This is a genomic window from Achromobacter sp. 1012554356, assembly GCF_059760815.1.
The window spans coordinates 1-55,005 of the sequence record NZ_JCBANC010000045.1 but is presented as its reverse complement, the minus strand read 5'-3'; the positions used below and the strand labels follow the sequence as shown (position 1 = coordinate 55,005).

Below are 55,005 nucleotides of genomic sequence, written 5' to 3'. Positions count from 1 at the left end.
GTCAGACACCATCTGATTCACGCGGTGTCTGACACCCGAGCAAGACCGTCATCAGGTGTCGGATCCGCGCCACCGGGTGTCAGACACCATCTGATTCACGCGGTGTCTGACACCCGAGCAAGACCGTCGTCAAGTGTCGGATCCGCGCCACCGGGTGTCAGACACCGCCCATATTTGGCTTTATCCCTCCGCCACGATCTTCGCGTCCTGGATCGTCTTGGCGTACTTCTGCTGTTCGCTCTTCATGAACTCGGCAAATCGCTGCACGCCCCCGCCGCCGTCTTCCGCGCCCACCTGCGCCAGCTTTTCCTGCACGTCGGGCATCGCCAGCACCTGGTCGATATCCCGATTCATGCGCTGGACCATGGCGGCGGGCATTCCGCCCGGCCCGACCATTCCGAACCAGATGCTGGCCTCGAAGCCCGGATAGCCCTGCTCCGCCACCGTCGGCACATTGGGCTGGCTCTTGGAGCGCTTTTGCAGCGTCTGCGCCAGCGCGATGACCTTGCCGGACTGGATCAGCGGCGTGGCCGTCGTCATGCCCTCGAAACAATATTGCACATGGCCGCCCAGCAGGTCGTTCATGAGCGGCGCCGAGCCCTTGTACGGCACGTGCAGCACGTCGATGCCCGCGCGCGCCTTGAAGATTTCCAGCGCCAGGTGCTGGGCCGAACCGCTGCCCGCCGACCCGAACACGATCTTGCCGGGCTGCGCGCGGCACAGCTGGACGAGTTCGGGCAACGTCTTGGCCGGCTGGCTGGCGCCGCCGATCAGGATGGTGGGCGTCTTGCCGACCAGCGCGATGGGCGTGAAGTCCTTGTCCACCGAATACGCAAGCTTGGGCTGCAAGCCCGGCGCGATGCCGTGGCTGTTCACGTGCGCCATCAGCAGCGTATTGCCGTCGCCGGGCTGGCGCGCGACCTGCTCGGCCGCAATGATGCCGGCCGCACCCGCGCGGTTTTCGACGATGACGGGCATGTTCCACAGCACGCCGAGTTTCTGTCCCAGCAGCCGGGCCAGCACGTCCGTGCCGCCGCCCGCGGGAAACCCCACCACGATCTTCACCGGCCCGGACGGCATGTCCTGCGCCCGCGCCGCCGACGGCAGCACAAGGGCCGCCCCGAGCGCCGCGGCGCCGGTCATGAATTGCCTACGTTGCATTGTTGTCTCCTCGCGCGCCGGTCCAAAGGCCGGCAACTGGTTATGTGGAACTGCCTGCCTCTGTTGCATCCGGCCATCTGACGCGGCCTCGATGCGGACCTTCGGTACTACGCCTGCATGAACCGGCGCCGCTGCCGCATGTGCACGGCACGCGACCTTTGCGCGCGGCGCCGGGCGACGGGCCTAGCGGGCGACGCGCGTCCACTTGCCGAAGCGTTCAACCATGCGCTCGTCAAAGCCGAACCCCAGCCCCGGCTCCTGATGCAGGATCACGCGGCCCTGCTTGTGGGTCAGTTGGCGGTCGACCAGCTTGCGGAAGTTCAGAACCTGGTCATCCCAGAAGAACTCGACATAGCGCGCATTGGGCGTGGCCGCGACCAGCGGCGCATGCACGTCGTGGAACCAGTGCGGGCACACGACCACGCCGTAGCTGGCGGCCGTGGCGGCGATGCGCTTCCACTCGGTGATGCCGCCACACACGGCCGCGTCCGTCTGCAGGATGCCCGCCGCACCCTTGTCCAGCAGTTCCTTGTGATACCAGCGGCCGTAGCCGATCTCGGCGGTGGCAATCGGCAGGTGGGTCAGGCGCGCCAGTTTGGCGTGGCTGTCGATGTCGTCCGGACTGAACGGTTCTTCGATGAAGTACGGCTCGTATTGTTCGAAGCGGCGGATGTACTGCATGGCCTGCGTGACGTCCTGCCAGGCGTTATTGCAGTCCATCATCAGCTCGACGTCCGGGCCCACGGCTTCGCGCGCGGCCTTCAGGCGTGCTTCTTCCTCGCGCGGCGACAGGCGGCCTGTCTTCATCTTGACCGCGCCAAACCCTTTGGCCACGTAGCTGGCCATTTCCTCGCCCAGATGCTGCGGGGTCTTGCCATCGAGGTAATAGCCGCCGCTGGCGTAGGCCGGCACGGATTCCAGTTCGACCGCGCCCAGGAACTTGTGCAGCGGCAGGCCCGCGGTCTTGGCGTTCAGGTCCCACAGCGCGATGTCCAGCGCGCTCAACGCGCGCATCACCGTGCCTTGGCGGCCCTGCAGCAGCGCTTCCTGATACATGGACTGCCACAGCCCTTCGACCGCGTGCGAGTCCTTGCCGAGCAGCACGGGGCCCAAGAGGGTTTGGACGGCGGCCTCGAAGATCGCGCCGCCGGCGCTGCCGACGTAGCAGAAGCCGATGCCCTCGACGCCATCGGTGGAACGCACCTTGACCAGGCCGTAGTGGCGGGTGGACACGGTGCGGTTGGAAAACGAGGTGACTTTATCCAGAGGCACCGCCGCGGCGCATACGTCTATGGATTCAATGATGGGCACGGGTGGCTCCTTCGTAGCAGTGAAAGACCCTATTCTTCCCGCCCCCAAAGAAAACAACAATTATCTTCATGCATCTTTAGAATATGGAAAAACCATTTTCCGAGTAGAGCTCACCGCTTTGGATTCGCGCTTTCTACAAACATATGTGCATGTGGTGGAACTCGGTTCCATCGCCCAGGCTGCCCGGCATCAGGGGCTGACACCGGCCACGGTGCAGCAGCGGCTGCGCGCGCTGGAAGCGGACGTGGGCAGCGCACTGATTGCGCGCTCGGGCCGCACCGTCAAGCCCACCCCCGCCGGCGTGCGCATCCTGGAACGCGCGCGCGCCATCCTGCGCGACGTGCGCGACCTGCGCTCGGCCGCCTCGGACACGGACCTGCCAGCGGGCCCATTGCGGCTGGGCGCAACGCCCACCGCCCTGACCGGCATCATGCCGCCGGTGCTCCGCACCTGGGTGGCGCGGCACCCAGGCATCGAGATCTATATAGAACCCGCGCCAACCACGCTGCTGTACAGCAAAGTGCTGTCCGGCGAACTGGACGGCGCGCTGCTGGTGCATCCGCTGTTTCCCATTCCCAAGACCTGCGCGTGGCGCGACCTGCGGCACGAACCCCTGGTGCTGGTCACACCGGCCGACATGAAGGTCGACGACCCCTTGGCCGTTATCGCCCAGGAACCGTACATCTGCTACGACCGCAGCGTGGTGGGCGGCAAGATGGCGGACGACTACCTGCGCGCGCGCAGCCTGCGTCCGCGCGTCCGCTTTGAACTGGACGGCATCGAATCCATTGCCAAACTGGTCGCCGAAGGATTGGGCGTCGCGCTGCTGCCCGATTGGGCCAGCACGGGCACGCCGCCCGCGCACGTCAAACGCTGGCCGCTGCCCGAGCCTTGTCCGGTCAGAACCGTGGGCGCGATCTGGCTGCGGTCAGGCGTGCGATCGGAATTGATGCGGGCCTTCGTGGAATTGGCCGAGTCGCAACTCGGCCTGGGTGCCGCGGCCGTGCCGCGCGCCCGCTAGGCGATGGCGTCTTCGCCGTTGCGCGCCACGACCACGCCGCTGGACACCACCAGGCGCCGGGGCGTGCGCTGCACCACGGCTTGGGCGACACAGCTCGCATCGGCCAGCACCAGATCGGCGCGGGCGCCCGGGACCAGACCGTAATCCGCAAACCCGCACGCACGGGCGGCGGCGCGGGTCACGCATTCAAACGCCCACTCGATCTCGTCGTCGCGGCGCAGATCGTTGCGCAGCCCGATCAGCGCGGCGCGTTCCAGCATGTCGGGACTGCCGTACGGCGTCCAGGTGTCCCGGATGCCGTCGTTGCCGCCAAACAGCGTCACGGCTGCCTCGCGGCAGGCGCGCACCGCAGGCACCGGCCGCGACGCCGGCGCGGTGGTCAACAGGGCCACGTCAAGCAACGCCAACCGCCGCAGCAACCCGTTCAGACGCGCGGCGTCGAGGGCGCCCAGACAGAAGGCGTGGCTGATCACGACCTTGCCTTTCATGTCCAGCGCCTGCACCCGATCAAGGATCAATTCGAGCGTGAAGGCGCCCAGTTCGCCGGGCTCGTGCAGATGAATGTCCACGGGCTTGCCATGCTTGTCGGCCAGGCCGAACAGCACATCCAGGGATGTCACGGGATCGCGGTCGATGGCGGACGGATCCAGCCCGCCCAGCACGTCTGCCCCGCCGGCAAGTGCCTGGTCCAGCAGCTCGGCCGTGCCGGCACGCGCCAGCAGGCCCGATTGCGGAAAGGCCACCGTCTGGATTTCGACGCGGCCGGCCAGCGCCTGCCGCGTGGCATGCACGCCTTCCAGGTGTTTCAACCCGGCGTCGGTGTCGACGTCGACATGGGTGCGGATCCGCGTCGTGCCAGCACGCAGGAATGCGAGGGCCAATGCGTGCGCGTGGCTGGCGGCGTCGTGTCCGGTGGCGGCGCGCCAGTTGCGTTCGTTGTCGATGCGATCGGTCAGGGACGGTCCGACCTGGTTCACGTACCAGGCGGAACCCCAGGTCGTCTTGTCCAGATGGGTATGGCCCTCGATGAGGGCGGGCAGCAGCAAGGCGCCGCCGCCGTCTTCGACGGCTATGCCGGGATCGGCATCGAGCCCCGGTCCGATCCGCAGGATGCGGCCGCCGCGCACCAGAACGTCAACGCCCTCGCCTTTTGCCGTGCGAACGTTCTTGAGGAGCAGATCCGCCATCTCAGACTTGAGGCGGCTCGATCCAGAAGAAGCGCTCGCCTTGCCGGACCATGTCGGCGACGCCTTCGGCGCCGATGCGATAGTCCGTGCCCATGAGCGTGGCGCCGCCGTCTTCATGAATATGGATGACGGCCAGCGGGTCGTTGGCCATGGTGTACCAGTAGTAACCGGGCTTGAGATTGTGGAGGTCGGTAGTCATGCGTCGAGTATACAAATAACGCCTCGCCGTTTTCAAAAAGACAACAGAAATGAAGCGCCCTCCTGACAGGTAAGTCGTGACACGTCATACTCCGGACAGAGATTGAGTACGTTTCGAGCAGGTGGCACGTGCCGGCCCCGGCCGTAACAGCAATAAGCGCGCAAGCGTTCATCGCGAGGGATACAGCTAGCACATGAAACGGCAGTTACTTCAATTCAGCGAACCGCTCAAGCAAGCCATTCTGGATGGAGCCAAGGTGCAGAGCCGGCGCATCCTCAAGCCGCAGCCGTCCAAGTTCACCACGGTCTGGTATGCGGACGCTGCGGATTCCGGAAGATGGGTGGCCATGGGACCGTCACCCGATAACCCTTCCGAATTGCGCAAGACCTCGAGCTGGGTCAGATGCCCGTATGGCAAATCGGGCGAGACCATCATCCTGGCTGATGAAGCGGGCGCGCCTTTTGCAAGCGCCGTCGTCGTGGGCGTACGCATCCAACGGCTACAGAGCCTGACCGAGGCCGACGCGCGCGCCGAAGGCACGCAATCGCTTTATCAGAGTTCTGCGCTATTGCCGGGCGTGCCTCTGCAAACGGCGTTCGCGCTGATGTGGTGCGAACGGTATGGCTCTCATGCGTGGGCGGCCAACCCGTGGGTGTGGGTCGTGGAATACCGCCAGACCACCCCTTACAACAAGTCGGACTATTAGGCGCCTGGCGTGCCGCAGCAACATTCCTCGCCGCCGGCCTCCAGAGATGGTGTCCAGGTGTAACGGCGGCGTTCGGATTCAGCTGATTCCAGCCTATTTCAATCGACTTCAACACGAAATCCGTCAGAGCGGACGCCCGCTGCCGCAGTGCAGCATATGCCCGAGATTTTAAATGGGGGCAGTTGCGGATTGTCGCCATTGCGGTCGCCATGCTTACGAATAGCTGGCGGAAACCGCCGAAAATGGCGTCAACGAATACTCAACTTTGCTGCGGCTCGCAGCGGGCAGGTGCAAAATGAAAAAATGGCTTATTGCAGGTCTTGGCGCCGCAGGCTTGATGATCTCGAGCGTAGCCCTGGCGCGCGTGGACGTCGGCATCTCCATCGGCGTGCCTGGCGTCGTCTACCCCGCGCCCGTCTATGTGGCCCCGGCGCCCGTCTACGTGGCCCCGCCCCCGCCGGTGTATTACCGTCCGCCGCCTGTGTATGTGGCGCCGCCGGTGGTTTACCCGGGGCCGGTGTATTACGGTGGCGGCCGGTATTACGATCGCCGCGAGTGGCGCGGCCCCCGGCACGGCCACGGCTATTACCGCGGCCACGGCCATGGACACGGTCACGGCCGTCACTGATTCCACCTTGCGGCAAAAGCAAAGGCCACTCTAGCGAGTGGCCTTTTATTTCGTCGAGGCAATGTCCGGTGCCCCGCGCGATGCCCTGTCAGGCAGCGGGTGCCTGCACAGGTTTGGCGGCCAGTGAGGCCGGTTGTTGCGATACCGGTTTGGCCTTGTCATCGGCCCAACGCGGCGATTCCTGAACGAGATCAATCCAGCGGCGCGGCGCACTGGACGCCCGCCACCAACCATTATGCGGACGCATGAGCAAACTCCGGTTCACCGTTGAAACGCACACCATTAATGCCCTGGAACAGATGACGGCTTTCCTGTTCTGCTTCGTGCAATTCCGCGAAGGGCGGCTGTCCCGGCACGGTCCAGCATTTTTCCGGTGCGGTACCGCCAACGCGGCGGGTCCATATCTGCACCCGATAGCCCTGTTCGTCTTCCTTTGCCACAGAGCATCTCACACGAAAATCTCCAATCATTCTTGAAGTCATGGACAACTCCTTGTTATATAAGTGAATGACGCGTGTCGAACGCCGGTGTATTGTGCCGTAACTATCCGGCCCTTTTATGCCAAATACACAATTGCTCACATCAAAAATCAAGCACTCACGCGAGCAAGATAGCGTTCCAAAGCGACAGGAATATGTCGGCAATGATAAAAAAAAACGGAGCCCGAAGGCTCCGTCTTTTTATCCGCCATATGGCCGATGGACGCGGGGTGAATATCAGGGTTTGAGTACTGTAATACCGCCCATGTAAGGCTGCAGCGCCTCAGGAATCAGCACGCTGCCGTCGGCCTGTTGGTGGTTTTCAAGCACGGCGACCAGCGCCCGGCCCACGGCCAATCCCGAACCGTTCAGCGTGTGCACATATTCCGGCTTGCCCTGGGCATTGCGGAAACGCGCCTGCATGCGACGAGCCTGGAAGGTTTCGCAGTTGGACACCGACGAGATCTCGCGCCAGGTGTTTTGCGCCGGCAGCCAGACTTCCAGGTCATAGGTCTTGGCCGAACCGAAGCCCATGTCGCCCGTGCACAGCAGCACGACGCGGTACGGCAGGTTCAGCAATTGCAGCACGCGTTCGGCGTGGCCGACCATTTCCTCGAGGGCCTCGTACGACTGGTCCGGCTGCGTGATCTGCACCATTTCGACCTTGTCGAACTGGTGTTGGCGGATCATGCCGCGGGTGTCGCGGCCGCCGCTGCCAGCTTCAGAGCGGAAGCACGGCGTGTGGGCGGTGAGCTTGAGCGGCAGGTCGGCGGCGGCCTGGATCGCGCCGCTGGCCACGCTGGTCAGCGTGATTTCCGACGTGGAGATCAGGTATTGGTCTTCACGCACGTACGGCTTGCCCTGGTCGTCAACCTTGGGATCGTCGTCGCCGCCCTTGGAGACCGCGAACATGTCGTCCTTGAACTTGGGCAGCTGGCCGGTGCCGTACAGCGTCGACGCGTTGACTATGTAGGGGGTGTAGCACTCGGTATAGCCGTGCGTGCCGGTTTGCAGGTCCAGCATGAACTGGGCCAGCGCGCGGTGCAGGCGGGCGATGGGGCCGCGCATGAACGAAAAGCGCGCGCCCGACAGCTTGGCGGCCATGTCGAAGTCCAGGCCCAGCGGTTCGCCCAGCGCCACGTGGTCGCGGGCCTCGAAGCCCAGCGCGGGCGGGTTGCCGTCGGCGCCGGCTTCGCCGGGCAGCCAGCGGCGGACCTCGACGTTGTCGTCGGCGGACTCGCCCAGCGGCACGCTGGCGTGCGGCAGGTTCGGCACCGACATCAGCAAGTCGTTGAGCGGCTGCTGCAGGGCGGCCAGCTCTTCCTCGAGCTGCTTCAGGCGCTCGGGCACGGCTTGCGATTCCGCCATGACGGCGCTGGCGTCCTCGCCCTTGGCCTTCAGTTGGCCAATCTGCTTGGCCAGCGCATTGCGGCGGGCTTGCAGGGACTCGGTCTCGGTCTGGACGGCCTTGCGGCGAGACTCCAGGTCGTTGAACCGTTCCGTGTCGAAGGCGACGCCGCGGGTCTTGAGGCGGTCTACGACGGTTTGCAGGTCTTTACGCAGCAGTATCGGGTCTAGCATGGTGAGGTCGGTGAGGTTGCAAAAAATGGCGGCGGGGCTTGCCCGTCACCGGTTCTTGGCGCGTTCCTGCGCGTCCAGCTCGCGCAGGAATGCCAGCTTCTGCTGGATTTTAGCCTCCAGGCCGCGATCGGTCGGCCGATAGAAGGAAGGCTTGAGTCCATCAGGGAAATATTGCTCGCCCGCGGCGTAGCCGTGGGGCTCGTCGTGGGCGTAGCGGTACGCCTTGCCGTGGCCCAGCTGTTTCATCAGTTTGGTCGGCGCGTTGCGCAGGTGGGTGGGCACCGGCGCGCTGCCGTGCTCCGCCGCGAACTTGCGCGCCTGGTTGTATGCGTTGTAGACGGCGTTGGACTTGGCGGCGCACGCCATGTAGACCACCGCCTGTGCCAGCGCGAGTTCGCCTTCAGGGGAGCCGAGGCGTTCGTAGATGTCGGCGCCATTCACGGCCAGGTCCGTGGCGCGCGGGTCGGCCAGGCCGATGTCTTCCACCGCCATGCGCACGAGCCGCCGCGACAGGTACTTGGGATCGGCGCCGCCGTCGATCATGCGGCAGAACCAGTAGAGCGCGGCATCCGGGTTGGAGCCGCGCACCGACTTGTGCAGCGCGCTGATCTGGTCGTAGAAGGCGTCGCCGCCCTTGTCGAAGCGCCGCAGGTTCTGCGACAGGGAAATTTCCAGCCAGGCGGCATCCACCGTATCGCGTCCGGCGGACTGTGCCGATTCAGCCACGACTTCCACCGCGCTGATCAGCCGGCGCGCATCGCCATCGGCCCAGGCGGCAAGCTGCTCGCGCGCGTCGGGCTCGATGCGGATGGCCGCGCCATCGTCTTGGCCTTCGTTGAGCGCCTGCACGGCGCGGTCGACCAGCTGCTGCAGCTCTTCGGCCGTCAGCGACTGCAACACGTACACGCGCGCCCGCGACAGCAAGGCGGAATTGACCTCGAACGAGGGATTCTCGGTGGTCGCGCCAATGAACGTGAACAGCCCGCTTTCGACATAGGGCAGGAAGGCATCCTGCTGCGCCTTGTTGAAACGGTGGACCTCGTCGACGAACAGGATCGTGCGGCGCCCTTGGCCTTGCGCGATCTGCGCCACCGTCACGGCGTCGCGAATGTCCTTCACGCCGCCCAGCACGGCCGAGATGGCGATGAACTGCGCATCGAAGCCGTCGGCCATCAAGCGCGCCAGCGTGGTCTTGCCCACGCCCGGCGGCCCCCAGAAAATCATGGAGTGCGGACGGCCGGATTCGAAGGCGACGCGCAGCGGCTTGTCGGGTCCCAGCAGGTGCGACTGGCCGACCACGTCGGCCAGGGTGCGGGGACGCAGGCGTTCGGCCAGGGGAACGTATGGCCGATGCGCAGGATCGGCCGCGAAGAGATCGTTGCTCATTGGCAGCAGATGAAGGAATACAGCAAGGATTTCAAGCCTGCATTACACCATGCCCGGCCCCCTTGCCTGCCTGCCGCCCCGCGAGGCAGCAACGCGCCAAGCCTACGCCAGTTCGGGCGAGCCGAACCGGCGGTTCGCCAGCACGGGCAGGACCTTGCGCGCATGAGCCAGCCGTTCGGGGTCGATATCGGCAAAGACCAGCGCGGGCGCTTCGCCGGCCCGCGCCGTGACGACGCCCAGCGGATCCACGACCATGCTGCACCCGATATTGCGTTCGCCGCATTCGCCGGTGGCCGCGACGTAGCAGGTGTTTTCAAGCGCTCGCGCGGTCACCAGGACTTCCCAGTGCATTTCCTTGAGCGGACCGCGCACCCAGGCGGCTGGCAGCACCAGCAGGTCGGCGCCGTCCAGCGCCAGGCGGCGGGCCAGTTCGGGAAAGCGCACGTCGTAGCAGGTCATGAGGCCCACGCGCAGGCCGGCGATATCCAGCAACGGCGGGATGTCGGTGCCGGCGGTGACATTGGTGGATTCCTTCATGGTGAAGGCGTCGTACAGGTGCAGCTTGCGGTACTGCGACAGGATCTGGCCGTCGCGGATCGTGACCAGCGTGTTCCACACCCGGCCCTCGCCCGTCGGCACGTGGACGCACATCATCGTGGCCAGGTCCGAACCGCGGCTGGCCTCGAGCAGTTGGGTAATGAAGGGGCCGTCCAGCGGCTGCGCGGCCTTGAGCACGATCTGCGGATCGGTGATGTCGCGGGCCAGGATGCCCTCGGGCAGGACCAGCAGGCCGGCCCCGCCGGCGCGGGCGCGTTCCATCAGATCGATGCAGACCTGCGCGTTTTCTTCCCATACGCGGCTGACGGCGAACTGGCCCAGGGCGACTTTCAGCATGGCTTTTCCTTTGTCGAAGCACGGGCGCGCCCTGTGGGGCGCGCAGCATGGACCTATTTTCCCACCGTCGGCGCGGCCCGGGCTACGGGAAACTCCTAGCTCCCGCTTGTAAATTTCTTTCACGATAATGAAAAAAAATAGATTTGACGTAAATATTTTCCAAAACAGGCCGCTCTCATGACCAACTCCTCCTCCCCCGCAGCGCCGCTGGACGTGAATGGCAAAGGCCTGGGCGCGTTTCCCGAGTCCTGTACCACCGCCGACGTGGCGGCGCTCAACTGGAATCTGCTGAACGAAGACGTGAGCCTGCCCGTGGCCGTGCTGTACGAAGCGCGCGTGCGCCACAACCTGCAGTGGATGCAGCAGTTCATGGAGGCCTATCACGTCAAGCTGGCGCCGCATGGCAAGACGACGATGAGCCCTGCGCTGTTCAAGCGCCAGATCGACAATGGCGCCTGGGGCATCACCCTGGCCACCGCGCCGCAGGTCCTGGCGGCCTACCAGCACGGCGTGCGCCGGGTGCTGATGGCCAACCAGCTCGTAGGCCGCGCCAACATGGCGATCATCGCGCGTCTGCTGCAAGACCCCGCTTTCACATTCTTCTGCATCGTGGACTCCGCCGCCAACGCCGCACAACTGGGCAAGTTCTTCGGCGACGAGGGCAAGGTGCTGCCCGTACTGATCGAACTGGGTCCGGCCGGCGGACGCACCGGCGTGCGCGACGACGCGCAGTTGCAGGCAGTGGCCGACGAGATCGCCCGCTGGCCCGGCCTGGCGCTGGCCGGCATCGAGGTCTACGAAGGCGTGCTGCAGGAAGAAGGCGCCATCCGCGCGTTCCTGCGCCGCGCCACGGATGCGCTGCGCGGCCTGGCCGCCGCCGGCCGTCTGCGCAAGAACGGTCCAGCCATCATCTCAGGCGCCGGTTCGGCCTGGTTCGACGTCGTGGCCGAGGAATTCTCGCAACTGGATATCGGCAGCCCCCTGGAAGTGGTGCTGCGTCCGGGCTGCTACCTGTCGCACGACGTGGGCATCTACCGCACCGCGGCCGAGCGCATCAATGCGCAGAACCCGGTGGCGCGCAAGATGGAGCCTGGCCTGCAGCCCGCCTTGCAGGTCTGGGCCTACGTGCAGTCGCTGCCCGAACCAGGCCGCGCCATCATCGCCCTGGGCAAGCGCGACGCGGCCTTTGACGCGGGCCTGCCCACTCCCGCCCTGCTGTACCGGCCCGGTTCGGTGCAGCCTGGCGCCGCGCCGTCCCACTGGAAGCTGTCCGCCATGATGGATCAGCACGCGTTCATGCAGGTGGGCGACGGCGACGACATCCAGGTCGGCGACATGATCGCCTTCGATATTTCGCATCCCTGCCTGACGTTCGACAAATGGCGTCAGGTACTGCTGGTGAATGAGCACTACGGCGTCACCGGCGTGGCCGAAACCTTCTTCTAGTCCCCCTGCCCGCGGCACCGCGCCAGGCCCGACGGGGACCGCAGCATCCGGGCACCCGGCGCTCATCCGATTTCACGCGACAACCTGTTTCTGTTCCTCTGGAGAGAGAATCATGAACTTCCGTACCTCCCGGCGAGGCGGTGGGCTGAAGAGCCTGCTCGCGGCCGGCGCAATTGGCTTGACCGCTTTGTCGACCCCCGCCCTCTGTGCCACGCCGGTCAAGGGAGGCACGATTTCTGTCGCCACCATCGGCGAGCCGCCGACGCTGGACCCGATGACCAGCACCGCGGACTTGGTGGGCATCCTGACCCAGCATTTCTTCGAGACGCTGTACACCTTTGACGCCAAGTGGAACCTGACGCCGCTCTTGGCCGACAAGATGCCGGAAGTGTCGGCCGACGGCCTGGTCTACACGATTCCGCTGCGCCAGGGCATCACGTTCCATGACGGCTCGAAGATGGATTCGTCCGACGTGCTGGCGTCCCTGAAGCGCTGGACCGAGACCGCCACGCGCGGCAAGATGGCCGCCAAGATCATCAGTGGCATCGAGGCCCCGGACGCCAACACGATCCGCATCACGCTCAAGCAGCCGTACGCGCCGCTGACCGCGCTGCTGGCCATGAACAACAGCGCCGCTGTCGTCATGCCCAAGGGCAAGATTGCGCCGGCCCTGACCGAATTCGTCGGCACCGGCCCCTATCAACTCAAGGCCCGGGTGCCCGACCAGTACGTGCAGCTTGTCCGCTTTGAGGGCTACAAGCAGCGCGAAGGTGAGCCCAACGGCTACGGCGGCGCGCGCAAGCAATACCTGGACGAAATCCGCTTCGTGCCGGTCAGCAATGCCAACACCCGCGTGGAAAGCGCGGTGGCAGGCCAGTTCGACTATGTGGATTCGCTGCCCGTGGAGTCGCTGGCCAAGCTGAAGAACGGCCGCTCGGATCCCGTCATGCTCAAGCCCTTCGGCTGGCCGCGCCTGGTGCTCAACACCAAGCAGGGCATCATGTCGAACCAGGCCGTGCGCCAGGCGGTGCAGCTGGCCCTGAACGAAGAAGACATGCTGTTCGCGGCGTTCGGCGACAAGAACTTCTACAAGCTCAACGGCGACCTGTATCCGGAAGGCTTCCCGTGGGCCACGTCGCTGGGCGGCAAGGTCTACAACAAGGGCGACGCCGCGGCGGCCAAGAAGCTGGTGGACGGCGCCAACGTGCAGGACCGCAAGATCCGCATCCTGACCAGCCAGCAGTACGAGTTCCACTACAAGATGGCGCTGGTCGCCGCCGAATACCTGAAGGCCGCGGGCTTCACGGTGGACATGCAGGTCGTGGACTGGGCCACGCTGACGCAGCGCCGCCAGGATCCGGCCGTGTGGGACATCTTCATTACCCACAGCCCCTTCCTGCCCGAACCCGCGCTGATCGACTTCCCGTCCAAGGACGCGCCGGGCTGGTGGGACACGCCGCGCCGCAATCAGGTGCTGGACGCCTTCAATCAGGCCGGCTCACAGGAAGAGCGTGTCAAGCGCTGGGCCGACGTGCAGCAGGCCGTGTATGACGAGGTGCCGTTCATCAAGGTGGGCGACTTCAACGCGCAAGCCGCGCGCTCGCCCGCGCTGCAAGGCACACAGGCGGTGCCGTGGCCATACTTCTGGAATGCCTGGAAGGCGCCCAAGTAAGCCCCTGCCCGGCGGGCGGCCGCTGCCGCCCGCCGCCGCGGACCTGCGCGCGCGATTGCTCGCGCCCACGCAATGATTTCTAGGATGTCACCGTGTTGCGTTATCTCTTGAATCGGCTGGTCGGGCTGGTGGCCGTGATGTTCATCGTCGCGACCATCGTGTTCGTGATCATCCGCCTCACGCCCGGCGACCCGGCCGCCGTGATGCTCGGACCGCAGGCCAGCCAGCAGGACATCGCCGCCCTGCGCGCGCAGCTCGGGCTGGACCAGCCTGTGGCGATGCAGTACGTGTCGTGGCTGGGCAAGCTTGTGCAGGGCGATCTGGGCCAGTCCATTTTCATGAACAAGCCGGTGCTGTCGGCGCTGGCCGACCGCGCTGAACCGACTATCCTGCTGACGCTGATGTCGCTGCTGATTGCCAGCGCCATCGCGCTGCCGGTGGGGATTCTGTCGGCGGTCAAGCGCGGCACGACGCTGGACCAGTCGGTGCTTTCGTTTTCGATGTTCACCTCCAGCGTGCCGAGCTTCTGGCTGGGGCTGCTGCTGATGCAGGTGTTCTCCGTGAAGCTGGGCTGGCTGCCGGTGGCCGGCTATGGCGGGCCGGACGCCTCGCTCGCCACGCGCCTGTCGCACTTGATCCTGCCTGCGGTCGTGCTGGGACTGGTCAATTCGGCGCTGATTACCCGCTTCATTCGCGCCAGCATGCTGGACGTTCTGCGCGACGACTACGTGCGCACGGCGCGCGCCAAGGGCCTGCCGGAACGCAAGGTCATCCTGAAGCACGCGGTGCGCAACGCGTTGATCCCGATTTTGACGGTGCTGGGCTTGACCACGGCGCTGCTCATCAGCGGCGCGGTTGTGACCGAGACCGTGTTCGGCCTGCCCGGCGTGGGCAGCCTGGTGGTGTCGGCCGTGCTGCGGCGGGATTATCCCGTCATCCAGGGCGCGCTGCTGATCATCGCGGCCATCTACGTGCTGATCAATCTGTTCATCGACCTGCTGTATCTCGTGGTCGACCCCCGCGTGCGTTACTGAGCCATCGACATGACGACTGCAACTTCCATGAATCCCGGCTCGGACCGCTGGCAGGTCCTGCGCCTGCTGGTGTCGCGCAAGACGGTGCTGATCAGCCTCATCGTGATCGTGGTGCTGGCGGCCGCCGCGCTGCTGGCGCCGTGGATCAGCCCTTACGATCCGTTCAAGCTGTCCATCATGAACCGTCTGAAGGCGCCGGGCGCCGCGCACTGGTTCGGCACCGACGACTTCGGCCGCGACGTTTTCAGCCGCGTCATCCACGGCGGACGGCTGTCGCTGATGGTGGGCTTTTCCGTCGTCATCCTGTCCAGCGTGCTGGGCATTGCGCTGGGGCTGATCGCCGGGTTCTTCCGCACCGCCGACAAGTTCGTGTCGCGGTTGATCGACGCGATGATGGCGTTCCCGGACATCCTGCTGGCGATCTCGCTGGTGGCCGCGCTGGGGCCGTCGCTGGTCAACGTGGTGATTGCGCTGGGCATCGTGTACACGCCGCGCCTGGCACGCATCGTGCGGGCCTCGACGCTGGTGATCCGCGAGCTGCCCTTCGTGGAGGCCGCCCGCGCGCTGGGCGTGCCCACGTGGCGCATCGTCACCGTGCACGTGCTGCGCAACCTGGTGTCGCCCATTCTGGTGCAGGGCACCTTCATCTTCGCGTACGCAATCCTGGCCGAGGCGGGCCTGTCGTTCCTGGGCGTGGGCGTGTCGCCCGACATTCCGACCTGGGGCACCATGATCAACGCCGGCCAGCAATACATGGGCTCGGCGGACTGGATCATGATCTTTCCCGGCATCGCCATCGTGCTGTCCGTGCTGTCGCTGCAACTGGTGGGCGACGGCCTGCGCGACGTTCTCGATCCGCGCCTGCGCAAGGAGCTGTAAACATGACCGCAAGCACCCGAGACATCGTGCTGTCGGTGGAAGGCCTGAAAACCTGGTTCCACAGCCGCGACGGCATCGCCAAGTCGGTGGACGGCGTCACCTTCGACCTGGCCCGCGGCGAAACGCTGGCCATCGTCGGCGAATCCGGTTCCGGCAAGTCCGTGACCAGCCTGTCCATCATGGGCCTGCTGCCCAAGCCGGCGGGCCGCATCGAGGCCGGCAAAATCCTGTTCCGCGACCGCCAGGGCGTCCAGCACGACCTGGCGCACGCGACGCCCGCCACACTGCAACGCATCCGAGGCGCCGAGATCGCGATGATCTTCCAGGAGCCCATGACCAGCCTGAACCCGCTGTACACCGTGGGCGACCAGATCGCCGAGGCGGTGCTGCAGCACGAAGGCGGCTCGCGCGCCGCGGCATTGAAGCGCGCCCGCGAGATGCTGGAGCGCGTGGAGATACCGGCGGCCGATCGCCGCGTCAACGAATACCCGCACCAGATGTCGGGCGGCATGCGGCAGCGCGTGATGATCGCGCTGGCGCTGGCATGCAACCCCGCGGTGCTGATCGCCGACGAACCCACCACGGCGCTCGACGTGACGGTGCAGGCGCAGATCCTGGACCTGCTGCGCCGCCTGCAGGCCGAGATGAACATGAGCATCCTCTTCATCACGCACAACCTGGGCGTGGTGGCCGAGATCGCGCATCGCGTGGCCGTGATGTATGCCGGCCGCGTGGTCGAGGACGCCGGCGTCTACGACCTGTTCGAAAAGCCCACGCATCCCTACACGCGCGGCCTGCTGTCCTGTCTGCCGACGGCCGCGCTGCTGGCGTCGGGCGAACGTCTTCGCGCCATTCCGGGCAACGTGCCCAGCGTCCTGTCGCTGCCGCCCGGCTGCACGTTCGCGCCGCGCTGCCCGCTGGCCGCGGACGACTGCCGCGCCGGCGTGCCCGACCTGGTGACGGTGCAGACCGAACACCGCGCCCGCTGCATCAAGGTGAATCAGATATGACGAGCATTCCGACTCCCCGCGCCGCCGAACCGCTGGTGCGCATCGATGACCTGAAGGTCCACTTTCCGACCTCGCAAGCGCGCAACGCCCCCGTCGTGCGCGCGGTGGACGGCGTGAGCTTCGACGTGCCGCGCAACACCATCGTCGGCCTGGTGGGCGAATCCGGTTCCGGCAAGACCACGACCGGGCGCGCGCTGCTGCGCCTGTTCGCCCCCACTGCCGGCCGCATCGTGTTCGACGGACAGGACATCACCACGCTCAACGAGAAGCAGATGCTGCCGTGGCGCCGCCGCATGCAGATCGTGTTTCAGGACCCGTACGCCAGCCTGAATCCGCGCATGACGGTGGCCGAGATCCTGGGCGAGGCGCTGGACACGCACAAGCTGGCGCAGAACCGCCGCGCCGAGCGGATCGGCGAACTGCTTGAGCGCGTGGGCCTGAACGCGGATCACAGCCGCCGCTACCCGCATGAGTTCTCCGGCGGCCAGCGCCAGCGCATCGGCATTGCGCGCGCGCTGGCAGTGGAGCCGGATTTCATCGTGGCCGACGAGCCGGTGTCCGCGCTGGACGTGTCGGTGCAGGCGCAGGTGCTGAACCTGCTGCAGGACCTGCAGCGCGACCTGGGCCTGACCATGCTGTTCGTGGCGCACGACCTGGCCGTGGTGGATTACTTGTGCGACGACGTGGTGGTGATGTATCTGGGCCGCGTCATGGAGCGCGGGCCTACCAGCGAGGTCTACGCCCGCCCCCGCCATCCCTACACGCGCGCGCTGCTGTCCGCCGCGCCCGTGCCGGATCCGCGCGCGCCGCGTTCGCGTATCCTCCTGAAGGGCGATATCCCGAGCCCGGTGAACCCGCCTTCCGGCTGCGTGTTCCGCACGCGCTGCCCACACGCCATCGACGCCTGTGCTGCGGCCGTGCCGCCGGCCGTCAGCGTCAGCGCGGACCACTACGTGTCCTGCATCCGCCTCGACGATCCCGCGCTCGCGGCCTGAGCCCGCCCGAATTGATCCAGGAATCACACATGAACATCATCCGCGACATCGTCTTCCAGATACGCAGTCGGCGGGACGCATTGAGCGTGACCGAGCGCAAGGTGGCCGACGCCATTCTGGACGACATCATCTGGAGCGCAAGCGCCACCGTGGACCAGCTTGCCGCCAAGGCCGGCGTCAGCATCGCCACCATCTCGCGCTTTGCGCGCACGGTCGGCTGCGACGACACGCGTGACCTGAAAATGAAGCTGGCGCAGGCCAGCACGGTGGGCAGCCGCTTCCTGGATCCCAGCGCCCCGGCCGAGGAAAGCACGTTTTACGCCCGCATCTACGCCGACATCGAAAGCACGCTGCGCGCGCACCTGCCCGCATTCACGGAGCAGCTCTTCGAGGCGGCCGCGTCGATCGTGGACGGGGCGCGCATGATCTACGTCTTCGGCATGGGCGGCGCGTCGGCGGTGCTGGCGCAGGAAGTGCAGTCGCGCCTGGTGCGGCTGGGCTATCCCATTGCCGTCTACAGCGACGCCGTGCTGCTGCGCATGGTGGCAGCCACGCTGGACGAGCGCGACGCCGTGCTGGTGCTGTCCGCATCGGGCCTCACGCCTGAAATCGTGGGCGCGGCGCGCATCGTGAAGCAATACCGCGCAAGGATCGTCGCCATCACCGACGCCTCGTCCGAACTGGCGAAGCTGGCCGACGTGGTGCTGCCCATCCGCACCGACGAGACCGACTTCATTTACAAGCCCTCCGCCTCGCGCTACGCGATGATGCTGGCCATCGACCTGCTGTCGACCGAACTGGCCATGCTGAACCAGGAAGAAAACCGCGAACGCCTGCGCCGCATCAAGCTGGCGCTGGACGAGCACCGCGGCGGGCCGAACCGCCTGCCGCTGGGCGATTGATCTGGAAACCAAGATGTACGACACCCTCATAGGCAACGTCCGGATCCTGGACGGCTCCGGCGGCCCGGAAATCCGCGCCAGCGTGGCGCTGGAAGGCGGCCGCATTGCCGCCATCGGCGACCTGCCCGGCGCCCCCGCGCGCCAGATCATCGACGGCACCGACCTGGCGCTGGCCCCCGGCTTCATCGACGTCCACACCCACGACGACACCACCGTCATCCGCACGCCGGACATGCTGCCCAAGCTGTCGCAGGGCGTGACGACCGTGGTCGTGGGCAACTGCGGCATCAGCGCCTCGCCGGTGACGCTGCGCGGCGATCCGCCCGACCCGATGAACCTGCTGGGCAAGCGCGAGGACTTCCGCTATGCCACCTTTGCCGACTACACCCGCGCCATCGAGGCCGCCCGGCCGGCCGTGAACGTGGCCGCGCTGGTCGGACACACGGCCCTGCGCAGCAATCACATGGACCGGTTGGACCGTCCCGCCACGCGCGACGAGGTGTTGGCGATGCGCGAGCAGTTGCGCGACGCGCTGGCGCACGGCGCGATCGGCCTGAGCACTGGCCTGGCCTATGCGTCCGCGTTCGAAGCGGACACGGCCGAGGTCAAACTGCTGGCCGAGGCCCTGGACGAGTTCGGCGCGCTGTACACGACGCATCTGCGCTCGGAATTTGCCGCCATCCTGGAAGCCATGCAGGAAGCCTTCGACATCGCCCTGCACGCACGCGTGCCGGTGGTGGTGTCGCACCTGAAATGCGCGGGCGCCGGCAACTGGGGCCGCACGAAAGAGGTGCTGTTCGCGCTGGAAAACGCGGGGCGCATGCAGCACGTGGGCTGCGATTGTTATCCGTATTCCGCCAGTTCGTCGACGCTGGACTTGAAGCAGGTCACGGACGAATTCGACATCGACATCACCTGGTCCGAGCCGCATCCGGAACAGGCGCGCCGCAAGCTCGCCGCCATTGCGGCCGACTGGGGCGTGACGCTGCTGGAGGCAGCCCAACGACTGCAACCGGCCGGCGCGGTGTATCACAACATGCACGAAGACGACGTGCGCCGCGTACTGTCGCACCGCCTGACCATGGTGGGGTCGGACGGCCTGCCGAACGATCCGATGCCGCATCCGCGGTTGTGGGGCGCCTTCCCGCGCGTGCTGGGCCATTACAGCCGGGACGTCGGCCTGTTCCCGCTGGCCCAGGCCGTGCACAAGATGACGGGGCTATCCGCCGCCCGCTTCGGCCTGGCCGAGCGCGGCTTCGTGCGCGAGGGTTATCACGCGGATCTGGTGCTGTTCAACCCCGACACCGTCATCGACAGCGCCACTTTCGCCGCGCCCGTGCAAACCGCGGCGGGCATCGAGGCGGTGTGGGTCAACGGCGTCCTGTCCTACCGCAAGGGCCAGGCCACCGGCGAGCGCGCCGGCCGCTGGCTGCCGCGCAGCGGCGACCTGCGCGCGTCTTACCCCGATCTTTCGGCCGCCTGACCGCGGCGGCATCCGGACATCTTCAAGGAGATCCATCTCATGACCGCTACCCCCACTCCCGACAACAACGGCATCACCCGCTTCGGCGTGGCCGGCGGCACCGGCCAGGGCGGCTCGCACATGCCCTTCGCCCGCGCCGTCGCCGCCGACGGCTGGCTGTATGTTTCCGGCCAGGTGCCGATGGACAACGGCGAAGTGATCGAAGGCGGCATCGTCGCGCAAAGCCACAAGGCCATCCAGCAGGTGCTGGCGATCCTGCAGGAAGCCGGCTACGGCCCCGAACACGTCGTGCGCTGCGGCGTTTGGCTGGACGACGCGCGTGACTTTGCGTCGTTCAACAAGGTATTCAAGGAATACTTCGGCGCCAACCCGCCGGCGCGTGCCTGCGTGCAGTCGAGCCTGGTCGTTGACGCGAAAGTGGAAGTCGACTGCGTGGCGTACAAGCGGCCCTGACACGCAGGCAGGTGTCAGACACCGGGTTCTATTCGCGGCTGCGGCAGGGCGGCAGGTGTCTGACACCCCTGCGACGACGGCCCAAGCTGATGACCGTCTCACGCGGGTGTCAGACACCGGGTTCTATTCACGACTGCGGCAGGTCGGCAGGTGTCTGACACCCCTGCGACGCCGGCCCAAGCTGACGACCGTCTCACACGGGTGTCAGACACCGGGTTCTATTCACGGCTGCGGCAGGTCGGCAGGTGTCTGACACCCCTGCGACGCCGGCCCAAGCTGACGACCGTCTCACGCGGGTGTCAGACACCGGGTTCGTTGCACGGCTGCCGCCAGACACGGCATTCAAAACAAAAATGCCCGGTTTCCACCGGGCATTCTGCATTGGGCTGGCGCCAACACCGCGCTACATCTTCACCACATCCACGCCCTTGGGCGCGGTGAATTGGAATTCCTTGGCGGGCAGTTGCGGGTTGGCCTGGATGCCTGACAGGTCGACGCGCGTGGTCTGGCCGAACGAATCGAGCAGTTCCACCCGCACGGGCAGGTTGTTCTTCATGCCGATGTCGACGCGCGAAAAACCGGCGTCGGCCGTGCGCGGCTTGGCCCGCAGCCAGTCCACGCCGTCCTTGGCAGGCAGCGCAGAGACATCGAACGATTGCTCCAGCGATCCCGAGCCAAAGAGAATGGCCGCGGGCGAGGTGCCGATGGCGGCGTCGACTTTGCGCTCGGTGACCTGCGCCAGATCGGGGTCGAACTGGAACACCTGCCGGCCATCGGAAATGACGAGCTGCTCATAAGGCTTCTGCACGGCCCACTTGAACTTGCCGGGCCGCTGGAACGAGAACACCCCGGTCTGCGCGGGCTGCGTCCGGCCCTGATCGTTGACGGTGTACTGCGAGAACGACCCGGTGGCCGACGTGACCGTGGTCACGAAGGCGCGCAATTGCTCCTGCGCGCTGGCGGCCAGCGCCACGGCCGGAACCAGCGCCGGCGTCAGACCCAGGACCGCGACGGCGGCCAGCCTTTGATACGTCTTCATCATGCTTCCTCTCGGGCGGCAGCTGCGGGAACCAGGATCTCGCGGTTCCCATTGGATTGCATCGCCGACACCATACCCGATTGCTCCATCTGCTCGAGTAACCGGGCCGCACGGTTGTAACCAATGCGCAGGTGCCGCTGGACCAGCGAGATCGACGCGCGGCGATGCTTGAGCACGACTTCGCAGGCCTGGTCGTACATCGGGTCGGATTCCGCGTCGCCGCCAATGCCCGTGACGCTGCTGGCGCCCTCGGCCCCGTCGCCGTCCAGGCCGCCTTCCAGCAGGCCCTCGACGTAGTTGGGCTCGCCCTGCGCCTTCAGGCTCTCGACCACGCGATGGACTTCGTCGTCGCTGCAGAATGCGCCGTGCACGCGCACCGGCAGGCCCGTGCCTGGCGGCATGTACAGCATGTCGCCCTGACCCAGCAGCGTTTCCGCGCCCATCTGGTCAAGAATGGTGCGCGAGTCGATCTTGGACGACACCTGGAACGCGATGCGGGTTGGGATGTTGGCCTTGATGAGGCCGGTGATCACGTCCACGCTGGGACGCTGGGTGGCGAGGATGAGGTGGATGCCCGCCGCGCGCGCCTTCTGCGCCAGACGGGCGATGAGTTCTTCGATTTTCTTGCCGACGACCATCATCAGGTCGGCCAGCTCGTCGATGACGACAACGATGGTCGGCAGCGGCGACAGGGGTTCGGGCTGGTCCGGCGTCAGCGAGAACGGATTGGGGATCGGCTCTTCGCGCTTGATCGCGTCGCGGATCTTGGTGTTGTAACCGGCCAGGTTGCGCACGCCCATCTTGCTCATGAGTCGATAGCGCTTTTCCATTTCGCCCACGCACCAGTTCAGCGCGTTGGAAGCGTGCCGCATGTCGGTGACCACCGGCGCCAGCAGATGGGGGATGCCTTCATAGACGCTCATTTCGAGCATCTTGGGGTCGATCAGGATCAGGCGGGTGTGCGAGGCGTCGGCCTTGTACAGCAGCGACAGGATCATGGCGTTGATCCCGACGGACTTGCCCGAACCGGTCGTGCCCGCCACCAGCAGGTGAGGCATCTTGGCCAGATCGGCCACCACCGGGTTGCCGGCGATGTCCTTGCCCAGCGCCATGGTCACCACGGAATGGCTGGCGTGGTAGGTCTGCGAACCCAGGATCTCGGACAGGCGCACCATCTGGCGGCGCGGATTGGGCAGTTCCAGCCCCATCAGGTTCTTGCCGGGAATCGTTTCAACCACGCGGATGCTGACCAGGCTGAGCGCGCGTGCCAAATCCTTGGCCAAGTTGACGATCTGGCTGCCCTTCACGCCGGTGGCCGGTTCGATTTCGTAGCGGGTGATGACCGGACCGGCCTGCGCCGCGACCACGGTAACCGACACGCCAAAGTCGGCCAGCTTCTTTTCGATCAGGCGGGAGGTGAACTCGATGGTCTCGGCCGAGACGGTTTCCTGGTTGTTCAGGGGCGGATCGAGCAGGCTGATGGCCGGCAGATCACCTTCGGCGCCGCCCGTGGGCGGGAAGAACAGCGATTGCTGCTTTTCCTTTTCGACGCGCTCGGACTTGGGCACCACGGTGATGGCCGGTTCAATACGCACCGGCTGCTCGTGCACCAGCTTTTCCTGCTTGGCCACGACCTGTTCGGTGCGCACGGCCTTGGCGACTTCGCCGACCTTGCGATCCTGGCGCGCGGTGTAGGAATTGCGCATCTTGCGGACCAGGCCTTCCAGCCAGGAACCGACACGCTCGGCCACCGCCAACCAGGAGAACGAGAAAAACAGGCTGAGTCCGATTGCCAGCATGACCAGAAAGGCCAGTGTGGCGCCGGTAAAGCCGATGCTGCTGCCGATAAGGCCGGCCAGCATCTGGCCGATGACCCCGCCGGCGCCGCTGGCCGTTTCCGAAGCGCCCGGCAGATGGGTGCCGCGGCTGGCCAGGCGCAGGGCTTCCATGCCCAGCGATCCCACCATCAGCAGGACGAAGCCGATGCCCTCTTCCCAGTGGACGCGCGGCAGCACTTCAGGCTGTTTGCTATTGGCCACGCGCAACTGCGCGGCCAACCGCCGGTACCCGGCCCGCACGCGGTGCAGCAGCAGGATGACCCACCACCAGGCAGAAAAACCGAATAGATAGAGGAGGATGTCCGCCAGATAGGCGCCCAGGCGTCCCCCCTGGTTGCGCACGACATCGCCGGGAACCGAGTGCGACCAGCCAGGGTCGGACGCGCTCCAGGTGGCGAGCACCAGAGTAAGCCAGGCCGCCAGGGCGGCAAATAGGATCCAGCGGGCTTCGCGCAGCAACGCGGAAATGCGCGTTTGCAGCGGCGAAGGTCCGTTGCGGGTGTTGCGCGAGGCGCGCGGAGAAGCAGTCGAGATACGCGGCATGCGGCTCATTATAATTGGGCGTTACCCTAAAGATACCTGCCCATGTCCACGCCTACGCACGCTAAAGTTTTGATACTCGGTTCCGGCCCCGCCGGTTACACGGCGGCCGTCTATGCGGCACGCGCTAATCTGAACCCTGTTCTTGTTACAGGTTTGGCCCAAGGCGGCCAGCTTATGACCACCACGGATGTCGACAATTGGCCGGCCGACGCGGATGGCGTGCAGGGTCCCGACCTGATGCAGCGCTTCCAGAAGCACGCCGAACGCTTCAACACCGAGATGCTGTTCGACCACATCGCCAAGGTCGATCTGTCCAAGCGCCCCTTCACCTTGACCGGCGACACCGGCAAGATCTACACCTGCGACGCCCTGATCATCGCGACCGGCGCCTCGGCCAAGTACCTGGGCCTGCCGTCCGAGCAGTCCTTCATGGGCCGCGGCGTGTCCGGCTGCGCCACCTGCGACGGCTTCTTCTACCGCAACCAGGACGTGGTCGTGGTCGGCGGCGGCAATACCGCCGTCGAGGAAGCCCTGTACCTGTCCAACATCTGCCGCAAGGTCACCCTGATCCACCGCCGCGACAAGTTCCGCGCCGAGCCCATCCTGGTCGACAAGCTCATGAGCAAGGTCGAAAACGGCAACATGGAGCTCAAGCTCTTCCACACGCTGGAAGAAGTGCTGGGCGACGACAGCGGCGTGACCGGCGTGCGTGTTCGCCACGTGGACACCGGTGCGACTGAAGACATGGCCGTCACCGGCGCGTTCATCGCCATCGGCCACCAGCCCAACACGGAAATCTTCCAGGGCCAGCTCGAAATGAAAGACGGCTACATCGTCACCAAGAGCGGCCTGTCCGGCATGGCCACGATGACCTCGGTGCCCGGCGTGTTTGCCGCCGGCGACGTCCAGGATCACGTCTACCGCCAGGCCATCACCAGCGCCGGCACGGGCTGCATGGCCGCCCTGGACGCCCAACGGTGGTTGGAGAATGCGGGGCAGTAAGGTCGGCGTGGCCGACCTGAAACGCCTGAAGAAAGACCTGCAGGAAGAGCGCGAGCGCGCCGCCCTGGCCCCGCAACGGGCGGCGGCAGCGCCGGCGCGCGCGGCATCGCCCCCCGAGGACGATCTCGCGGCGTTCAAGCGTTCGATGAAGTCCGTCACGCCGATCCGGCACGCGGAACGCGTCACGCACAAGCCCGCCGCCGAACCCGCGCCGGCCCTGCGCCGCGCCAACGCGCTGGGCGAAACGCCCAACCGCGCCGATGCCGGCGTCTCGGACGGTGGCGAGATCACGCATCTGCTGTCCGAAGCCGGCACCGCCTTCGTGCGCGGCGACGTGGCGCCCGACACCGCGCGCAACCTGCGCCGCGGCCAATGGCGCGCCGGGGCTGAACTCGATCTGCACGGACTGCGCGTCGAGCAGGCTCGCCATGCCCTGCTGTCGTTTCTGGACGAATGCCAGGAACACGGCATCCGCTGCGTGCGCATCGTACACGGCAAGGGTTACAACTCGGAAGGCCTGGAGCCGGTCCTGAAGGACAAGGCGCGCACCTGGCTGGTCCAGAAGGCCGAGGTCATGGCGTTTTCCGAGGCTCCGGAACGCGAAGGCGGCGCGGGCGCCCTGCTGGTGCTGCTGCGGCAGTCTGAGGGTCCGCGCAAATGAAATGGCTCTACCTGGGCGTGGCGATCGTCGCCGAGATCTTCGCCACCAGCGCGCTCAAGGGTTCCGAAGGCTTTACGCGGCTCGTGCCGTCCGTCATCACCGTCTTCGGCTACCTGATCTCGTTCTATTTCCTGTCGCTGACCCTGCGCGAAATCCCCGTGGGCATTGCCTACGCGATCTGGTCCGGCGTCGGCATCGTGCTGATCTCCATCGTGGGCGCGGTACTGTTCAAGCAGCACCTGGACACGCCCGCGCTCATCGGCATCGGCCTCATCATCGCCGGCGTGGTGGTGATGAACGTCTTCTCCAAATCCGTCTCGCATTGACGGCCGTCGCTGCGGTCCTCGCGCGGTGCATCCTGGCGCAGGGCATCCTGGCGCAGGGCATCCTGCGCCGCGCGCTGGCGGCCTGCCTGTGCCTCGCTGGGCTTTTCGCCGGCAGCGCCTCAGCCCAGGACTTTGACCGCGCGGCCGAGCTCAAGCGTTACCGGGCGTGGCTGACCGCTTTCACGCAGGACATGGACCGGCTGGCCGCGGCGCGGGGTCCGTTGAACGACGCGCAACTCGATGCTCTGTTCGACAAGTCCGTGGTGCCCGGCTCGCGAGCCGCCGGCTTCATCCGCGAGGCCTTCACCCGCCGCACCGGCGATGGCGAATACCGCCCGCAATACGGACCGCGTCCGGTCTTCCTGGGCGTGCTGGCCAGCGGCATTCCCGCAGGCCAAGGCGGCACGTATCCGGAAGCCGATGCCGCGTTCAAGGGCACGGATCTGGCCGTCTGGTATCTACACGTGGACGTTGGCGACATGACCAACACCTATCTGCTGTCGTCCGGCCACTTCACCCCCTACCGGCTGCCGCCCGCCGGCACGTTCGAACGCAAAGCCTATCCCTTCCTGCTGATGGAGTCCCGCGACGGGGCGCTGAGGCTGGGCGGCGTCAGCGCCGAGCTGTGGGGTCTCGTTGCGTGGCTGCACAATGCCGCAAACTGATATCGTCTTGCGCCTGCTTGCCCTGGCCGCACTGTCCGCGGCGCCCGGGCTTGCGCAGGCCTTGTGCCAACCGCTCGCCGCGGGCGACAGGCTGACCGTCATCGCCGATGTCCGGCTCGACGACACCAATACGCTGCTGGGCAAGGACGGTTCCCGCATCCGAAGCTGGCTGCCGCCCGTCCTGGTGCCAGAAGGCCCGCGCGCCACGCCGGTCATCCGGGCAGAACACGTGGACTGGTCCGTCTATGCGGCCGAACCCGCCGCGCGGATTGGCGTCACCCTGCTGCGCTTCGAGCGCGGCGCGGACGGCAGCCAGCATCTTTGCGGCATCGCCCAATACAGCCCGCACACGGTCGAAGAGGCGCGCGCCAAGCCCGGCCCCACCCTGCCGATGCCGGACAACGAAACGCGCTTCCGCTACGACGCGGCCGGCAGGCTGACCGGTTACGACATCCGCTCGCGCGCCTGGGATGGCCGCCAGAATCGCCCAGTCCGGCATTGCCTGCGTTACGACGCCAATGGCTGGCTGGCGGAACTGGCCGAGGGGGCCTGCGACGGCGCCACCCGTCCGCAAGTGCGCTACGTGCATGACGCCGCGGGCCGCCTGCTGCGAACCATCCGCCACGCGCCCGAAACCGGCGAAGCGAACGAGGTCATCGTGCATGACGCCAAGGGCCAGGCCGCCCAACGCTACCTGCGGCCGGTCCGCGACACCGAAGACGGCCTGGGCGCGCAGGCAGCATTGCCGTATCACGCTGTCCAGGGCGAACACCCGATCCTGGTGCTGCCCGGCCCCGGCTGGAAACCGCCGGCGCTGGACTCCTACCACTACGACTGGGCCATCGTGCAGCCGCGCGGCGACGCCGATGTCTACGACGCCAAGCGCGATCCGTCGTCCGTGCTGGCCAGCGGCAACAGCGGCGCCAATGGGCGCTTTGACCTGAGCGCCGACGCCCGCCAGCGTATCTGGAAGGCAGCGGGCCGCGCGCCCGGCGGTGTGCAGTGGCTCTGGGCGCCGGGTCAGGTCGTGACGCTGTTGCAGGCGATGCCCGACGCCGCCTGGGCAGCCTGCGCCGATCCCGAAGACCGCCGCCCGGCCGCCTGCCCCGCGCCCTAGGTGTTGTCTGGCTGCGGGTGACGCGCGTCCGGATTACGCAGGTAATCCACCAGCGCCAACGTGGCCCGATCGGGCGGCGGCGTCAGCAGCGACACCACCACGATCGTCAGAAACGCCACCGGCGCACCGAACACGCCGGCCGCGATGGGCTGGATGCCCCACCACAGATCCACCGGCTGCGTGCGCGCGATGCCGAGCACCGATTCCCGCAGCCACGGATGCGTGTGCGTCATGTAGGCAAACGTCACGGCCAGCCCGGCCGCCATGCCCAGCGTGGCGCCCCATTTGTTCGCGCGCCGCCAGAAAACGCCCATGACCAGCGCCGGAAAGAATGACGAGGCCGCGAACGAAAACGCGGCCGACACCATGAACAGGATGTCCGCGGGCTTGCGTGCCGCGACCCACGCCGCGCCGAACGCCACCACCAGCAGCAGGATCTTGGACACCATCACCCGGCGCGCCGCCGACATGCGCGGCGACACGACGCGGTACCACATGTCGTGCGACAGGGAATTGGACAGCGTCAGCAACAGGCCGTCGGCCGTGGACAACGCCGCCGCCAGCCCGCCCGCCGCGACCAGCCCCGAAATCACGTAGGGCAGCCCGCCGATCTCGGGCATGGCCAGCACCACCACGTCCGCCCCCATGCTGATTTCGCTGAGCTGCACGACGCCATCGCGGTTGATGTCGCTGACGTCGAGCAGATTGGTGTCGACCGCGCTCCAGGCATGCACCCAGTTGGGCAGGCTGAGGAAATTCGAGCCCACGACCTGGGTATAGATTTCAAACTTGACCAGCAGCGCCAGCGCGGGCGCCATGAAATACAGCAGCAGAATGAACAGCAGCGACCAGCACACCGATTTGCGCGCCTCGATGACGGACGGCGTCGTGTATGAGCGCATCAGGATGTGCGGCATCCCGGCGGTGCCCAGCATCAGGCACAGCACCATCGCCAGGAAATTGATGCGCATGTTGCTGCGTTCCTCGGGGTCTTTCGCGGGGAACGGTTCGGCATGCGGCGTCGGCGGCGCGGCCCGGGCCTCGAAGGTTGCCTTGGCCTGCGACCACGTGGCGCGCGCGTCCTCGACGGTGGGCGGGTAGGCAGCCAGTTCGCGCTCGGCCGACCGGATCTCGACCATGGGCGCATCGCCCGCGTTCAACTGGGCCAGCCGGCTGCGCAGCTTGTCCTTTTCCAGCGTCCAGGACTCGGGCAGCGCCTGCAGACGGCGCCCCATTTCATCGGCGCGCTGCTGCCAGATGCCCCGCACCTCGATCTCGGAGGGATCGTTTTGCAGGTAGACCTCTTTTTCGGTCACCTGCTGCAGCACCGCCCCGCCCGACAGCTGCGGCAATGGCATGTTGGTGTGTTTGACCGACAGCCAGATCACCGGCACGAGATACGCGATGACCAGGATGATGTACTGGCCGACCTGCGTCCACGTCACGGCCCGCATTCCGCCCAGGAACGAACAGACCAGCATCCCGCCCAGCGCCACGAAGATGCCCAGTTCGAACGAAATCCCCGTCATGCGCGTGGTGATGATGCCCACGCCGTAGATCTGCGCGACCAGATAGGTGAACGAGCAGAGGATGGCGCACGCAACGCCGGCCAGCCGAGGCAGGTTGCCGCCATAGCGCGCGCCCATGAAATCGGGAATGGTGTATTGGCCAAAGCGCCGCAGATACGGCGCCAGTAGCATCGCCACCAGCACGTACCCGCCCGTCCAGCCCAGGATGTAGGCCAGCCCGCCGTAGCCGGTCAGGTACAGCGTGCCCGCCACGCCGATGAAGGACGCCACCGACATCCAGTCGGCCGCCGTGGCCATGCCGTTGTAGATGGCCGGCACGCGCCGGCCCGCGACGTAGTATTCGACCTGATCCGAGGTGCGGCAGACGATGCCGATGCCGGCGTACAGGCTGACGGTGACCAGCAGGAACACATAGCCGATCCAGTTGCGCGGCATGCCCAGGATCTCGGCCAGCGCCATCAGCAGGATCATCAGCGCGAAGCCGGCCGTGTACAGCACGTAGATGCGCCGCAGCCGGATGCGGAATTCCTGGGGCGTATCGCCGCTGAAAAACGGCATCAGGGCTGCTCCCCGGTTTCGTCGGCGCGCTCATCGGCGCGATTCATGACCCGGGCGTAGACGGCGATGATGATCAAGTAGGCCAGCGGGGCGCCATAGGCGGCCATCCAGAAGGCGAAGGGCCAGCCGATGAAATCGAAGGAGAGATTGCGTGCGAAGTACGAGGGGACGAATGTCAGCGCGGCCCAGACAACGAGCAGCAGCACGATCAGCCGCAGGTTGCGGCGCCAGTAAGGCGTGATGGATGTCCGGGACGGAGTAAGGCGCGTTTGCGGCATAGCGAGGATAAGCAGATCCCATCTGAATATCGCCAAACGCAGCGCTTGAAAAGCCCTGAAGCTTGATTTGCCGGCTTTTTATGCGACAACGGCTGGCACTTCCTGGTGCCAGCCGTTGTGCGTTTGCTTTTTTTGAGTACTGCTTTACTTTTTTTATGTACCGGTGCCGCCGGTATTTGCCCATGCAGGGCTTTGTCTCCTCACCTGCATGGGAAGAGATTCTGCACCAGATGCGGGAATGCCACACTAGGGGAATGCCCTAAGACGGAGCATTCATTTACATATTCCATGCACCATATAAGTGCATTTTGGGGGTGCCGTACTAAATATTGGGATTTTTCGCCCAAAACCGCCCGGCGGATGCCCTAATTCTTGAGCGCTGCTCAAATAGTGATCATGGCGGATGGCCCGGCCGTCCAAGTCCGTGCATCTCGAAAAGCCCGATTCCGGGCATGAGGCGACAGCATCCCGGATCATCTTTACGCGCCGTTTACACCCTGCCCGCCAAGCTATACCCCGTTTTTACCCCCTGCTCCGTAACCTGCCGGTGTCCTGAATGGTTACCTCGCCTGCCCGGCGCGCATCCGCTTTCTGCCGCGCAGGCCTGTTCGAAGGGAGCATGCCTCCCGGGGAGAAAAAACGTGGATCTCATCTATAGCGCCATCTTCACCGTGATGGCCGGGCTGACCTGGGCCCTTGTCCGGTTCTGCGACGCCTTGTCCTCCGGAGACCAGCCATGAGCTGGCTCTACTGGCTGAGCGGCCTGACGGCCGCATTCCTGTTCGTGTACCTGCTGGTCGCGCTGTTCAAACCGGAGAAATTCTGATGACCCCCGAATTCGTCGGGCTGCTGGTCCTGTACCTGGCAGTCCTGCTTGCGATCGCCCCCGTGCTGGGCCGCTACATCCGCATCGCCATGGAAGACGGCCGATCCCGGCTGACCGCCTGGGGCCGGCCGATTGAGCGCGGCATTTACCGGCTGGCGGGCATCGACCCGCAGGCGGAGATGGGCTGGAAGCGTTATGCCGCCGCCGTGCTGGTCTTCAACCTGGTGGGCATTGCCGCCGTCTATACGCTGCAGCGCGTGCAGGGGCTGTTGCCGCTGAACCCCGCGGGCCTGGGCGCCGTGTCGCCCGATTCCGCACTGAATACCGCCATCAGCTTCGTCACCAACACCAATTGGCAGGGTTATGGTGGCGAATCCACGATGAGCTACCTGACGCAGATGCTCGCACTGACCGTGCAGAACTTTGTGTCCGCGGCGACCGGCATTGCCGTGCTGTTCGCCCTGATACGCGGGCTGGCGCGGCACTGCTCCGCCACGGTGGGCAACTTCTGGGCCGACATGGTCCGCTGCACGTTGTATGTGCTGCTGCCGCTGTCACTCGTGCTGGCGCTGGCCCTGGTCAGCCAGGGCGTGATCCAGAACTTCAGCGCCTACCAGGAAGTGCAGACGGTCGAAGCGCTGCAGTACGACGCGCCTCGCCTGGAAGCGCAAGGCCAGCCGGTGCTGGACGCTGCCGGTGCGGCGGTCACCGACCCGGTCACGACGCGCACGCAGTCCATCGCCATGGGGCCGGTGGCGTCTCAGGAAGCGATCAAGCTGCTGGGCACCAACGGCGGCGGCTTTTTCAACGCCAACTCGGCGCATCCCTTTGAAAACGCCACGCCCCTGTCGAACTTCCTGCAGATGCTGGCGATCCTGGCCATCCCCGCCGCCCTGTGCTTCACCTTCGGCGAGATGGTGGGCAGCCGCCGCCAGGGCATCGCGATCCTGGCGGCGATGACGGTGCTGTTTGCCGTCTTCGCGCTGTCCACCGCGTACTTTGAGCAGCAGCCCAACCCGATGGCCGCCCAGGCCGGGTCCGTGACACCCGGCGGCAACATGGAAGGCAAGGAGACGCGCTTCGGCATTGCCGCCACCTCGTTGTTTGCCACGATCACCACCGCAGCCTCCTGCGGCGCGGTGAACGGCATGCACGACTCGCTGTCGGCGATGGGCGGCCTGTCGCCGATGCTGCTGATGCAACTTGGCGAAGTCGTGTACGGCGGCGTGGGCTCGGGGCTGTACGGCATGCTGGCCTTTGCGATCCTGGGCGTCTTCATCGCCGGGCTGATGATCGGACGCACGCCCGAGTACCTGGGCAAGAAGATCGAAGCCTTCGACATGAAGATGGTGTCCATCGTCATCCTGGCCACCCCCCTGCTCGTGCTGGGCGGCACGGCGTTGGCCGTGTCCGTGACGGCCGGCCAGGCCGGCGTGCTCAACCCGGGCATCCACGGCTTCTCGGAAATCCTCTACGCGCTCTCGTCGGCCGCCAACAACAACGGCAGCGCCTTCGCCGGGCTGTCGGCCAACACGCCCTTCTACAACGTGCTGCTGGGCATCGCGATGTGGTTCGGCCGTTTCGCCGTGATTGTCGCCGTGCTGGCCATGGCCGGGTCGCTGGCCGCCAAGCGCCGGCTGCCCGCCGGGCCCGGCAGCATGCCCACCACCGGCCCGCTCTTCGTGACGCTGCTGATCGGCGCGGTGCTGCTGGTCGGCGCCCTCACCTACGTGCCCGCACTGGCCCTCGGCCCGGTCGCGGAACACCTGCAACCCTGATGCAACAGGCTAGGAAAGAATATGGCCAAGATTGAAATGGAAACCTCCGGCCCCGGCAGCACCGCGGCCCCGGCGCCCGCTGCGGCCGCGCAGCCTGTCGCGGGTCGTCCTGACGCGGCGCCTGCCTTCGGCATGTGGTCCCGCGCGCTGGTCGGCCCCGCCATCGTCGACAGCCTGCGCAAGCTGTCGCCCGCCGCGCAGCTCAAGAACCCCGTGATGTTCGTGGTCTACGTGGGTAGCCTGCTTACCACCGTCTTGTGGATCATGGCCCTGCGCGGCCAGGCCGAGGCGCCGCCGGGATTCATCCTGGGTATCACCGTGTGGCTATGGTTCACCGTGCTGTTCGCCAACTTCGCCGAAGCGCTGGCCGAAGGCCGCGGCAAGCAGCAGGCGGCAACGCTGCGCGGCCTGCGCACCACCATCGACGCGCGCCTGCTCAAGGGCTTTCGCGACGCCGATGCGGCGGATGCCGACCCCGCGCAATGGCGCGGCAAGGCGGTCAGCCAGCCCTCGGGCCTGCTGCGCCGCGGCGACGTCGTGCTGGTCGAAGCCGGCGACACCGTGCCCGGCGACGGCCAGGTCATCGCCGGCGTCGCCTCGGTCGACGAAAGCGCCATCACCGGCGAATCCGCGCCCGTCATCCGCGAGTCGGGCGGCGATTTCTCGTCCGTCACCGGCGGCACGCGCGTGCTGTCGGACTGGATCTTCGTGCGCATTGCCGCCGATCCCGGCGAAAGCTTCCTGGACCGCATGATTTCGATGGTCGAAGGCGCCAAGCGCCAGAAGACGCCCAACGAGCTTGCGCTGACCATTCTGCTGGTAGGCCTGACCGTGGTCTTCCTGCTGGTCGTCGTCACGCTGATGCCCTTCTCGCTCTACGCCGTCTCGGCCGCGGGCGGCGGCGCCGCGGTCACGGTGACCGTGCTGGTGGCGCTGCTGGTCTGCCTGATTCCCACGACCATCGGCGGCCTGTTGTCCGCCATCGGCGTGGCCGGCATGAGCCGCATGATGAGCGCCAACGTCATCGCCACGTCGGGCCGCGCGGTCGAAGCTGCGGGCGACGTCGACGTGCTGCTGCTGGACAAGACCGGCACCATCACCTTCGGCAACCGCCAGGCCTCCACCTTCCTGCCCGCGCCCGGCGTGTCTGCGCGCGAACTGGCGGACGCCGCGCGCCTCGCGTCGCTGGCCGACGAGACGCCGGAAGGCCGCAGCATCGTGGCGCTGGCGGACAAGGCCATCCATGCGCCCGCCCCCCGCATGACCGGCATCGAATTCGTGCCGTTCACCGCGCAGTCGCGCATGAGCGGCATCGACCTGGGCGAGCGCCAGATCCGCAAGGGCGCGGTCGACGCGATCCAGGCCTGGCTGGCCGCTCAGGACGCCACCGTGCCGGCCGAGGCCCTGCGCCTGGCCGAAGACGTGGCACGCCGCGGCAGCACGCCGCTGATGGTCAGCGACGGCAACCGCGCGCTGGGCGTGGTCGAGCTCAAGGACATCGTCAAGCCCGGCATCCAGTCGCGGTTTGCCGAACTGCGCCGCATGGGCATCAAGACCGTGATGATCACCGGCGACAACAAGCTGACCGCCGCGTCCATCGCGGCCGAGGCGGGCGTGGACGATTTCCTGGCCGAAGCCACGCCCGAGGCCAAGCTCAAGCTCATCCGCAACTACCAGTCGGAAGGCCGCCTGGTCGCCATGACAGGTGACGGCACCAACGACGCGCCCGCGCTGGCGCAGGCCGACGTGGCGGTGGCGATGAATTCGGGCACGCAGGCCGCCAAGGAAGCCGGCAACATGGTGGACCTGGATTCCAATCCGACCAAGCTCATCGAAATCGTCGAGATCGGCAAGCAGATGCTGATGACGCGGGGCGCGCTGACCACGTTCAGCGTGGCCAACGACGTCGCCAAATACTTCGCCATCATCCCCGCCGCCTTCGCCACGGTCTATCCGCAGCTCGACGTGCTGAACATCATGGGTCTTGCCACGCCGTCCTCGGCGATCCTGTCAGCCGTGATCTTCAACGCGCTGATCATCGTGGTGCTGATCCCGCTGGCCTTGAAGGGCGTGCGCTACCGCCCGCTCGGCGCCTCGGTGCTCCTGCGCCGCAACCTCCTCATATACGGCCTGGGCGGTCTCTTGGTGCCGTTTGCCGGCATCAAGCTGGTCGACATGGTGCTCGCCGCACTGGGCTGGGCGTAAGGCCTCGCGCCACCTTAGCCCCCGTCCCTCAACGCAAAGGAATTCCTCATGACCCCCGCATCTGCCACGCCGCGCCAAGGCGGCCTCCTGCGCCCCGCGCTGACCCTCTTCGCCGCGCTGTCGCTCGTCACCGGCCTGGCGTATCCCTTCCTGACCACCGGCATCGCGTCTGCCATATTCCCGCACCAGGCCGCCGGCTCGCTGATCGAGCAGGACGGCAAGGTGATCGGGTCGGAATGGATCGGCCAATCGTTCACCTCGCCGCAATACTTCTGGGGCCGCCCGTCGCCCACGGCGCCCATGCCGTACAACGCCGCGGCCTCCGGCGGCTCGAATCTCGGTCCGCGCAACCCCGCGCTGGCCGAGGCCATCGAAGCGCGCATTGCGGCCCTGAAGGCGGCCGATCCGGACAATGCCGCGCCCGTTCCGGTCGACCTGATCACCGCGTCGGGCAGCGGGCTGGATCCGCACATCAGCCCGGCGGCCGCGGCGTACCAGGCCGGCCGCGTGGCGCGCGCCCGCGACCTGCCGCGCAGCGAGGTCGATGCGCTGATCCGGGCTCACACCGCCGCCCCGTGGCTGGGCGTGCTGGGCGACCCCGCGGTCAACGTGCTGACGCTGAACCTGGCGCTGGACAAGCTGCGCGTGGCGCGCTGATGCGGCGGCGTATAGTATTGCCAGCCGTTTCCTCCCCTCCCTTGCGCGTTCATGGCTGACATCGCTGGCGAGCGTCCCGATCCGGACGCGCTCTTGAAGACCCTGGACGACGCCGAGCGCCAGGCGGTGCGCGGCAAGCTGCGCGTGTACTTCGGGTCGTCGGCCGGCGTGGGCAAGACCTACGCCATGCTGGCGGCGGCGCGCGCGCAGGCGGCGCAGGGCACGGACGTGCTCGCCGGCATCGTCGAAACCCACGGCCGCCGCGAAACCGCGACGCTGCTCGACGGCCTGCCGGTCCTGCCGCTCAAGGACGTGGCTTACCGCGGCCACACGCTCAAGGAATTCGACCTGGATGGCGCCCTGCTGCGCCGCCCCGCCCTCGTGCTGGTCGATGAACTGGCCCATTCCAACGCCCCGGGCTCGCGCCACGCCAAGCGCTGGCAGGACATCCAGGAACTGCTGGCTGCCGGCATCGACGTCTGGACGACGCTGAACGTGCAGCACCTGGACAGCCTGAACGAGGCCGTCGGCAGCATCACGGGCGTGCGCGTCTGGGAAACGGTGCCCGACGACGTGTTCGACGCGGCCGACGAGGTCATCCTGGTTGACCTGTCGGCCGACGAACTGCTGCGCCGCCTGAAGGAAGGCAAGGTCTACCTGCCCGAGCAGGCCCGCCACGCGGCCCGCAACTTCTTTCGCAAGGGCAATCTGATCGCGCTGCGCGAACTGGCGCTGCGCCGCACCGCCGAGCACGTGGACGACGACGTGCAGGCCTATCGCCGCGATCGCGCCATCGAACCGGTGTGGCGCACGCGCGAAGCGATAGTCGCCTGCATCGGCTCCGACGCCGATGCCGAGTACGTGATCCGCAGCGCCCATCGCATGAGCCAGCAGCTCGATTGCGATCTGCACGTCGTCACCATCGACACGCCGCGCGCCGCGCCGGCCGCTGCCGCCGAGGTCGACCGGCTGCAGCACGGCCTGGCGCTGGCCGACGCGCTGGGCGCGCGCACCGAGACGCTGGCGGGCGGCGACATGGTCGATGCCGTCGTCCGCTACGTCCGCCGCCACAACATCACGAAGGCGATCGTGGGCCGCACCCGCGCTGGCGGTTGGCAGCGGCTGCGGCTGTCGCTGACCGCGCTGCTCACCGCCATCATGTCGCCGGGCTGGTTGTGGCGGCGCCACAGCTTTGCCGACATGCTGGCTGCCGGCTGCCCGGAGATCGACATCATCCGGCTGGGCGCGCCCCCGGTGCCCGCGCCTGCGCCGCCCGGGCGCGATCCGTTCACGCTGGGCCGCCGCCCTTCCGGCGACGAACGCGGGGCGCGGCCGCTGGCGGGCTATGCGTGGGCGCTCTGCTATTGCGCCGTGGCCACGGCACTGTCGGCGCTTGCCTTCCCGACCCTGCACCAGACCAACATCGTCATGCTCTTTTTGCTGGCGGTGGCCGCAGTGGCGCTGCGCCACGGGCGCGGGCCCGCCGCGCTGGCGTCTGTGGTCAGCGTGGGACTGTTCGACTTTTTCTTCGTTCAGCCGTTGTCGTCGTTCGCGGTGTCGGACGTGCAGTACCTGCTGACCTTCGGCGTGCTGCTCGGCGTGGGGTTGCTGATCGGCCAGCTGACCGCCGGCCTGCGGCTGCAGGCACAGGTCTCGGTCAAGCGCGAGGCCGACGCGCGCAGCCTCTACGAATTCGCGCGCGAACTGTCGTCCGCGCTGCTGCCCGAGCAGATCGTCGCGCTGGCCAGATCGTTTGTGCATGCCACGTTCGGCGCGCGCTGCTCGCTCTACATCCTGGGCCTGGACGACCGCCTGAAGCTCGCCTCGCCCGCCAACGGCGACTCGCCCGCGCCGGAATCGGCGCTGGCGCAGTGGGTCTACGACCACGGCCAGCCCGCGGGCGCGGGAACGGCCACCCTGTCCAACAGCGCGTTGCTGTACCTGCCGCTCAAGGCGCCCATGCGCACGCGGGGCGTGCTGGTGCTGGACGCCCCGCGCCGCAGCCTCTACACGAATCCCGACACGCGCCGCCAGGTCGCGGCGTACGCCACCCTCATCGCCATTGCGCTCGAACGCCTGCACTACGTCGAAGTCGCGCAGCAGGCGGTGGTCAGCATGGAATCCGAAAAGCTGCGCAACTCGCTGCTTGCCGCGGTGTCGCACGACCTGCGCACGCCGCTGACCAGCCTGGTCGGCATGACCGATACGCTGATGCGCCAGCAGCACAAGCTGCCCGATGGCGTGCAGGACACCGTGCGCGCCATGCGCGATCAGGCGCAGCGCATGCACGCCCTGGTCGTCAATCTGCTGGACATGGCGCGGCTGCAAAGCCGCGACGCGCCGCTGCGCATGGAGTGGCAATCCATCGAAGAGCTGGTCGGCGCCGCGCTGGCGGCCATGCGTGAACCGCTGGCGGGCCACAGGATCGAGATCGCTCCGCTATCGTCACTGCCGCTGGTGGAGTGCGACGGCGTGCTGATCGAACGCGTGCTGTGCAACCTGCTGGAGAACGCGGGCAAATACACGTCCGCCGGCAGCACGTTGCGCATCCATGCCTTCGTGCATGAGACCGAAGCGCATGAGGCGGAAATGCGCGTGGCCGTCGCCGACAACGGTCCCGGTGTCGCGCCCGGCGCCGAGCGCCGCATCTTCGAAAAATTTACGCGCGGCGAACGCGAATCCGCCACCCCCGGCGTCGGCCTGGGACTGGCGGTGTGCGAAGCCATCGTCGCCGCCCATCACGGCCGCATCTGGGTCGAGCACGCGCCGGGCCAGGCCAGCGGCGCGCAATTCGTCTTCAGCCTGCCGCTGGGCGCTCCGCCCCAGATCCAACCCGAAACCGCCTGAGTCCGCGCCATGTTCGATTTCCAGCCCATAGTCCTCATCATCGAAGACGACGCCAACATCCGGCGGTTCGTCCGCCAGGCCCTGGAAAGCGAAGGCTGCGTGGTGCACGAGGCCGACACCGTCAAGCGCGGCTTGATCGAGGCCGGCACCCGCCAGCCCGATGCCATCGTGCTCGACCTGGGCCTGCCCGACGACGACGGCATGACGCTGATCCGCGAGCTGCGCGGCTGGACCGAGGTGCCGGTGCTGGTGCTGTCCGCACGCAGCGCCGAGGCCGACAAGGTGGCGGCGCTGGACGCGGGCGCCGACGACTACCTGGCCAAGCCTTTCGGGGTGAGCGAACTGCTGGCCCGCCTGCGCGTGCTGCTGCGCCGCCACGGCCGCGGCGGCGCGGGCAACGCGGCCGAGATCGCGTTTGGCGACGTGCGCGTCGACTTTTCGCGGCGCGTGGTGGAGCGCGCCGGCCAGCACGTGCACCTGACCGCGATGGAGTACCGCCTGCTCGCGGCGCTGCTGGCCCATCGCGGCAAGGTCATGACGCACCGCGAGCTGCTGCGGCAGGTGTGGGGCCCGTCCCATGTCGAAAGCAATCACTACCTGCGGATCTACATGGGCCATCTGCGCCAGAAGCTCGAAGCCGACCCGGCGCAGCCGGTGTTCCTTGTGACGGAGATCGGCGTCGGATACCGCTTCGCGGGCTGAGCGCGCGCGCTCGATGCCGGTTTTGATACCCGCTTTACGCGCAGGGCGCGAGTCTTGTCTCGCCCTTTATGCCGATCCTCCTATTGTTGCGGTCCGCTCAACACCAGGAGGCTTCACATGCCCCGCAACACCCTCGCCGCGCTGGCGCTGCTTTCCCTCATTCCCGCGGCGCAAGCCGCCGACGCCCCCAGCGCCGCCGATGCCGCGTCGCCCTACTCCTTGACGGCCAACGTCACGCTTGCCAGCCAGTACCGCTATCGCGGCCTCATGCAGACCAACAACAAGCCGGCCATTCAAGGCGGCTTCGACCTCGCGCACGCCAGCGGCTTTTACCTGGGCAACTGGAATTCCAGCATCAGCTGGCTGAACGACAGCAACAGCGACGTCTCCGCGCCGGTGGAAATGGACTTCTACGGCGGCTACAAGGGCAATCTCACGGACAACGTGCCCGTGGACCTGGGCGTGCTGCAGTACTACTACCCGGGCGACTATCCGTCGGCCTACACCAGTCCCGACACCACCGAACTCTACGCCGGCATCGGCTACGGCCCGGTCATGTTCAAGTACTCCCTTGCGCTGACCAACCTGTTCGGCTTTGCCGACAGCAAGTACAGCCAATACTTCGACCTGTCCGGCAACTTCGATACCGGCATCTGGGGTCTCGTCGTCAACGTCCATGCGGGCCGCCAGATCGTGCGCAATGTCGATAACGGCTCCTACACGGATTGGAAGCTGGGCGTGACCAAGGACTTCGGCCAGGGGTTGTCGGTCTCGCTGGCCTATCTGGACACCAACGCCGACCGCGCGGTCTACACCAATACGCGCGGCCGCGACATGGGCCGCGCCACGGGCCTCTTGTCGCTGACCAAGACGTTCTGAAAGGCCGCGGCCGTTGACGCCGTTTTTACACCGCGCGCCCGCATTTATCGGCAGGATTTACGGCGCCGTTCCTATAGTGGAATCGTCGTCAACCCACCGGATACGCGGGTCGCCGCCTTCGGCCCCGCCCCCACACCGCCATGATTCCCCGACCGTACCGCCGCCAGGCCCCCATCGACGCCACGCTTGCATCCCAGCCCGCGCCAAAGCCGCAATGCAGCCTGATCGCGCTGACCGTGCGCATCGATACGCTGGACGCCTTGAACGTGCGGCTGGCCTTGCACCGCGCACTGGGTGATCGCATCGGGGTCTACCTGCTGTCGGTCGACCACGCGCACGCCCAAAGCACGCTCGAGCTGCAATGCGAACGCGGCGAACTGGACGCCATGATGGCCGCGATCATGCGCGGCCTGCCCTGCGCCGAATTCGGCCCGGCACGCCCGGCCACCGCCATCACGGAGCGATGAGCCATGGACACCCTTGCCAAACCCGCATTCGAAGGCCTGTGGCTGCCGATGGTGACGCCCATGCGCGGCGGCCACGTGGACCTGGACGCCGCGCAGGCGCTGGCCCGCTACTACCGCAACGCCGGCATCGCCGGGCTGGTCCTCTTTGGCTCCACCGGCGAGGGCAACCTCCTCAGCATGCCCGAGAAGACCGACATGATCGAAGCCATCGCCAGCGACGCGCATGCCCTGCCGCTGGTGCTGGGCGTGGGCGGCGTCGACACGCGGGGCGTGGCCGCCGCGGTGCGCCGGCTGGACCGCTACGCGCCCGCCGGCTACCTGGCGCCGCCGCCGTACTACCTGGGGCCGTCGCAAGCCGGCATCCTGTGGCATTACCGGCAGATCGCATGGGCCACCGAGCGCCCGATCATTCTGTACAACATCCCGAAGCGCGCCGGCGTCGCCATGACGGTCGAGACGATGGAAGCGCTGGCGGCGCTGCCCAACTTCGGCGCGGTCAAGGAATGCAATCCCGCCGTGCTGGCCGCCTTGAATGCGCGAGACAGGCTCAACGCGCTGTGCGGCGAGGACCTGGCCTTGCTGGATCATTTCCTGGCGGGCGGGCGCGGCGCCATTCCGGCCGCCGCACACCTGTTTCCGGAGCGCTTTGTCGAACTGATGCAGCTTGCGCAAGCCGGCCAGACCGACGCCGCGCGCGAATGCTTCGACCCCTTGCGCCCCCTGATCCGGCTGCTGTTCAGCGAACCCAATCCCGCGCCGCTCAAGCGCGCGCTGGCCATGCAGGGCCTCATCTGCGACGAGCTGCGCCTGCCCATGATGCCCGCCAGCCGCGAACTGGGCGCGAAGCTGCGGCGCGCCATGAGCCTTATCCCGGCATCGGCTGACCGGCTGCAGACAGCCTGAAGATCGACACGGCGCGGGCCAGGTCGCCCGCCTGACCGTGCAACGCGGCGGCAGACGCCGCAAACTCCTCTACCAGCGCGGCGTTCTGCTGGGTCGCCTCGTCCAGATGCGTCACGGTCACGTTGATCTGCTCGATGCCCGCGCTCTGTTCGCTGGACGCCGTGGCAATCTCGCTCATCAGCGGCGCGCTGGTAGCTGCCGATTCCAGCACGCTGCCCATCGTGGCGCTCGCCTGTTCCACGCGCTGGCTGCCGCGCGCCACGGATTCGGACGACGCCTCGATCAGCGTCTTGATCTCCTTGGCGGCGGTGGCGGACCGCTGCGCCAACGCCCGCACTTCGCCGGCCACCACGGCAAACCCGCGCCCCTGTTCGCCCGCCCGTGCGGCTTCGACGGCGGCGTTCAGCGCCAGGATATTGGTCTGAAACGCGATCACGTCGATCAGGCGGATGATCTCGTCGATGCGCTGTGAACTGTGCGAGATCTCGCGCATGGCATCGATGGCGTGCTGCGTTTCGTCGCTGCCCTGCCGCGCCAGACGCGCTGCCTCGCCGGCCAACGCGCTGACCTCGCGCACGTGCTCGGCGCTTTGGCGGGCCGTGGCGGTGATTTCTTCCACGCTTGCCGCGGTCTGCTCCAATGCGGCGGCCTGCCTTTCAGTGCGGTCGGACAGGTCCACGCTGCCTGCGGCAATCTGGCGCGACGCGGCCGCGATCGACGCGGTGGAATGCACGATGCTGCGCACCGCGGCGTCCAGCCGCTGCTGCATCCGCGCCATCGCGTCGAACAGCCGGCCGATCTCGCCACGGTGATGGCGCGCGATGCCGCCGGACAGGTCGCCATTGGCCACGCGCTCGCACACCGCCACCGCCTCGTTCAACGGCCGCAGAATGTGCGTGCTGAAAAAGCGCAGCGCAGCGGTCAGCACCAGGGCCAGCAGCACCAGCGTCACGCTGCCCTGCCGCCACAGCGTGCCGTAGAACGCCGCGTCCACGTCGTCCACGTACAGGCCCGTGAACATCAGCCAGCCCCATTCCGCGTCGTACGCCGCGTAGGTCAGCTTGGGCAACGAGTCCTCGGAACCAGGGCGCGGAAACAGGTAGCGCACATAGCCGCCGCCCGCCTTGCCTTGCGCATTAAGGTTTTCAAAGAGCGGCTGCCCCTGGCTGTCGCGCGTGGCGCGCACGTTCGTGCCCACCAGCTTCGGGTCGGGATGCACCAGCAGATCGTAGTTGTCGCCAAACGCGCCCACATAGCCGTCCTCGCCATATCGCATCTGCGAGAGCTGGCGCGCGACGTCGCGCTTGGCCTCGGCCAGCGGCACGCCTTCCCGCACGCGCAGCTTGCCGCCGCGGACGATGCCCTCGGCCATGTCCAGGACATGGCGAAGCTCCACCTTGCGGTCGTCCATCATTTCGGCACGGCGCTGCCAGGCGTCCCACACGCCCAGCGCCAGAACGGCGGCGCCAATGGCAAAAACGAACCACAACAGTTCTTTACGCAAGCTGGAGTTACTCATCGACGCTCTTCCATCCGCCACCAACTCGAAACAATATCTAGCTGTTTGTGACTTTTTATGTAATGTGACCGGCGAGCATACTATTTCAAACTTCGTTTGAATTCAAATTTAACTAGTCACTTTGATCTAGCTCAAGCCCAATAAAAAAACGCAAGGCGCGATGCACCTTGCGTTCTTCTTGGAGCCCGATTGCGCGGGACGCAGCCCGCGAGGCGCTACGCCACGGACCGTGATGCGGGCAGGGGTTCGCGCGCCGGCCGCGCCGTCGTCAGCGCAATCAACGCCACCACGATCAGCGCGTACGTGGGCACGCTGCGCATGTTGCGGAACATCATCTCGGTCATGCTGAAGGCGCAGTAGCTCAGGCAGAACAACAGCCCCATCTGCGCGCCCACGCGGATCACCCGGTCGTCACTGGCCAGGCGCCGGAAGAACATGGCGGCCGGCACCAGATACAGCGCCAGCATGCTCAACAGCCCGAGCAAGCCGTACCCGGCCAGGGCGGCCAGCAGATCGTTGTGCGGCTCGCCGAATCCATCCACGACTTCCTGCGTCACGATGCCCTGCCCCTGAAGCAAGCGAAGCTCTTCGCGAAACTTGCTGGGGCCGATGCCCACGATGGGGCTCTTTTCGAACATCAGAATCGAGGCATGCCACAGCTGCAGCCGGATGCCGAACGACGTGTCGCGGTTGGCCGATGTGGAAAACCCCTGAACGTCGTGAGTGATCTGCTGCATGCGGCTGCTGAACGTCCAGATGGCAGCCGCACTGGCGACCAGCGCCACGCATACGGCCAGCGCACAGTACACCTTGTGGCGCCGCCGCCAGTTGCGCAGGCCCAGCAGGAAGACGAATCCCAGAATGGGCAGCAGCATCCAGCTGCTGCGGGTTTCGGACATCCAGGTCGCGCACACGGCCAGCGCCGCGGCCAGCAGCTTCAGCGCGGTCTCCAGGCGCGGCCAGCGCGACCCCGGCCCCCAACCCAGCGACAGCAGCGTCATGCCGCCGAACAGCAGCACCATGTTGGCAAAAGCCACCGCGTTATAGCGTCCGCCCACTTCGACCACCGCGCCACGGCCGCCCGAGACCATGGTGAAGATCAACAGGAGCGAGCCCACCAGCGCACCGGCCAGGATGGTCCATTCGATATGGCGAAGCAGCCGCTGCGGCGCGCGCAGCAGCAGCCACAGCACCGGCAGCGCCAGCGCGAACCGCAGCAGTTTTTCAAGTTCGGAACTGCTCCACATCCCCTTCACGGCGGACGTGATCAGCAGACAGGCCAGCGGCGACAGAAGCGCCAGCGCCATGGGCCAGAGGGCGCGGAAATCCATGGGCTCGTAGCGCTTGATTGCATTCATGGTGATCGCGGCAAGGGCGATCAATGCACTCAGGTAAAGAACAGCGGGACCGCCTACAGGGCTGGTCAGCGCCAGCGCGGGCATGAGCAGCACCAGCCAGGCGGCCAGGGTTACATACAGTCGGGGCACAACAATCAACCTGAAAAGAACAAGGCACGCGCACTGCGCAACGTGCCGGTGATTAGATAAAACCCGCCCGCCATGACGGCGGGCGGGTTTGGCGAAAGCCCGGGATCAGGCCCTGTCGCGCGGCGGACAGCCTTGCGAAGGGCCCTGGCCGCGGTTTACATGTTTTCGATCATCACCTGGCCAAAGCCCGAGCACGACACCTGCGTCGCGCCTTCGAGCAGGCGGGCAAAGTCGTACGTGACCTTCTTGGACTGGATCGACTTTTCCATGCTGGAGATGATCAGGTCCGCGGCTTCGGTCCAGCCCATGTGGCGCAGCATCATTTCGGCCGACAGGATTTCGGAACCGGGGTTCACGTAGTCCTTGCCGGCGTACTTGGGCGCCGTGCCGTGCGTGGCTTCGAACATGGCCACGGAATCGGACATGTTGGCGCCCGGGGCGATGCCGATGCCGCCCACCTGCGCGGCCAGCGCGTCGGAGATGTAGTCGCCGTTCAGGTTCAGGGTGGCGATGACGTCGTATTCGGCGGGGCGCAGGAGGATTTGCTGCAGGAACGCGTCGGCGATCACGTCCTTGACGATGATCTCGCGGCCCGTCTTGGGATTCTTGAACTTGCACCACGGGCCGCCGTCGATCAACTGCGCGCCGAATTCCTTCTGCAGAAGCTCATAGCCCCAATCGCGGAAGCCGCCTTCGGTGAACTTCATGATGTTGCCCTTGTGCACCAGCGTCAGCGACGTGCGGTCGTTGTCGATGACGTACTGCGCCGCCTTGCGCACCAGGCGCTCGGTGCCTTCGCGCGACACGGGCTTGATGCCGATGGACGAGGTGTTCGGGAAACGGATCTTCTTGACGCCGAGCTTGGTCTGCAGGAACTGGATCAGTTCCTTGGCCTGCTCGCTTTCGGCCATGTATTCGATACCGGCGTAGATGTCTTCCGAGTTCTCGCGGAAGATCACCATGTTGGTCTTTTCGGGTTCGCGCACCGGGGACGGCACACCCTTGAAATACGCCACGGGGCGCAGGCAGACGTACAGGTCGAGCTGCTGGCGCAGCGCCACGTTCAGCGACCGGATGCCGCCGCCGACCGGCGTGGTCAGCGGGCCCTTGATGGAAACCACGTAGTCTTTGACGACTTCCAGGGTTTCGTCGGGCAGCCACACGTCAGGACCGTAGACCTTGGTGGCCTTTTCGCCGGCATAGACTTCCATCCAATGGATCTTGCGCTTGCCGCCGTAGGCCTTCTGCACCGCCGCGTCGACGACCTTGATCATGACGGGGGTGATATCGGCGCCCGTGCCGTCGCCTTCGATGAAGGGGATGATGGGCTGGTCAGGCACATTCAGCGAGAAATCGGCGTTGACCGCAATTTTCTGGCCGCCGGCGGGAACCTTGATATGTTGGTAGGACATGAATGCTCCATTTGCTCCGGGTGGTTTTTCTGCACGCGCCAGGATCGGACAGCGTCCGATTCCGCGGGTTATACCGCCTCCTGCGAACCGCACACCGGATGGCGGATAGCAACCCATTCTATATCGCAAAGCGCCGGGCGAAACCGGCGGTCCGCATGGGGCGGTAAAATAATGCGACTACATCCTGCTTTTGGCCCCCTCCCGAATGTTCAATCCCTCCCGCGACCAAGTCCGCGAATTCTTTATCGAAACCTGGCGCAAGCATCGCGCCAACGAGGTCCTGACCCCGCTGGAGGCGATCGCGCTGGACTGGATCATCGAGCATCCCGAATACCACGCGGACCTCGAAAGCCCCGACGCCATGACGGCTGAATACGCGGTGGAAAAAGGCCGCACCAATCCGTTCCTGCACCTGTCCATGCATCTGGCCATCGCGGAACAGCTGTCAATCGACCATCCGCCCGGCATCCGCCTGGCCTACCAGCAGCTCACGGCGCGCTCGGATGCGCACCACGCCGCGCACGAAATCATGGAATGCCTGGGCCAGGTGGTCTGGGAAGCGCAGCGCCTGGGCACGCCGCTGGACAGCGACACCTACATCGACCTGATCCGCCGCCGCGCCAGCCTCTGACCCAACAAAAAAACCCTCGCTAGCGAGGGTTTTTCATTCACTCCAGCCGAAGCCGTTGCGTTCTAGCGGCGCACGCCCAGATCGCTGGGCAGCGTGGCCAGCCAAGCCGATACGTTGGCAATGTCCTGGTCGGACAGCTGCGTGGCGAAGGCGCCCATGATCGGGTTCTTGCGCACGTTGGCCGTGGCTGCGCTGCCGGAGGCGCCCCGCTTGTAGGCCTTCAGCGCATGTGCCAGGTAGTCGGCGTGCTGCCCGGCCAGCGTCGGATACGCGGGATCCACGGCCGTCTTGGCGTCGGCGCCGTGGCACGAGGCGCAATTGAATTTTTCGAAGACGGCCTTGCCGGCCGACAGGTCCTGCGCCGAGGCGGCAGAGCCCCAGATAGCCAGGGTCGCGCCCGCAAGGGCAAGCATGGTGCGGTTCATGGTCTTGCCCCCTTATTTGAGATTCGAGTAGTACGCGGCCAAGTCGGCAATGTCCTGATCGGACAGGCTGCCGGCAACGGCGTCCATCGTGGGATGGCTGCGCGCGCCTTTCTTGTACTCGTTGAGGGCGGTTTCGATGTACTTGGCGTTTTGGCCAGCGATCATCGGAACATGGTAAAGCTCGGGAAACGATGCCTTGTAGCCTGGGATGCCATGGCAACCGATGCACATCGAAACCTTGTCTCGGGCATTCTGGACATTACCGACCGGCGCTGCGTCTGCAGCAACAGCCTGGCCGGCGATCGCACAGGACGCCATCGTGGCCAACACGGAAACCGTGTACTTCAGAGAGGTTCGCAACTTCATTGGAATGACTCTTCTTGGTATGGCTAAGGACTAGGGCCTGCTCACACGAAAAGGCCCTCTGCAAACACGTTGCGGGTGGAACCCAAAGCAAAACCGCCTGATTGTACGATAATTGCTCAGGATTAATACCTTGCGTTAGTGTTGATCCCAATCAAACCACAGAAGCCATCAGACCATGTCCGCAGCCCAGACCGCCTCATCCGCCAAGCCAGTCCGCTTCGATGGCACCGACAGCTACGTCGCCACCGATGACCTCAAGCTCGCCGTGAACGCCGCCCTCACCTTGCAGCGCCCGCTGCTGATCAAGGGAGAACCCGGCACCGGCAAGACGATGCTGGCCGAGGAAGTGGCCCGCGCGCTGGGACGGCCGCTGATGCAATGGCACATCAAGTCCACCACCAAGGCGCATCAGGGTCTGTACGAATACGACGCCGTGTCGCGCCTGCGCGATTCGCAGCTTGGCGACGAGAAGGTCCGCGACATCCGCAACTACATCGTGCAGGGCACGCTGTGGCAAGCGTTCCAATCGCACGAGCCGGTGGTGCTGCTGATCGACGAGATCGACAAGGCCGACATCGAATTCCCCAATGACCTGCTGCGCGAGCTGGACCGCATGGAGTTCCATGTGTACGAAACGCGCGAGACCATCGCCGCGCGCCACCGTCCGCTCGTCATCATCACGTCCAACAACGAGAAGGACCTGCCCGACGCGTTCCTGCGCCGCTGCTTCTTTCACTACATCCGCTTTCCGGACCGCGAGACGATGCGCGACATCGTGGCTGTCCACTATCCCGACTTGAAGCAGGACGTGCTGCGCGCCGCGCTGGACACGTTCTTCTCGCTGCGCGACGCGCCCGGACTGAAGAAAAAGCCGTCCACGTCCGAACTGCTGGATTGGCTGCGCCTCTTGCTGGCCGAAGACGTCACGGCCGCGCAGATCGACGCGCACACGGCCACCGCCGTGCCGCTGATGGCCGGCGCGCTGCTCAAGAACGAGCAGGACGTGCATCTCCTCGAACGCCTGGCGGCCATGACGCGCGGCGGCCAACGCCGCTGATCCGGCATCCACGGGCGGCCCGCACATGCTGATCGACTTCTTCTATCACCTCCGGGCGCACAAGCTGCCCGTCTCGGTCAAGGAATACCTGACGCTGGTCGACGCCCTGCGCCAGGACCTGATGTCGCCCACGCTGGACGAGTTCTACTTCCTGGCGCGCGCCACGCTCGTCAAGGACGAGTCTCTCTACGACCGCTACGACAAGGCCTTCGGCGCGTATTACCGCGGCATCGAAGCCGCGCTGCCCGCGGGCAAGGACATTCCGCTCGACTGGCTGATCAAGCAGTTCGAGAAAAGCCTGTCGCCCGAAGAAAAGGCCGCCATTGAAAAGCACGGCTGGGACAAGCTGATGGAGCTCTTCAAGGAGCGCCTGGACGAGCAGAAGGAACGCCACGCGGGCGGCAGCAAGTGGATCGGAACGGGCGGCACGTCGCCCTTCGGCAACGGCGGCTATCACCCCGAAGGCATCCGCGTCGGCGGCGCATCGGCCGGCAACCGCACGGCGGTCAAGGTCTGGGACATGCGCCAGTTCAAGGACTACGACGACCAGATCGAACTGGGCACGCGCAATTTCAAGGTGGCCCTGCGCCGCCTGCGCCGCTTTGCGCGCCAGGGCGCCGAACTGGAACTGGATCTGGACGACACCATCGCCAGCACGGCGCGCAACGCGGGCCATCTGGACCTGCGCATGATCCCGGAGCGCCACAACACGGTGAAGGTGCTGATGCTGCTGGACGTGGGCGGCAGCATGGACGACCACATCGGCCGGGTCGAGGAACTGTTCTCGGCGGCCCGCAGCGAATTCCGCAATCTCGAGGTCTATTACTTCCACAACTGCCCGTACGAAAGCCTGTGGCAAAGCAACCGCCGGCGCCAGAACGAGCGCTTCGACACCTGGGACGTGCTGCGCAAGTACAACCCCGACTGGCGCCTGATCATTGTCGGCGACGCCACGATGAGCCCATACGAGATCCTGCAGCCCGGGGGTTCCGTCGAGCACTACAACAAGGAACCGGGCGCCGAGTGGATGCGCCGGCTCCTGGACGCCTGGCCCAAATCGGTGTGGCTGAATCCCGAGCCCACGGCTTCCTGGCAGTACCGCCAGTCCATTGCGCTGATGCGCGACATCATGCAGGACCGCATGTATCCCGTCACGGTTGCCGGCCTGGAGCAGGCGATGCGGGTGCTGTCGAAGTAGACACCGCAGGTGCGGCGGCGATACTGCCGCCGCGGTTGGCGTTCTTAGCCGTCGACCGGATTTTCCGGCGTCTCCAGCGTCAATTGATAGAACGCCAGATCGAGCCATCGTCCGAATTTGAAGCCGGCCTGGCGGATCGTGCCAGCGCGCACAAACCCCAGCTTTTCATGCAGGCGGATGCTGCCCTGGTTCGAGGCGTCGATACCGCCGACCATCACGTGCACGCCCCCGGCGCGCGCACGCTCGATCAGGATGGCCATCATCGCTTCGCCCAGGCCGCGGCCGCGAAAGCGCCCGTCTACGTACACGGAATGCTCGACGGAATACTTGAAGGCGGGAAACGCGCGAAACGTGCCGTAGCTGGCAAACGCCATCAATTCGCCATCCTCATTTTCCAGCCCAACGACGGGAAACCCGCCCTGTTGCTTGGCCTTGAACCATCCGTCCATGGCCTCGCGCGGCCGCGGCTTGTAGTCGTACAGCGCGGTGGACGTCGCGATGGCGTCATTGAAGATGGCCAGAATCTGGTCGGCGTGGCGCTCGTGCGTGCAGTCGACCAGCGTGGCGCCCTGCGGGGCGTGGAGTTCGGCGGGCGTTTTCATGGCCGGAATTTTAGCGACCGCGGCCCGCGCCGCCTACCGGCAAGAAACGGGCGAAAAAAAACCGGCGAAGACGCCGGTTCAGTGAAACGTTGCCGCTTCTGGCCACTCTCAGGCGGCGCGGCTCTCCACAGATCGATGCGCGCCCGTACTCATGTGGCGCAAACCGGGGCACTGCCGCCAAGACAATTCGTCGGCGTCCATGTCCAGGTCGAACAAATCTTGCGCGGCGGGCCACGGATGGGAGCGCGCGGTGGCGCCCTCCATTTCAAGCACATGGCCGGCAAATCCGCGAGGCGATCCACCGCACTCCGCGAAATACCGCTGCGTACTCAGGTCCACCACATAGGTGGTCATGTCATGGGTCAATATGGCCACGTATTGGCCGTCATCACTGGCATAAGCGTATTGAAACTGTCCCTTGATGCCATCGCCCTTGAGGGCGCTACCAGTCAGTTGGGACAAGGCACGCGTGACGATTTCGGTCAGCATGGGTCGTTCCTCCGTAGAATGCGCCGGCAGGATGCCGGCGGCGAAGGCGCGAACGACAAGCACCGGCGCCGCGTCAAGGCAGCGTCTGGCGTTGGACGGGAAGCCGGTAAGACGGCCGTCGCGCATCCCGTCAGCAACAGCTAATGCGTCCTTAAAAGCTTACACCCGCGACCGGAAGTGGTTCAAATCCCCTGGGAAAACTGGACTGCTGCATTGCACCATCAACACGGGCGCGGCTTGGCGGCGCATCAAGCCGCCGCGAATAGGGCGCCCTCGCCGGCGCCGCCCGCCTCGCGCCGCTGGCGCCAGGCCTCGCGGCCCAGGCGGTACAGCACATGCGCGCGTAGCGGATGTCCTGCCGGCACAGCGGGGTGATCGAAGGGCTCCGGTTCCGCGGCCATGCCCAGACGGTCCATCACGGCGCGCGATCGCAGGTTGCCCGTGGCCGTGAAGGCGACGATTTCATCCGCGCCCACCTGCTCGAAGCCGACCCGCAACGCGGCGTCAGCCGCTTCGCTGGCATATCCCCGTCCCCAGAAGGAATGCGCAAGGCGCCAGCCGATCTCCACGCCGGGCGCAAATGGCAGAACGGGCGCCAGCGGCTTGATGCCGACGAAACCAATGAACGGCGCCACCCCCGGCACTTCCACGGCCCAGAGGCCCCAGCCGTGCTCGTCAATGCCGGCGGCCAGCCTGTCGGCCAGGGCGTCGCTTTCCTGGGACGTCATCGGCAACAGGAACTGCGTCACGTGCGGATCAGCGTTAAGGGCGGCGAAAGGTTCGCGGTCGGAGGCGCGCCATTGGCGCAGCACGAGGCGAGGCGTTTCGACTTCGACGGTCAGGGACATATCAGCTTCCTCGGCATGGCGGCGGGCCGCCTGAACCATTGCCAACGTATACACTCCAACGGATTCTGCCATGCCAAAGGAATAGTCCGCCATGCGCTTGTCCCTGTCGAAGCTGCCGCGCCCGCTAGGCGTGCTGCTGTTTTCCTCCTTCCTGGCCTTTCAGGCCGGAGCCGCCAGCCTGCCGGCCGGCGTCACGGAGGCCGCCTCGATCGAAGGCATTACCGAATACCGACTGGCCAATGGCCTGCGGGTGCTTCTGGTACCCGACGAATCCAAGCCGTCCACCACGGTCAACATGACCTACCTGGTGGGCTCGCGCAACGAAAACTACGGCCAGACCGGCATGGCGCACCTGCTGGAGCACATGCTGTTCAAGGGCACGTCGACCACCCGCAACGCGATGGGCGAGTTCTCGCGCCGCGGATTGCAGGCCAACGGCTCGACGTCCAGCGACCGCACCAATTACTTCGCCAGCTTCGCGGCCAACCCCGAGACGCTGAAGTGGTACCTCGGCTGGCAGGCCGATGCGATGGTCAATTCGCTGATCGCCAAGGAAGACCTGGACTCGGAAATGACCGTGGTCCGCAACGAGATGGAAAGCGGCGAGAACAGCCCGTTCCGCATCCTGATGCAGAAGATGCAGGCCGCTGCCTACCAGTGGCACAGCTACGGCAAGAACACGATCGGCGCGCGCTCCGACGTCGAAAACGTGGACATCGGCCAGCTCCGCGCCTTCTACCATGAGTATTACCAGCCCGATAATGCCGTGCTGATCGTGGCGGGCAAGTTCGACCCGCAGACCACGCTGGCGGACATCGAGGCCACGCTGGGCAAGCTGCCCAAGCCCGACCGCAAGCTGCCGCCGGAATATACGGTGGAGCCGACGCAGGACGGCGAGCGCTCGGTGACGCTGCGCCGCACCGGCGGCACGCCGCTGGTCGCGGCGATGTATCACATTCCGGCCGGCGCCAGCGCGGATTTTGTGCCGTTTGACCTGGCCACCACGATCCTGGCGGACACGCCGTCGGGTCGCCTCTACCATGCCCTGGTGCCGACCAAGCTGGCCTCGGGCGTGTTCGGCTTCACGATGGAAAACCTGGACCCGGGCCTGGCGATGTTCGCCGCGCAACTGACGCCGGGCAAGGACCTGGACGCGGCGATGAAGGCGCTGACAGGCACGCTTGAGTCGCTCGGCAAGAAGCCCTTCACGGAACAGGAACTGGACCGTGCGCGCAGCAAGTGGCTGACGTCGTGGGAACAGACGTATAGCGATCCGGAGCAGGTGGGCGTGGCGCTGTCCGAGGCGATCGCCGCGGGCGACTGGCGCCTGTTCTTCCTGCAGCGCGACCGCGCGCGCAAGGCAACGCTGGCTGAAGTGCAAAAGGCCGCAACGACGTATCTGGTGCAGAGCAACCGCATCGAGGGCCGCTACATTCCGACCGAAAAGCCGGTGCGTGCGCCGCAGACGGAGCGCGTGGACCTCACCGCCGTGTTCAAGGACTACAAGGGCGATCCGGACTTCAAGGCGGCGTCGGCGTTCGATCCCTCGCCGGCCAACATCGACAAGCTGACGCAACGCACGACGCTTGACCTGCCCAATGGCCCGGTGAAGCTGGCGCTGCTGCCCAAGGCGACGCGCGGCAGCCGCGTGCAGGCGCAGATGCTGATCCAGTTCGGCAACGAGAAGGACCTGCTGGGCCAGCGCGTGAATTCCAGCGCGGCCGCGGACCTGCTGCTGCGCGGCACGGACAAGCTGTCGCGCCAGGATATCCAGGACCGTCTGGACAAGCTGCAAGCTGAACTTGGCTTCAGCGGTGGCGGCACGACGCTGAAGGTGGCGATGTCGACAAAGGGCGAAAATCTGCCTGAGCTGACGGCGCTGGCGCTGGAGATCATCCGCAACGCCAGCTTCCCGAAGGAGCAGGTGGAGGAATATCAACGTCAGCTTGAAACCTCGATTCAGAACGCGATGACGGAGCCTTCCGCCCTGGCCGGACGCGCGCTGGCGCGCCACGATAATCCGTGGCCTGCGGACGACCTGCGTTACGTGCCGACGTTCGAAGAATCGCTGACGAGCGTGCGCGCCCTGAATCGCGAGGCGCTGGCAAAATTCCACGCCAAGTTCTACGGCGCGGGCGATATCGAGTTCTCGGCGGTGGGCGATTTCGAACCCGCAGCGGTGGAAAAGTCGCTGCGCACGGGACTGGCCGGCTGGACGAAGGCGCCCGCCTACACCCGCGTGCCGAACCCGTACCGCGAGGTGCCGGCCAAGCAATTCGACATCGATACGCCGGACAAGGCCAATGCGTTCTACCTGTCGCGCCTGCCGCTGAAGCTGCAGGATACGAACGCGGATTATGCGGCGCTATACCTGGCCAATTACCTGTTCGGCGCGTCGGAAACGTCACGCTTGTGGAACCGGGTGCGCGAGACGGAAGGCCTGTCGTACAACGTGCGCAGCTCGCTGTCGGTGTCGGCGTTCGAGCCGGCCGCAACCTGGAGCATTTACGCAATCTATGCGCCGCAGAATCGCGAGCGGCTGGAGAAGGCGATCAACGAGGAACTGGCGCGCGTGCTGAAGGACGGTTTCTCGGACAAGGAAATCACGGAGGGCATCACGGCCCTGCTGAACTACCGGAATCTGGCTCGGGCGCAGGACGACGTGCTGGCAAGCACGTGGCTTGACTACCTGGAGCGCGGCCGCACGTTCGCGTGGTCTGCGGAAATGGACAAGAAGATTTCCGCCTTGACGCCAGACGCGGTGAACGCCGCGCTGCGCAAGTACGTGCGCCCTGACGCGTTCAGCACGGCGCTGGCGGGGGATTTCAAAAAGCCCTGACGTAACACCTTTTGGAAAGCCCCTGCTCCGGCAGGGGTTTTTTTTGCATAGTCGGTGGGTAATCCAGCTGGACCGATCTTGAGCAACGGCTTGACCATTCCATTGGTGGGGCCAATTCTTTACGTCCGATCTATTACTCGGTTATTTGGAAAGATGTTTTCAGGGATTAAGGGTTTATCCCAGGTGGGAAGGCGCGCACAATTCAGTCCATCGGGAACAGCAAACGAACCACGACGGAGAGCCGCCGGATTCGGTCCCTCTTTAGACGAATTGGAGGTCTCACCATGAAAACCCTAGCCACCACCCTTTTCCTATCCCTGGCCCTGGCCGGTGTCGGCGCGCAAGCCGCCGGCGTTGAACAAGCAAAGAGCAGCGCCCAAGTGGCGACGGAATTGCAAGAAGCAAAGGCAAGCGGTCAGTACACGTTCGGCGAGCTGGACTATCCGCCCGCCCTGCCCCAAAAAACCAGCCTGAGCTCGCAGGAAGTGCAAGCTCAGCTGCAACAAGCCAAGGTCAGCGGTCAATACACGTTCGGCGAACTGCAGTACCCGCCGGTCGTTGCAACGTCGGGCAGCGCAAAGTCGCGTGCCGAAGTCCAGCAGGAACTGGCGCAAGCTAAGGCCAGCGGCCAATACACGTTCGGCGAGCTCGAGTACCCGCCGATCAGCCGGTGAGCTGCTTGCTGTAGCCCGGCCGGCCTCGGGTGGCATCATGGCCTGAGGCCGGTATTTTCGGCACACAGCGGCGGTTGAAGTAGCAGTAGCAGTTGAAGTTGAAGTTGAAGTTGAAGTCAGCAGTTGAAGTTGCAGTCAGCAGTTGAAGTTGAAGTCAGCAGTTGAAGTTGAAGTCAGCAGTTGAAGTTGAAGTCAGCAGTTGAAGTTGAAG

At 66.0% G+C, this 55,005-nt stretch carries 51 protein-coding genes; 31 read left to right on the top strand and 20 right to left on the bottom strand.

Annotated features, from left to right (window positions below):
• Positions 1 to 180: 180 nt before the first annotated feature.
• Together AC6LJW_RS21140 and AC6LJW_RS21135 are read right to left on the bottom strand one after the other, a co-directional pair.
• On the bottom strand, positions 181 to 1,161 hold the full coding sequence (locus tag AC6LJW_RS21140) for a Bug family tripartite tricarboxylate transporter substrate binding protein (RefSeq protein ID WP_056568594.1): 981 nt from the start codon (positions 1,159 to 1,161) through the stop codon (positions 181 to 183).
• A gap of 183 nt (positions 1,162 to 1,344) precedes the next feature.
• The gene (locus AC6LJW_RS21135; protein ID WP_056568597.1) at positions 1,345 to 2,472 is read right to left on the bottom strand and encodes a mandelate racemase/muconate lactonizing enzyme family protein; all 1,128 of its coding nucleotides are present in this window, start codon (positions 2,470 to 2,472) and stop codon (positions 1,345 to 1,347) included.
• 118 nt (positions 2,473 to 2,590) lie between these two features.
• Here AC6LJW_RS21135 and AC6LJW_RS21130 point away from each other — a divergent pair, with 118 nt between their 5' ends.
• Complete coding sequence (locus AC6LJW_RS21130) at positions 2,591 to 3,493, top strand: LysR family transcriptional regulator (RefSeq protein WP_056568600.1); 903 nt, start codon at positions 2,591 to 2,593, stop codon at positions 3,491 to 3,493.
• Here AC6LJW_RS21130 and AC6LJW_RS21125 read toward each other — a convergent pair.
• On the bottom strand, positions 3,490 to 4,680 hold the full coding sequence (locus tag AC6LJW_RS21125) for an amidohydrolase family protein (protein ID WP_498088196.1): 1,191 nt from the start codon (positions 4,678 to 4,680) through the stop codon (positions 3,490 to 3,492). The two genes, AC6LJW_RS21130 and AC6LJW_RS21125, sit on opposite strands and share 4 nt — an antisense overlap.
• 1 nt (position 4,681) lies before the next feature.
• Positions 4,682 to 4,879 (bottom strand): hypothetical protein, encoded by a 198-nt coding sequence (locus AC6LJW_RS21120; protein ID WP_056568607.1) that lies wholly within the window; start codon positions 4,877 to 4,879, stop codon positions 4,682 to 4,684.
• Between the two features lie 193 nt (positions 4,880 to 5,072).
• Between AC6LJW_RS21120 and AC6LJW_RS21115 the strand changes: the two genes are divergently transcribed.
• The gene (locus AC6LJW_RS21115; RefSeq protein WP_427985469.1) at positions 5,073 to 5,585 is read left to right on the top strand and encodes an ASCH domain-containing protein; all 513 of its coding nucleotides are present in this window, start codon (positions 5,073 to 5,075) and stop codon (positions 5,583 to 5,585) included.
• A gap of 295 nt (positions 5,586 to 5,880) precedes the next feature.
• Positions 5,881 to 6,213, top strand: a complete 333-nt coding sequence (locus tag AC6LJW_RS21110; protein ID WP_056568612.1) for a hypothetical protein — start codon at positions 5,881 to 5,883, stop codon at positions 6,211 to 6,213.
• 233 nt (positions 6,214 to 6,446) lie between these two features.
• Here AC6LJW_RS21110 and AC6LJW_RS21105 read toward each other — a convergent pair whose 3' ends face one another.
• From AC6LJW_RS21105 to AC6LJW_RS21090, 4 genes are all read right to left on the bottom strand, one after another.
• Positions 6,447 to 6,695: a hypothetical protein gene (locus AC6LJW_RS21105; RefSeq protein WP_082578999.1), complete on the bottom strand. Its 249-nt coding sequence runs from the start codon at positions 6,693 to 6,695 to the stop codon at positions 6,447 to 6,449.
• 234 nt (positions 6,696 to 6,929) lie between these two features.
• Positions 6,930 to 8,273 (bottom strand): serine--tRNA ligase, encoded by a 1,344-nt coding sequence (gene serS, locus AC6LJW_RS21100; protein WP_056568618.1) that lies wholly within the window; start codon positions 8,271 to 8,273, stop codon positions 6,930 to 6,932.
• A 45-nt stretch (positions 8,274 to 8,318) separates the two neighbouring features.
• A complete protein-coding gene (locus AC6LJW_RS21095; RefSeq protein WP_498088195.1) occupies positions 8,319 to 9,659 on the bottom strand; it encodes a replication-associated recombination protein A in 1,341 nt (446 codons plus the stop codon).
• A 102-nt stretch (positions 9,660 to 9,761) separates the two neighbouring features.
• On the bottom strand, positions 9,762 to 10,553 hold the full coding sequence (locus AC6LJW_RS21090) for a deaminated glutathione amidase (protein ID WP_498088194.1): 792 nt from the start codon (positions 10,551 to 10,553) through the stop codon (positions 9,762 to 9,764).
• A 177-nt stretch (positions 10,554 to 10,730) separates the two neighbouring features.
• Between AC6LJW_RS21090 and AC6LJW_RS21085 the strand changes: the two genes are divergently transcribed.
• From AC6LJW_RS21085 to AC6LJW_RS21045, 9 genes are all read left to right on the top strand, one after another.
• Complete coding sequence (locus tag AC6LJW_RS21085; RefSeq protein ID WP_056568623.1) at positions 10,731 to 11,999, top strand: amino acid deaminase; 1,269 nt, start codon at positions 10,731 to 10,733, stop codon at positions 11,997 to 11,999.
• Positions 12,000 to 12,111: 112 nt separating this feature from the next.
• Positions 12,112 to 13,671, top strand: coding sequence for an ABC transporter substrate-binding protein (locus AC6LJW_RS21080; RefSeq protein WP_082579001.1), 1,560 nt, complete (start codon positions 12,112 to 12,114; stop codon positions 13,669 to 13,671).
• Positions 13,672 to 13,763: 92 nt separating this feature from the next.
• Complete coding sequence (locus AC6LJW_RS21075) at positions 13,764 to 14,705, top strand: ABC transporter permease (protein ID WP_056568626.1); 942 nt, start codon at positions 13,764 to 13,766, stop codon at positions 14,703 to 14,705.
• A 9-nt stretch (positions 14,706 to 14,714) separates the two neighbouring features.
• Positions 14,715 to 15,584 carry an ABC transporter permease gene (locus tag AC6LJW_RS21070; RefSeq protein WP_056568629.1) on the top strand — a complete coding sequence of 290 codons (870 nt, stop codon included), beginning with the start codon at positions 14,715 to 14,717 and terminating at the stop codon, positions 15,582 to 15,584.
• Between the two features lie 2 nt (positions 15,585 to 15,586).
• Positions 15,587 to 16,594 carry an ABC transporter ATP-binding protein gene (locus AC6LJW_RS21065; protein WP_427986732.1) on the top strand — a complete coding sequence of 336 codons (1,008 nt, stop codon included), beginning with the start codon at positions 15,587 to 15,589 and terminating at the stop codon, positions 16,592 to 16,594.
• A complete protein-coding gene (locus AC6LJW_RS21060; RefSeq protein ID WP_056568635.1) occupies positions 16,591 to 17,589 on the top strand; it encodes an ABC transporter ATP-binding protein in 999 nt (332 codons plus the stop codon). The genes AC6LJW_RS21065 and AC6LJW_RS21060 overlap by 4 nt, the downstream gene beginning before the upstream one ends.
• A 29-nt stretch (positions 17,590 to 17,618) precedes the next feature.
• Positions 17,619 to 18,491, top strand: a complete 873-nt coding sequence (locus AC6LJW_RS21055; protein ID WP_056568637.1) for a MurR/RpiR family transcriptional regulator — start codon at positions 17,619 to 17,621, stop codon at positions 18,489 to 18,491.
• A gap of 13 nt (positions 18,492 to 18,504) precedes the next feature.
• Positions 18,505 to 19,974, top strand: a complete 1,470-nt coding sequence (locus AC6LJW_RS21050; protein ID WP_056568640.1) for an N-acyl-D-amino-acid deacylase family protein — start codon at positions 18,505 to 18,507, stop codon at positions 19,972 to 19,974.
• A gap of 39 nt (positions 19,975 to 20,013) precedes the next feature.
• Positions 20,014 to 20,427, top strand: a complete 414-nt coding sequence (locus AC6LJW_RS21045) for a RidA family protein (RefSeq protein WP_498088193.1) — start codon at positions 20,014 to 20,016, stop codon at positions 20,425 to 20,427.
• Between the two features lie 403 nt (positions 20,428 to 20,830).
• Here the strand turns inward: AC6LJW_RS21045 and lolA are convergent, their stop codons facing one another.
• Positions 20,831 to 21,466, bottom strand: a complete 636-nt coding sequence (gene lolA / locus AC6LJW_RS21040) for an outer membrane lipoprotein chaperone LolA (protein ID WP_056568645.1) — start codon at positions 21,464 to 21,466, stop codon at positions 20,831 to 20,833.
• On the bottom strand, positions 21,466 to 23,847 hold the full coding sequence (locus tag AC6LJW_RS21035) for a DNA translocase FtsK (protein WP_156395235.1): 2,382 nt from the start codon (positions 23,845 to 23,847) through the stop codon (positions 21,466 to 21,468). Before AC6LJW_RS21035 ends, lolA begins: the two co-directional genes overlap by 1 nt.
• A 42-nt stretch (positions 23,848 to 23,889) precedes the next feature.
• On the opposite strand from AC6LJW_RS21035, the gene trxB reads away from it, so the two are divergent.
• The 5 genes from trxB to AC6LJW_RS21010 are packed head-to-tail and all read left to right on the top strand — an operon-like array spanning position 23,890 to position 27,618.
• Entirely contained in the window at positions 23,890 to 24,849 is a 960-nt protein-coding gene (trxB, locus tag AC6LJW_RS21030; protein ID WP_076519114.1) for a thioredoxin-disulfide reductase, read from the top strand.
• Entirely contained in the window at positions 24,836 to 25,510 is a 675-nt protein-coding gene (locus tag AC6LJW_RS21025) for a Smr/MutS family protein (RefSeq protein ID WP_056568653.1), read from the top strand. The genes trxB and AC6LJW_RS21025 overlap by 14 nt, the downstream gene beginning before the upstream one ends.
• The gene (locus tag AC6LJW_RS21020) at positions 25,507 to 25,836 is read left to right on the top strand and encodes a DMT family transporter (RefSeq protein ID WP_056568656.1); all 330 of its coding nucleotides are present in this window, start codon (positions 25,507 to 25,509) and stop codon (positions 25,834 to 25,836) included. Before AC6LJW_RS21025 ends, AC6LJW_RS21020 begins: the two co-directional genes overlap by 4 nt.
• Positions 25,833 to 26,501: a hypothetical protein gene (locus tag AC6LJW_RS21015; RefSeq protein WP_498088192.1), complete on the top strand. Its 669-nt coding sequence runs from the start codon at positions 25,833 to 25,835 to the stop codon at positions 26,499 to 26,501. The genes AC6LJW_RS21020 and AC6LJW_RS21015 overlap by 4 nt, the downstream gene beginning before the upstream one ends.
• Positions 26,488 to 27,618: a hypothetical protein gene (locus AC6LJW_RS21010; RefSeq protein WP_498088191.1), complete on the top strand. Its 1,131-nt coding sequence runs from the start codon at positions 26,488 to 26,490 to the stop codon at positions 27,616 to 27,618. Before AC6LJW_RS21015 ends, AC6LJW_RS21010 begins: the two co-directional genes overlap by 14 nt.
• On the opposite strand, the gene AC6LJW_RS21005 is transcribed toward AC6LJW_RS21010, so the two are convergent.
• Together AC6LJW_RS21005 and AC6LJW_RS21000 are read right to left on the bottom strand one after the other, a co-directional pair.
• Positions 27,615 to 29,705 carry a sodium:solute symporter family protein gene (locus AC6LJW_RS21005; protein ID WP_105237599.1) on the bottom strand — a complete coding sequence of 697 codons (2,091 nt, stop codon included), beginning with the start codon at positions 29,703 to 29,705 and terminating at the stop codon, positions 27,615 to 27,617. The genes AC6LJW_RS21010 and AC6LJW_RS21005 overlap by 4 nt on opposite strands.
• Positions 29,705 to 29,983: a DUF4212 domain-containing protein gene (locus AC6LJW_RS21000; RefSeq protein ID WP_056568664.1), complete on the bottom strand. Its 279-nt coding sequence runs from the start codon at positions 29,981 to 29,983 to the stop codon at positions 29,705 to 29,707. The genes AC6LJW_RS21005 and AC6LJW_RS21000 overlap by 1 nt, the downstream gene beginning before the upstream one ends.
• A gap of 736 nt (positions 29,984 to 30,719) precedes the next feature.
• Between AC6LJW_RS21000 and kdpF the strand changes: the two genes are divergently transcribed.
• The 9 genes from kdpF (at position 30,720) to AC6LJW_RS20955 (ending at position 41,247) form a co-directional block, all read left to right on the top strand.
• Positions 30,720 to 30,809, top strand: coding sequence for a K(+)-transporting ATPase subunit F (kdpF, locus tag AC6LJW_RS20995; RefSeq protein WP_056321339.1), 90 nt, complete (start codon positions 30,720 to 30,722; stop codon positions 30,807 to 30,809).
• Positions 30,809 to 32,587: a potassium-transporting ATPase subunit KdpA gene (kdpA, locus tag AC6LJW_RS20990; RefSeq protein ID WP_498088190.1), complete on the top strand. Its 1,779-nt coding sequence runs from the start codon at positions 30,809 to 30,811 to the stop codon at positions 32,585 to 32,587. Before kdpF ends, kdpA begins: the two co-directional genes overlap by 1 nt.
• Positions 32,588 to 32,608: 21 nt before the next feature.
• On the top strand, positions 32,609 to 34,792 hold the full coding sequence (kdpB, locus tag AC6LJW_RS20985; RefSeq protein ID WP_498088189.1) for a potassium-transporting ATPase subunit KdpB: 2,184 nt from the start codon (positions 32,609 to 32,611) through the stop codon (positions 34,790 to 34,792).
• A gap of 48 nt (positions 34,793 to 34,840) precedes the next feature.
• Complete coding sequence (gene kdpC / locus AC6LJW_RS20980) at positions 34,841 to 35,449, top strand: potassium-transporting ATPase subunit KdpC (protein ID WP_498088188.1); 609 nt, start codon at positions 34,841 to 34,843, stop codon at positions 35,447 to 35,449.
• Positions 35,450 to 35,500: 51 nt separating this feature from the next.
• Positions 35,501 to 38,296, top strand: coding sequence for a DUF4118 domain-containing protein (locus AC6LJW_RS20975; RefSeq protein WP_498088187.1), 2,796 nt, complete (start codon positions 35,501 to 35,503; stop codon positions 38,294 to 38,296).
• Positions 38,297 to 38,305: 9 nt separating this feature from the next.
• Positions 38,306 to 38,998 carry a two-component system response regulator KdpE gene (gene kdpE / locus AC6LJW_RS20970; RefSeq protein ID WP_056568681.1) on the top strand — a complete coding sequence of 231 codons (693 nt, stop codon included), beginning with the start codon at positions 38,306 to 38,308 and terminating at the stop codon, positions 38,996 to 38,998.
• A gap of 117 nt (positions 38,999 to 39,115) precedes the next feature.
• Entirely contained in the window at positions 39,116 to 39,877 is a 762-nt protein-coding gene (locus tag AC6LJW_RS20965; protein ID WP_498088186.1) for a TorF family putative porin, read from the top strand.
• 140 nt (positions 39,878 to 40,017) lie between these two features.
• Positions 40,018 to 40,344 (top strand): hypothetical protein, encoded by a 327-nt coding sequence (locus AC6LJW_RS20960; RefSeq protein ID WP_235512262.1) that lies wholly within the window; start codon positions 40,018 to 40,020, stop codon positions 40,342 to 40,344.
• A gap of 3 nt (positions 40,345 to 40,347) precedes the next feature.
• Positions 40,348 to 41,247, top strand: a complete 900-nt coding sequence (locus tag AC6LJW_RS20955) for a 4-hydroxy-tetrahydrodipicolinate synthase family protein (protein WP_498088185.1) — start codon at positions 40,348 to 40,350, stop codon at positions 41,245 to 41,247.
• On the opposite strand, the gene AC6LJW_RS20950 is transcribed toward AC6LJW_RS20955, so the two are convergent.
• The 3 genes from AC6LJW_RS20950 to icd form a co-directional block, all read right to left on the bottom strand.
• Positions 41,210 to 42,766, bottom strand: a complete 1,557-nt coding sequence (locus AC6LJW_RS20950) for a methyl-accepting chemotaxis protein (protein WP_498088184.1) — start codon at positions 42,764 to 42,766, stop codon at positions 41,210 to 41,212. The genes AC6LJW_RS20955 and AC6LJW_RS20950 overlap by 38 nt on opposite strands.
• Before the next feature lie 215 nt (positions 42,767 to 42,981).
• On the bottom strand, positions 42,982 to 44,253 hold the full coding sequence (locus AC6LJW_RS20945; RefSeq protein ID WP_056569503.1) for an O-antigen ligase family protein: 1,272 nt from the start codon (positions 44,251 to 44,253) through the stop codon (positions 42,982 to 42,984).
• Between the two features lie 155 nt (positions 44,254 to 44,408).
• Entirely contained in the window at positions 44,409 to 45,665 is a 1,257-nt protein-coding gene (gene icd, locus AC6LJW_RS20940; RefSeq protein WP_056568692.1) for an NADP-dependent isocitrate dehydrogenase, read from the bottom strand.
• Between the two features lie 205 nt (positions 45,666 to 45,870).
• Between icd and AC6LJW_RS20935 the strand changes: the two genes are divergently transcribed.
• A complete protein-coding gene (locus AC6LJW_RS20935; protein WP_056568695.1) occupies positions 45,871 to 46,296 on the top strand; it encodes a DUF1841 family protein in 426 nt (141 codons plus the stop codon).
• 62 nt (positions 46,297 to 46,358) lie between these two features.
• Here AC6LJW_RS20935 and AC6LJW_RS20930 read toward each other — a convergent pair whose 3' ends face one another.
• Both AC6LJW_RS20930 and AC6LJW_RS20925 read right to left on the bottom strand, forming a co-directional pair.
• A complete protein-coding gene (locus tag AC6LJW_RS20930) occupies positions 46,359 to 46,721 on the bottom strand; it encodes a c-type cytochrome (RefSeq protein WP_056568697.1) in 363 nt (120 codons plus the stop codon).
• 12 nt (positions 46,722 to 46,733) lie between these two features.
• On the bottom strand, positions 46,734 to 47,087 hold the full coding sequence (locus tag AC6LJW_RS20925) for a c-type cytochrome (protein WP_056568700.1): 354 nt from the start codon (positions 47,085 to 47,087) through the stop codon (positions 46,734 to 46,736).
• 175 nt (positions 47,088 to 47,262) lie between these two features.
• Between AC6LJW_RS20925 and AC6LJW_RS20920 the strand changes: the two genes are divergently transcribed.
• Together AC6LJW_RS20920 and AC6LJW_RS20915 are read left to right on the top strand one after the other, a co-directional pair.
• Positions 47,263 to 48,144 carry an AAA family ATPase gene (locus AC6LJW_RS20920; protein WP_056568704.1) on the top strand — a complete coding sequence of 294 codons (882 nt, stop codon included), beginning with the start codon at positions 47,263 to 47,265 and terminating at the stop codon, positions 48,142 to 48,144.
• Positions 48,145 to 48,169: 25 nt separating this feature from the next.
• Complete coding sequence (locus AC6LJW_RS20915; protein ID WP_498088183.1) at positions 48,170 to 49,342, top strand: vWA domain-containing protein; 1,173 nt, start codon at positions 48,170 to 48,172, stop codon at positions 49,340 to 49,342.
• 44 nt (positions 49,343 to 49,386) lie between these two features.
• Here the strand turns inward: AC6LJW_RS20915 and AC6LJW_RS20910 are convergent, their stop codons facing one another.
• From AC6LJW_RS20910 to AC6LJW_RS20900, 3 genes are all read right to left on the bottom strand, one after another.
• Positions 49,387 to 49,944 carry a GNAT family N-acetyltransferase gene (locus AC6LJW_RS20910; protein ID WP_498088182.1) on the bottom strand — a complete coding sequence of 186 codons (558 nt, stop codon included), beginning with the start codon at positions 49,942 to 49,944 and terminating at the stop codon, positions 49,387 to 49,389.
• Positions 49,945 to 50,052: 108 nt separating this feature from the next.
• Positions 50,053 to 50,433: a hypothetical protein gene (locus AC6LJW_RS20905; protein ID WP_056568715.1), complete on the bottom strand. Its 381-nt coding sequence runs from the start codon at positions 50,431 to 50,433 to the stop codon at positions 50,053 to 50,055.
• A gap of 248 nt (positions 50,434 to 50,681) precedes the next feature.
• On the bottom strand, positions 50,682 to 51,281 hold the full coding sequence (locus AC6LJW_RS20900) for a GNAT family N-acetyltransferase (protein ID WP_498088181.1): 600 nt from the start codon (positions 51,279 to 51,281) through the stop codon (positions 50,682 to 50,684).
• A gap of 91 nt (positions 51,282 to 51,372) precedes the next feature.
• Here AC6LJW_RS20900 and AC6LJW_RS20895 point away from each other — a divergent pair, with 91 nt between their 5' ends.
• Entirely contained in the window at positions 51,373 to 54,120 is a 2,748-nt protein-coding gene (locus tag AC6LJW_RS20895; protein ID WP_498088180.1) for a M16 family metallopeptidase, read from the top strand.
• A 284-nt stretch (positions 54,121 to 54,404) separates the two neighbouring features.
• The gene (locus tag AC6LJW_RS20890) at positions 54,405 to 54,794 is read left to right on the top strand and encodes a DUF4148 domain-containing protein (RefSeq protein ID WP_105237585.1); all 390 of its coding nucleotides are present in this window, start codon (positions 54,405 to 54,407) and stop codon (positions 54,792 to 54,794) included.
• The last annotated feature ends 211 nt before the right edge of the window (positions 54,795 to 55,005 follow it).

Bases quoted from the DNA above. Each gene is read 5' to 3' on its own strand.
- AC6LJW_RS20905 (WP_056568715.1), bottom strand. From the start codon at position 50,433: ATGCTGACCGAAATCGTCACGCGTGCCTTGTCCCAACTGACTGGTAGC.
- AC6LJW_RS21085 (WP_056568623.1), top strand. From the start codon at position 10,731: ATGACCAACTCCTCCTCCCCCGCAGCGCCGCTGGACGTGAATGGCAAA.
- trxB (WP_076519114.1), top strand. From the start codon at position 23,890: ATGTCCACGCCTACGCACGCTAAAGTTTTGATACTCGGTTCCGGCCCC.
- kdpE (WP_056568681.1), top strand. From the start codon at position 38,306: ATGTTCGATTTCCAGCCCATAGTCCTCATCATCGAAGACGACGCCAAC.
- AC6LJW_RS21000 (WP_056568664.1), bottom strand. From the start codon at position 29,983: ATGCCGCAAACGCGCCTTACTCCGTCCCGGACATCCATCACGCCTTAC.
- AC6LJW_RS21080 (WP_082579001.1), top strand. From the start codon at position 12,112: ATGAACTTCCGTACCTCCCGGCGAGGCGGTGGGCTGAAGAGCCTGCTC.
- AC6LJW_RS21045 (WP_498088193.1), top strand. From the start codon at position 20,014: ATGACCGCTACCCCCACTCCCGACAACAACGGCATCACCCGCTTCGGC.
- AC6LJW_RS20925 (WP_056568700.1), bottom strand. From the start codon at position 47,087: ATGAAGTTGCGAACCTCTCTGAAGTACACGGTTTCCGTGTTGGCCACG.
- AC6LJW_RS21005 (WP_105237599.1), bottom strand. From the start codon at position 29,705: ATGCCGTTTTTCAGCGGCGATACGCCCCAGGAATTCCGCATCCGGCTG.
- AC6LJW_RS20920 (WP_056568704.1), top strand. From the start codon at position 47,263: ATGTCCGCAGCCCAGACCGCCTCATCCGCCAAGCCAGTCCGCTTCGAT.
- kdpC (WP_498088188.1), top strand. From the start codon at position 34,841: ATGACCCCCGCATCTGCCACGCCGCGCCAAGGCGGCCTCCTGCGCCCC.
- AC6LJW_RS21025 (WP_056568653.1), top strand. From the start codon at position 24,836: ATGCGGGGCAGTAAGGTCGGCGTGGCCGACCTGAAACGCCTGAAGAAA.
- AC6LJW_RS20935 (WP_056568695.1), top strand. From the start codon at position 45,871: ATGTTCAATCCCTCCCGCGACCAAGTCCGCGAATTCTTTATCGAAACC.
- lolA (WP_056568645.1), bottom strand. From the start codon at position 21,466: ATGAAGACGTATCAAAGGCTGGCCGCCGTCGCGGTCCTGGGTCTGACG.
- AC6LJW_RS20895 (WP_498088180.1), top strand. From the start codon at position 51,373: ATGCGCTTGTCCCTGTCGAAGCTGCCGCGCCCGCTAGGCGTGCTGCTG.
- AC6LJW_RS21105 (WP_082578999.1), bottom strand. From the start codon at position 6,695: ATGACTTCAAGAATGATTGGAGATTTTCGTGTGAGATGCTCTGTGGCA.
- AC6LJW_RS21095 (WP_498088195.1), bottom strand. From the start codon at position 9,659: ATGAGCAACGATCTCTTCGCGGCCGATCCTGCGCATCGGCCATACGTT.
- AC6LJW_RS20975 (WP_498088187.1), top strand. From the start codon at position 35,501: ATGGCTGACATCGCTGGCGAGCGTCCCGATCCGGACGCGCTCTTGAAG.
- AC6LJW_RS20955 (WP_498088185.1), top strand. From the start codon at position 40,348: ATGGACACCCTTGCCAAACCCGCATTCGAAGGCCTGTGGCTGCCGATG.
- AC6LJW_RS21110 (WP_056568612.1), top strand. From the start codon at position 5,881: ATGAAAAAATGGCTTATTGCAGGTCTTGGCGCCGCAGGCTTGATGATC.
- AC6LJW_RS20890 (WP_105237585.1), top strand. From the start codon at position 54,405: ATGAAAACCCTAGCCACCACCCTTTTCCTATCCCTGGCCCTGGCCGGT.
- AC6LJW_RS21020 (WP_056568656.1), top strand. From the start codon at position 25,507: ATGAAATGGCTCTACCTGGGCGTGGCGATCGTCGCCGAGATCTTCGCC.
- serS (WP_056568618.1), bottom strand. From the start codon at position 8,273: ATGCTAGACCCGATACTGCTGCGTAAAGACCTGCAAACCGTCGTAGAC.
- kdpB (WP_498088189.1), top strand. From the start codon at position 32,609: ATGGCCAAGATTGAAATGGAAACCTCCGGCCCCGGCAGCACCGCGGCC.
- icd (WP_056568692.1), bottom strand. From the start codon at position 45,665: ATGTCCTACCAACATATCAAGGTTCCCGCCGGCGGCCAGAAAATTGCG.
- AC6LJW_RS20930 (WP_056568697.1), bottom strand. From the start codon at position 46,721: ATGAACCGCACCATGCTTGCCCTTGCGGGCGCGACCCTGGCTATCTGG.
- AC6LJW_RS20960 (WP_235512262.1), top strand. From the start codon at position 40,018: ATGATTCCCCGACCGTACCGCCGCCAGGCCCCCATCGACGCCACGCTT.
- AC6LJW_RS21050 (WP_056568640.1), top strand. From the start codon at position 18,505: ATGTACGACACCCTCATAGGCAACGTCCGGATCCTGGACGGCTCCGGC.
- AC6LJW_RS20900 (WP_498088181.1), bottom strand. From the start codon at position 51,281: ATGTCCCTGACCGTCGAAGTCGAAACGCCTCGCCTCGTGCTGCGCCAA.
- AC6LJW_RS20965 (WP_498088186.1), top strand. From the start codon at position 39,116: ATGCCCCGCAACACCCTCGCCGCGCTGGCGCTGCTTTCCCTCATTCCC.
- AC6LJW_RS20950 (WP_498088184.1), bottom strand. From the start codon at position 42,766: ATGAGTAACTCCAGCTTGCGTAAAGAACTGTTGTGGTTCGTTTTTGCC.
- AC6LJW_RS21060 (WP_056568635.1), top strand. From the start codon at position 16,591: ATGACGAGCATTCCGACTCCCCGCGCCGCCGAACCGCTGGTGCGCATC.
- AC6LJW_RS21090 (WP_498088194.1), bottom strand. From the start codon at position 10,553: ATGCTGAAAGTCGCCCTGGGCCAGTTCGCCGTCAGCCGCGTATGGGAA.
- AC6LJW_RS20910 (WP_498088182.1), bottom strand. From the start codon at position 49,944: ATGAAAACGCCCGCCGAACTCCACGCCCCGCAGGGCGCCACGCTGGTC.
- kdpA (WP_498088190.1), top strand. From the start codon at position 30,809: ATGACCCCCGAATTCGTCGGGCTGCTGGTCCTGTACCTGGCAGTCCTG.
- AC6LJW_RS21140 (WP_056568594.1), bottom strand. From the start codon at position 1,161: ATGCAACGTAGGCAATTCATGACCGGCGCCGCGGCGCTCGGGGCGGCC.
- AC6LJW_RS21125 (WP_498088196.1), bottom strand. From the start codon at position 4,680: ATGGCGGATCTGCTCCTCAAGAACGTTCGCACGGCAAAAGGCGAGGGC.
- AC6LJW_RS21115 (WP_427985469.1), top strand. From the start codon at position 5,073: ATGAAACGGCAGTTACTTCAATTCAGCGAACCGCTCAAGCAAGCCATT.
- AC6LJW_RS21055 (WP_056568637.1), top strand. From the start codon at position 17,619: ATGAACATCATCCGCGACATCGTCTTCCAGATACGCAGTCGGCGGGAC.
- AC6LJW_RS21120 (WP_056568607.1), bottom strand. From the start codon at position 4,879: ATGACTACCGACCTCCACAATCTCAAGCCCGGTTACTACTGGTACACC.
- AC6LJW_RS21065 (WP_427986732.1), top strand. From the start codon at position 15,587: ATGACCGCAAGCACCCGAGACATCGTGCTGTCGGTGGAAGGCCTGAAA.
- AC6LJW_RS21070 (WP_056568629.1), top strand. From the start codon at position 14,715: ATGACGACTGCAACTTCCATGAATCCCGGCTCGGACCGCTGGCAGGTC.
- kdpF (WP_056321339.1), top strand. From the start codon at position 30,720: ATGAGCTGGCTCTACTGGCTGAGCGGCCTGACGGCCGCATTCCTGTTC.
- AC6LJW_RS21010 (WP_498088191.1), top strand. From the start codon at position 26,488: ATGCCGCAAACTGATATCGTCTTGCGCCTGCTTGCCCTGGCCGCACTG.
- AC6LJW_RS21035 (WP_156395235.1), bottom strand. From the start codon at position 23,847: ATGCCGCGTATCTCGACTGCTTCTCCGCGCGCCTCGCGCAACACCCGC.
- AC6LJW_RS20915 (WP_498088183.1), top strand. From the start codon at position 48,170: ATGCTGATCGACTTCTTCTATCACCTCCGGGCGCACAAGCTGCCCGTC.